Here is a 57210-nt window from a genome sequence, read left to right as displayed (position 1 = left end):
ACACCGGTGGCAGCAGGTCCGCGAGACTCCGTGCCGCGGTGGCCGCCCGGGCGGCGGAGACGCGCCTGAACACTCCCTCCAGGACCCGGCCGACGTCGTCGCACCAGGCGTCCCAGACCGATTCGGGCGCCGAGACGGCGGGCTGGGCCAGCGCGGGCTCCGCTGGCAGTCCTTGCTGTGCGAGGGCGGACGCCGCATACGCCGCGTCGACCCGGGCGGCCGCCCGGCGTTCAAGTCGCAGTTCCCAGGCGTGGACAGCTTGGTCCCGCTGCGACTCCTGGGCGGCGACGGCTTGCCGCCGTGCGGTGGTGTGTGCCCGGATCCGCGCGTTGCGGGCGGCTGCCTCGGCTGGGCTCACCTGGAGTAGCTCGCCGAGTGCCGCCGTGGCGCGGATCCCGACGACGGTCGCGGTGCCGATCACGGCCGCCACCGGGAACACCACCACGCTGCCAGCGCTCATTCCGCTTCGCCCCCGTCTCGCCGCTCAGTGGGTTCGCTGCCGAGCAAGTCACGGCTTCGCTGTCGCCGGAACTGACCGAAACGCCATATCCGGGCGGCGGTCCAGCCGAGATGCACCACCGGCCCGATGAGCGCGACCATGGCGACGGCCAGTAGCGCTGCCGACCAGAGGAACGGACTGCCGCAGCAGCAGGCCAACGTCAGGACACCGAGCAGCAGCGGCGGAGCGCCGCCCCGGACCCGGTTGGCGCCCCTGCGAAGCGCCGCCCAGCCGGTGGGCACGCGACGAACCAGCCACCGCATTCGGTCGAGCGCGGACCAACGCGGATGGTAGAAGGATCCAGCCCGCACCGCGAAGCCGACCTCGGCCAGGGTGGGCACCAGCCATTCCGCGACGGGGATCGACATGTCTGTGATCACGAGACGTGGGTCGGGAGAGAAGTGGGGCAGGAACACGGGAGCGGCGACGACCAGCGCCCAGATCATGGAGGGCGCCGCGGCGAGCAACAGGGCCTTCGGCCGTCCGGCCTTGAGCTGCTTCAGTTCCTCGTCGAGAACGCGCTGTCCCCGGGTACGGGCCTCGACGATGCTGGCGCACTCCTGCAGGGCGGCGGGGACGACCGTCAACACACACAGCGCGCTGGCCACGTCGGTCACCGGAGGCAGTGCCTCGAACCAGTCCAGGTGCTCGGTGACTTCTCCGCGATCCCGAACCGCGCTGTCCAGCAGCGGTCGCAACCGATCCGGATCGGCGGCGACGCTGAGCAGGACGGCCCGGTGCTCGGTTCGGCGCGCCGCCAGCATCGACGCAGCCTGTGGCGGCAGATCGGCCCGGGCGCCGAGCGCGTCGAGGTCCTGTGCCGAGCTCCGCCAGCGTGTGTCCACCTGCACGAGGGCCTGGCCGTCGTCGAAGTCGGCGAGCACCGGCAGGAGCGAGTACCGCCACAGGTCACGGACCGCCGTGGCCGCACGGCCGTCCGGCTCCCGCACCGCCACAGCCGCTACATCGGCCAGGTGCTCCGACCCCACTCGTAGCCCCAGGTAGGTCGCCGGTTGCCCCCGGTCCAGCCAGCGCAACAGATGCACCATCCGCACATCGGCAGTGTGATCCGGGTGGGTCAACGCCTGGTCGATCAGCCGGATCCGTTCGTCGACATCGTCGTCGAACTGCTCCAGCCAGGCGCGCAGCACGCGCCACCCCTCGCCGGGGTCTCTTCGCGTGCCGACGCGTCGCAGGAACGTGTCCACCGCGTCGCTCCAGTGGGCCGCCATCGCGCGTGCGACCTGCGAGCGGGTGCGGTAGGGCACCCCCTTCAGGATCAGCGGCGTGGCACGTCGCGTCGACGCCGGACGGTGCACCTCGGGCGATCCACCGGACAGCCACCGCCGGACCTGCGCCTCGCCCCACCGATGGTCTGGGTCGCTGACCAGGAGCCCTTCGCAGAGAAGCCGCAGCCGGTGGTCCGCGACGCTGTCGACGGAAGCGCCCCGGATTGTCACCTCGTGCTGGATGATTCGCTCGTCGAGACCCTCGAACGGGGCTTGGCCGGTGGCCAGTTGTCGGACCACCACACCGACGGCCCACCAGTCGCCCGCCGGGGAGTAGGCGCCGGCGAAACTCTCCGGCGCCGCATAGGCGAACGTCACGCCGCGGCTGGTGAATCGCACCGATGCTGGACCGAGGTACCTGCTCAGTCCGAAGTCGGCCAGCGCCAGCCGGAGGTCCGGGGGAAGGCTCCGAACCATGATGTTCGACGGTTTGAGGTCGCCGTGAACGATGGTCGCCGAGTGCAGTTCGCCGAGCGCCTCGGTCAGCTCGGCGACCACGTGCCGCAGCAGTTCCGGTGGCACCGGGCGGGGGTCCTGGTCGATGAAGTCCGCCAGCGTGCCAGCCGGTAGATACTCGCTCAGCTCCCAGCGCCGGCCCTCAGCGACACCGAAGTCGATGGGCGTCACCAACCTCTCGCTGCGCAGCCCGATCAGCCGGTCGACCGCGTCCTCGTCGATGACGATCCCCGGCCGGTAGATCTTCAACACCCGGTCGTCGCCCGCCGCGTCGCGCAGTAGGAAGACGTCGGCCTCCGCGCCCGCCGGCAAAGCCGCGATCACCGACCAGCCCGACACCCGGTCGGGCAGCCTCAGCAGACCGGCGGTCACCGGTACGGCCACACCGGACTCGGCCGGGTGTTCCCGGCGTGTGGCGGGAACCTGTGGCCGGGGGTCGACGGCCCGATCGGCCTCGCGGCGCGTCGGCGGCACGTCACCCTCGGCAGGCGGTCGCGGGTTCACCTGCCGCCTACCGTCCGCTCGATCGCGTCGTGGCGTGCTGACCCGTCGCGCTGGCCCCGGCTCTACTCATGGTTGATCCCTTGGGGACAGCGGGTGCGAACCCACGGCCACCGAATGATGGCCGGCGGCCAGCGTGGTCTCAAGCTCGCGCAGAAACGAGTCGATCTCCTCCGCGATCCGGTCGGTCCTCAGTCGTTTTATGCGCACGTACAACACCCACGCCAACGGCCCGAGGATGGGGACAACAAGAGCCACCGCGACACTGCCCAGGATCCAAACCGGGCCCGCACCCTGACGACTGAGTCCCCACGGAAGCAACAGGGCGGGGAGAGTGACGGTCGGAAGTTGAAGCGAGATGAGAAGGATGAAGAAGATCTCCATCGACTTGATCTGATCGACCCAGCCTCGCCGAGTCTCCTCGCGCAGACCGTTCATCGCCTCCTCGAGACGCCCGTGCACCCACGCGGTCTGATCGCGCTCCAGGCGGGACAACGGCAAGGATCGGGAGGCCGAACGTTGCCGGTACTGTGCCATCACCCGGAGGGCACGGCCGCCGGCGGCCTCACCGCGGGCCGGGACAGCCGGCGGCCACTGCCGTGCAGCCTGCTCAAGGATGAGGTAATAGCCACCAACAATCGGCATGGCCATGAACACCAGGACGAATGAGACCAGGAAGCTGAGGCTTTCCCCGGTCGCATCGGGGGCCACCACCACACCAAGAATCAATCCCAGGACGAAGGTCATCGCCATGCCCTGCCCCAGCAGCAGGGCTGCCGGGTTCGCTACCACGAGGGCGCGTTCGAACCTGTTCAAGGATTCCGCCAGATGCAACGCTGCAGCCAAGAAGACAACAGGCAGCAGGGCGACGAAGAAGACCACCAGTGCGTAGGTCTGCAAAATCTCGCCAAGTGGATCTGACTCTGATTCTCTCGCTTGTGAGTAGTAGTACGGAAGGGCGGCGAGGATCGCTGGTCCGACCGCACCGGCGAGAACCCTCGTCAGCCGTCCGGAGACTCCGGATGTCTTCGCGGGCTCCTCGGGCGGAATCCAGGTCGGGTGGACGTGCGCCTCCAGCGCCTCGATCAACCGGGTGACGTCGAGGCGGAACGTGCCGTGCCGGATACGCTGCGACTGGCGTGCCGGAAGGTCGCGCATGTCCGCCGGAAGGTCATCCGCCACCGGGACAGGGGTCTCGCCCAGCAGGACCGGGACGACAACCGTGCCCGGCAGCCGCAACGCCTCCGCGATCTCCCAGCGGACCCAGTCCTTCGCCGGCCGGGTCGCCCGATGTCGGGTCTCCGCCAGCCAGCCGGGACCGATGATGGCGATCAGCACCTCGGCGTCGCTCAGCCGGGCCCGGAGCTGGTTGGGGTACCGCTCGCCGACGGGGATGGACTCCACATCCAGGAACACCTCGGTGTCCCCGAAGTGCCGCCGGAGTCGATCGGCGAGCGCCTCGACCAGAGCGGGTTCGCTGTCGTCGCCGGCCTCGCGGAAGTGGCGACGATAGTTCATGAAGATGCCGCTCATGCTCACCCGTTCCGTCGGGTGGAATCGTCGGCCGGTCCAAGGCCGTACGCGTCGGCTCGTGCCGCCGGCGTCAGGACCTCGGTGAGCCGGGCGGTCAATGGTGCGGCCGTGGGGTCCTGGTACCAGCGGGCCAGCAGCCGACGCAGTCGGCGCAGGTCGGTGCGGATGGTCGCCGAGTCGATCAGTTCGATGCCGTCCAGCACGTCCGGAGCGAGTTCCAGGGCCGCGTCGAGGTGGCCGGCGCCGACGTGGGCGAGCAGTCGGCGCACGCCATAACGGGCTCGGGCCCGGCTCGCCGCCGGGCTGATCCTGAGCACCTCCCGGTCGAGGATGTGCGCCGCCTCCCGGTACGACCCGAGATCGACCAGCCCCCACCCCTGCACGATCGCTGCCGGGTCCGGCATGTTGCCCGACCCGAACACGGGCATCCCGCCGGCCAACTGTCGGTGCGCCCGACCCACCTCCACCAGCGCCGCGCGGAAGTCGTCCGACCTGCCGATGAGGGCGGAGCCCTGAGCGACCCGTTCCAACGCCAGCCGCCGGAGTTGCGGCGGAGCGTCCGCGTCCCGCACCACTGGTGCGACAGCGGTCAACGTGCGCGCCGGATCGTCGTCGTAGAGGGCGATGTCAGCCTGACGGATTGCGAACAACCGGCCAAAATCCCTGTCGCCGGCAGCCTCGGCAAGAGCGACCGCGGTGCGGGTCCATTGCAGACAGGCGGCGTCATCGCCGGCCTCCTGTGCCATCCAACCGGTGAACTCGGCGTACCGGGCGGCCAGGTGAAGAATCTCCACGCGCTCGGCCAGCATGCTGACCTCGGCGAGTCCTCGCAGAGTCCGCACCTGCGCGGCGAGGGTCGGTAGCAACACCCGAGGGCTGGTCGTCTGCGCCGCCTGACGCATACGGCGCAGCAGTTCTTCGAACGGTGACGCACCATCAACCGAGCGGTCCGGCAGCGTCGATGGAAGCCACGCCGCGGGCAGCGGGGCCGGATTCGGGCCCGCTCCCCGGGACGGCGCCACGGCAGACCGGGCTCGCGGATGCCCCGGCGACTGGGGGCTGATCTCCAGGGCCGCGTCGTTGCGGAGGATCATCACCTGCAGCTGTCCCAGGTGCGGGTTGGGAGTCAGCCCCAGCTCGGCGAGGCGGTGGGCCAGCTGCTGGTATTCCCGGAGGGCGTCCGCCTGCCTGCCGCCGCGATACAGCGCGACCATCAGTTGCCCGACGAATCGTTCCCGCAGTGGATGTTCGGCGACCAACCCCGTCAGTTCGGAGGCCATCGCCTGGTGGTGACTCAGTCGCAGGTGGACCTCCACCCGCTCCTCCAGGCCGCAGATCCGGCGCTCGTCAAGCTTGGCCGCCCAAGCCTCGATCCAGGAGGTCCGCACCCCGTCGAGCGCCACCACTCCCCGCCACAGGCTGAGCGCCTCGTCGTACGCGTCGATCGCCTCCTGGTCCTGGTGGCGCCCGCTGAGCCGACGAGCCTCGTCGAGAAGCCTGTCGAACACCAGCGCGTCGAGGTCGGCCCGGTCGACGTTGATCTGGTAGCCCTCAGGGGCTCCACTGATCCGCTCACCTTCGACCTCATCGTGGAGTTGGCGCCGCAACTGCCAGACGCAGTTCTGCAGTTGTCGTCGCGCCGTCGCGGGAGGGTCGTCCCACACCACCCGGACCAGCCGATCGTGCGTCACCAGCCCGTTTGGCCTGGTCAGCAGCCCCGCCAGAATCCTCCGCTCCCGATGACCACGCAGGACGACAGGGCGGCCGTCCCGGAGAGCCCGCAGCGGACCGAGCACCGAAAACCTCACTGGAGCCTCCACCCATGGGAGGACTCGAATATACGGGGTCATCGCTCCGACCACCTCGGCAATTCGGGCCGCCCAGACCACCGTGCTCGTTGGCAGAAGGCGCATCTGCGGTAGCGGCATGGTGCCCTCACTCCCCACCGCACGTCGACTCTTCCACCTCGACTGAAGCAGAGTCGGGCGCGGTATGGGAGCGCCGCATACCAGAACGGTGAACACGTCGATGCCGGGGGAATTCGACTCTCGCTTCTGATGGGAGCATGCGGCGGAAGAGGGGCGAACGGATGAGCGACGACGTCGGGACCTGCGTGTTCTGCCAGATCGGTGACGGCACGGCAACGGCCCTGCGGATTTATGAAACCCCGCAGACGGTGGCTTTCGTCCCGCTACTGCCCGCGGCCGCCGGGCACACTCTGGTGATACCGCGAAGGCACGTGACCGACCTGTGGGCCTTGGCCTCGGAGGACGTCCAGCCGCTGATGGACACCGTTCTCGACGTGTCCCATGCCATCCGAGAGGCACTCGCGTCGGATGGTCTCAACCTGATCATTTCGGCCGGCCAGGCTGCCTCACAGACGATTCCCCACCTTCACATACACCTGGTTCCCCGCTGGCACGGGGATCCGATCCAGACCATCTGGCCGGCGCGGGCACCCACCATCGACACCACCAGGCTTGAGCGGACCGCTGAACGGATCCATGCCGCCATGCCGCCCTGTTCCCGGGCGCCCCGGCCCGCAGCAGGGGGACGACATGTCGGCCAGGTCTGACACCCGGACCATGACGGTCAACTGAGCCTCGCCACGCGGTTAGGCCACCGACCGCGTACGGACAATGCGGCGGTGGCAAGTCCATTCGATGCCTCCGCGGATCTGAACGTTTGCCCCAAGCGCTGGCCGCTCAACGACGAACGCCAGCGGAGAGATACAAGGACCGGACCAATGTGCGAATGCCTGGCCGTATGACCAGGCACCAAGGGAGGAACCCGTGAAGATCAACCGCAAAGTCCTGCACGGACTCGTCACTGCGGCCACCGCCTGCAGCGCCACGCTGATCGCCTTCCCCGAATCGGCGTCGGCCGGGGTCGAAACCAACTGCACCGTCCGCTCCGGCGGTCCGGTTGTCCTTTACTACGGGCAACAGCAGCAGGGGGCTTCCATCTGCCTCAACGGCTTGATCAACGACATGAAGAGCCCGGCTCTCTACTTCGGGCCGTCCGGCTCCGGCCACGGCACCCGGGTCTGGAACAACGCCGGCTCGGCAGCGAACTACGACACGACGTGGCGGCCGGTGATCTGGTCCGAGCCCGGCATGACTGGCCCGTCGTACGCGCTGGGCATCTGCTGCGATCAGGGCAGTGCGCCGTACGACCTCGCCGGTCTCACCAACGACAACCGGTCGCTCTCCTGGTCCGCCAACTAGCCAACATCCAGACACGTCAGACCCTCGTGGCACGTGACGCCGCCGGCCCTGCCGCCCGCGGTGTCATGTGCCACCGACAACAGCCGGGGGCAGCGAACATGGCATCGCACAGACGAAGAACCGCCCGGTGGGGCGCACTCATGCTGCTGCTCGCAACCGCGGCGGCTTGCTCCCCCGACCCGGACGACACAGGTGACCGTGGCGGCGTGGGCGAGATCACCATCACCAGTCCGCCCGCCGTCACCGAGATGCGCGGCGCCGACGGTGTCGCGGGACTGGTCCTGCCCATCGAGGCGTACCGGCTCGACGGCGAGCAGCGCCTCACCCTGGATCGGGCTCGATCCATCCTGATCGACGACTGCATGCGACGCTTCGGGATCGATCGCCGACAGCCCGCCGCAGCCACCGGCCGCGCGGGCCCTGAACCGATGTCGCGCCGGTACGGCGTCACCGACCCGGCCGTCGCCGCCAGGTGGGGATACCACCTCGCACCGGGTGAAGGCACCGTCGCTCGCACAGAGCCGGGTGCCGCCGTGCCGCCCGCCGAAATGCTCGTCTGGACCGGCAGCGAGGACGGCCGCCCGGCGCCAGCCGGGCAGCCCACCCGCACCTACCAGGGGCACGAGGTGCCCGCGGGCGGCTGCGCGGGCGAGGCGGGCCGCGAACTGCAGCTCACGAGCCCCGAGGACATCGCCGAGCACCTCGTCACCTCGATCGACTTCAACGCTTTCGACCAGGCGCGGACGGACAACCGGGTGCGCCAGGTGGTCGGCAGATGGTCTGCGTGCATGCACGAACAGGGCTACAACTACGTCGACCCGTTGACTGCTGCGGCAGCTGCGGATCTGCGCCCGGCCACGCCCTCAACCGCCGAGAAGCGGACCGCGACCGCGGACGTGGCGTGCAAGACCCGTAACAACGTCGTGGGTGTCTGGTTCTCGGTCGAGTCCGCGTACCAGACCGCGATGATCCAGGCGCACGCCCAGGATCTGCGCGCCGCCCAGCAGAGGATCGAGGTCGTGGCCCGGAACGCGCAAGCCGTGCTCGACCGCTTCGGCGGGTGATCGGGCGCGGAATACCAGAACTCGGTCAGATCTCGTCAGCACCCGGACGGCGACCGGCCCGTCCCCTGGCCCCGCTCGGGAGCCGTCAACGACGGCGTCAGTGACTCGAAGGTGCCGGTAGTACCGGGGTACCACGGGCAACCGCGAAGTGTCGACCGCGGTACCACGATCGTGGCGCTGCGCGCACCTAGCGTTGCGAACATGATTCAGATACGCGAGGTAACCAAGCGGTACGGTGCGAAGACAGTCGTCGACCGCCTGTCGTTCACCGCGAAGCCCGGACAGGTCACCGGCTTCCTCGGGCCCAACGGCGCCGGCAAGTCGACGACCATGCGGATGATCGTCGGCCTCGACGTGCCGACCTCCGGTGACGTGCTGGTCAACGGCAAGCCCTACACATCGTCGAAGGCACCGCTACACGAGATCGGCGTCCTGCTCGAGGCCAAGGCGGTACACCCCGGCCGCACGGCGGTCAGCCACCTTCTCGCCATGGCCCGCACCAACGGCATCCCGCGCTCCCGCGTCGACGAGGTGCTCGACCTGGCCGGCCTCTCGGCCGTCGCCCACAGGCGGGTCGGCGCGTTCTCCCTCGGCATGGGCCAGCGGCTCGGTATCGCCGCCGCCCTGCTCGGTGACCCGGCCGTGGTGATGCTCGACGAGCCGGTCAACGGCCTGGACCCCGAAGGTGTCCGCTGGGTGCGCAACCTGCTCACCGGCCTGGCCGCCGAAGGCCGCACCGTGATGCTGTCCTCGCACCTGATGAGCGAGGTCTCGCTGATCGCGGACCACCTGGTCATCATCGGCCGGGGCAGGCTGCTGGCCGACACCACCGTGGCCGATCTCGTGACCGCCGAAGGCGTCCGGGTCGTCACTCCCGCCCCGGACGCGTTGCGCACGACGATTGCCGGCCCGGGCATCACGGTGACCTCGACAGGTGCCGAGGAACTGCTCGTCGCCGGGGCCTCCGCCCGCGTAATCGGGCTGGCCGCGGCGTCCCGCGGCATCCCGCTGTTCGAACTCACCCCGCAGAACGCCTCACTGGAGGAGGCGTTCATGAACCTGACCCGCGACGCTGTCGAATACGAGGCCGCCCGATGAAGATCACCCCTGGCGGCGTCGTCGCCGCCGAATGGACCAAGTTCTCCTCCCTGCGCTCCACCTGGATCACGACCGGCATCTCCGTCTTCCTCCTGATCGCCTTCGGCATGATCGCCTCGGCCTCGTTCTCGGGCGACAACATGAGCTCCGTGGGCCTGGTCCTGTCCGGCAGCGTCCTGGCCGCCCTGGCCGTCGGCGTGCTCGGCGCGCTGCTGGGCGCGAGCGAATACACCACCGGCATGATCCGGGCGACCCTCGCCGCGGTGCCGCGCCGGTTGCCGGTGCTGTGGTCGAAGAGCCTCGTGGCCGGCTCGGCCGCCTTCGTCACGATGACCGCCGGCGCCTTCGCCGCTTTCGCGGCGGGAACGGCCGTACTCAACGACAATGTCGACGCCTTGGGCCTCGATGACGACGGTGTGCTGCGGGCCCTGGTCGGCGCCGGCCTCTATCTCGGCCTGGTCGCGGTGCTCGGCGTCGCCCTCGGCATGCTCGTCCGCTCCAGCGCCGGCGCCATCGCGATCCTGGCGGGCCTGCTGCTGATCGTGCCCGGTCTGGTGGCGCTGCTGCCGAACTCGATCTCCGAGGCCATCGCTCCCTACCTGCCGAGTAGCGCCGGCGACGCCATGATGGCGCTGAACCAGGCGGACGGCACCCTGGCCCCCTGGGCCGGTCTCGTGGTCTTCGCCGGGTACGTGGCCGTGACGCTCGCCGCGGCGGCGTACCGGTTGAAGACGACCGACGCGTGAGCGCGTAGAGGGGAGAATCCGGGGATGAGTACCCAGGGATGGCTGGTGGACCGGCAGGCCCGGCTACGAGCCTTCGACCGGCACCGCCCGTGGGTCACGGACACCCTGGTGGCCGTACCGATCGTGCTCTTCAGCATCCCCAACATCATCGAAGATCCACTGCCGGCGACGATCGCGACCCTGGTCCTGTTACCGCCGCTGTACTGGCGGCGGCGGTACCCGTTCCCGGCGTTCCTCGTCACCGCGGCCACCGAGTTGGTGCAGGGACTGCTGGACGTCCGTGTCGGCGCCGGCGTGATCCTGCTCGTGATGTTGTTCGCAGTGGCCTCGCGCGCTTCGTGGTGGGCGCTGACCTGGGCCACCGGGATCACCCTCGCTCTGCTGATCGCCGAGATCTACCTGATCGAACCGGTGACGGAGAACCGCACCACCACGCTGCTTCTGGTGATCGGCACATCCGGGGCCGCATTCGCGTTCGGCGTCGCCGTGCGCACCCGCCGGGCGTACCTCATCGCCCTCGAGGACCGCGCCGCCCGCCTGGAGGTCGAGCGGGACCAACGGGCCCGCCTCGCCGTCGCCGACGAGCGGGCCCGGGTGGCCCGCGAGATGCACGACATCGTCGGCCATCACGTCTCGGTGATCGTGGGCCTGGCCGACGGTGGCGCCGCGCTCGCGACCGCACGGGCCGAGCAGACCGCCGAACCACTGCGGTTGATCGGTGACACCGGCCGGCAGGCGCTGTCCGAGTTGCGCCGGGTACTGGGCGTGCTGCGCGAGGGAGACGCCGATCCACAGCTGAGCCCGCAGCCCGGCATCGACGATCTCGACCGGCTTCTGCCGAGCGTGCGGGCGGCCGGGCTGCCGGTCACCTACTCCACCTCGGGCGAGCTGCACACCCTCAACCGGGGTGTGCAGCTCGCGGTCTACCGCATAGTCCAGGAAGCTCTCACCAACACCCTCAAACACGCGGGGCCCGGCGCGTCCGCGACCGTCACGCTCGCTGCCAGCGATCAAGAGATCCGGGTACGCGTTCGCGACAACGGCCGGGGCACTCCGGCCCTCCCAAGCCACGGCCTGCTCGGCCTACGCGAACGCGCCGCCATGTATGGCGGAGTGGTGACCGCCGGCCCCACGGAGAACGGCTGGCTCGTCGATGTCGTCCTCAAGGAGCCCTCGTGACCACCGTCCTGATCGCCGACGACCAACAGTTGCAGCGGATGGGCTTCAAGATGCTCCTCGACGGCACACCCGGCATCACCGTGGTGGGCGAGGCCGCCACCGGTGCCGAGGCAGTGCGAAAGGTCGATCAGACCCGGCCCGACGTGGTGCTGATGGACGTACGCATGCCCGGCATGGACGGCATCGAAGCCACCCGCCGCCTCACCGCGGCCGGCACCCGCACCCGGGTGCTGATCCTGACCACGTTCGACCTGGACGAATACGTCTACGCGGGCCTGCGAGCCGGAGCGAGCGGGTTCCTGCTCAAGGACGCCCGCCCCGAGGAACTGATCGCCGGCATCCACGCCGTCGCCAGCGGAGACTCGGTGGTAGCCCCCAGCCTGACCCGGAAACTGATGGACGCCTACCTCCAGGATCCAGCGCCGACCGCAGCCCCGGACCCCCGCCTGGCCACCCTGAGCGAACGCGAACGGGAGGTCCTCGAAGCGATCGGCCAGGGCGCCACCAACACCGAGATCGCCGAACGCTTCACCCTCACCGAATCCACCGTCAAGAAGCACGTCGGACGCGTCTTGGCCAAGATCGAAGCGCGAGATCGAATCCAGGCGGTCATCTTCGCGTACGACAACGGCCTGGTTCAACCACGCGCCTGAACACCTGTCGTCACGTCCCCGGGTCGGATCCGTCGCGTGCGTCCGCCGCCGATGGGATGCCCTCTCGGATGTGGACCACCGCACCGGTCGCGCTGGGCTCGCCCGACCGACGGCCCGACCGACGTCGGTCACCCTCCCTTCAGGGCACTGAGCACGGCCGCAACCTCGGGGCGTGACGCCGCCGGTCGCCGGGCCCCGGCGGTGATGCGCCGGGTCAGCGGCGGGTTCAGGGGCCGGGTCACCACCCGGTACCGCGGGTCCACCGCCAGTTTCGGCAGCAGGGTGATCGAGCGGCCGTTCTCCACCTGCTGGAGCGCCAGCATGTAGTTGTTGAAGCGACAGACCACCACGGGCTCGAAGCCGGCCTCCCGGCACAGCCGGGTGGACAGCTCGGACATGTACGAGCCGGTGACGTCGAACGTCCAGCGCTGCTGCGCACACTCCTCCAGGGTGACCGACTCGCCGCTGGCCAGCGGATGCTCCGGGGGCAGCACGAGCACGATCGGATCGGTGGCGAGCGGAACCAGGTGGATCTCCGGGGAGAGCTCGGCACCGGCGAAGTCGGCCGTCGTGATGATCAGGTCGACGTCGCCGCGACGCAGCGCCGGCATGCTCTCGTGTGGCTCCAACTCCAGCAACACCACGCTCACGTCCGGGTGTCGGGCCGCGAGACGGGCGAGCGCCGGTTCGGCGAGGGCTTGTACGGCACTCTGGAACGCGGCCACGGTGACGGTGCCGGCGGGTTCGTCGGCGAGGCGGCGCAGTTCCGCCTCGGCCGCGTCCATGGCCGCGAGGATTTCCCGAGCCCGGCCGGCGAGCAACATTCCGGCGGCGGTGAGCCGCACCCGGCGCCCGGTGCGTTCCAGCAGCGCGGTCCGGGTCTCCCGTTCCAGCGTGATCAGCTGCTGCGACACCGCCGACGGGCTCAGGTTGCCGCGCTGGGCGACGGCCCGGACGGTGCCGTAGGTCGCCAGGTCGGCGAGCAGGCGCAGCCGCCACGGATTCAGCGTCATGACCCCGGACTGTACGGCTCTGCTTAACAGCGACAGCGGAAATGTGCGATGGACGTGCCTGACCGGGCTGCCTAGCGTCGGTCCATGGTTGATTCGTTCTGGTCCGACGCCGATCGTCACCTGGTCCGCTACATCGGTGCGGGCAGCTTCGTACGTGAGATCATCGAGCGGGCCGAGGGCAGTTTCGTCTTCACCGCCGACGGCCGCCGCCTGCTCGACTTCACGTCGGGACAGATGAGCGCGATCCTCGGCCACTCCCACCCGGCCGTCGTGGCCACGATCCACCGGCAGGCGGCCACTCTCGACCACCTGTTCAGTGGCATGCTGAGCCGGCCCGTGGTCGAGCTGGCACGCCGCCTCGCCGGCTCGCTGCCCGCGCCGCTGGACAAGGTCCTGCTGCTCACCACCGGCGCGGAATCCAACGAGGCCGCGATCCGGATGGCGAAGCTGGTCACCGGCCGGCACGAGATCATCTCGTTCGCCCGGTCGTGGCACGGGATGACGCAGGCGGCGGCGAGCGCCACCTACAGCTCGGGACGCAAGGGCTACGGGCCCGCGGCGCCCGGCAACTTCGCGATCCCCACGCCGAACGCGTACCGGCCCGACTTCACCCTTCCCGGCGGCGAGCTGGACTGGCGGCGTCAACTGGAGTTCGCGTTCGAGCTGTTCGACGCCCAGTCGGTGGGCAGCCTGGCGGCGTGCGTCGTCGAGCCGATCCTCAGTTCCGGCGGGGTGATCGACCTGCCGCCGGGATACCTCGTGGCGCTGCGCGACAAGGTGCACGAGCGGGGAGGGCTGTTGATCCTCGACGAGGCGCAGACCGGTCTGTGCCGCACCGGTGAGTGGTACGCGTTCCAGCGTGACGGTGTCGTACCGGACATCCTGACCCTGTCCAAGACGCTCGGCGCCGGCCTGCCGCTGGCCGCTGTGGTGACCAGCCCGGAGATCGAGCGGACGGCGCACGAGCGCGGCTTCCTCTTCTTCACCACGCACGTCTCGGACCCACTGGTGGCCGCGGTCGGCAACACCGTCCTGGACGTACTGGAGGCCGACCGGCTCGACGAACAGGCGGCGCAACTGGGCTCGTACCTGCGAAAGGGTCTTCAGGAAATCAGGCAACGGCACCCGGTGGTCGGCGACGTGCGTGGGCGCGGGCTGCTGGTCGGGCTCGAGCTGGTCAGCGACCGGGAGTCGAAACGACCGGCCGACGCGCTGGGCGCCGCGGTGACAGGGCGTTGCTTGGAGCTGGGCCTGCACATGAACGTGGTCCAGTTGCCCGGCATGGGCGGCGTCTTCCGCATCGCGCCAGCGCTCACCTCCACCCACGCCGAGCTGGACCTGGGCCTGGAAATCCTCGACCGTGCGCTCGCCGACGTGGCACCGCGCTTCATGCCCTGATACGCCAGGGGTGGCTGTTTCTCAACGCTTGTTGCAGGTGACGTCCGGCCGAATCGATTCAGCGGGTGCTGGGGCACTTTTTCGTCCCGTGCCGCCGGGCAGCGGGGGCGGTCAACGCCCCCGCGAGACCTGGGCGGACGATTCAGGCCAGGGGTAGCCATTCGAGCGATGTCGTCATCTCGGCGAGGATCTCCGGCACCGGAGCCACGCCGATTCCGAAGCCGTTGGGAACGGTGAGGTGTCCGTCGTCCAGGACGAACGGCTCGGTCAGATCCGTTCGGTAGTAACGGCCGGAGGCGGAGGTGTCCCCGGGCAAGGTGAAGTTCGGCAACGCCGCGAGCGCCACGTTGGCCGCTCGACCGATGCCGGTCTCGAGCATGCCGCCGCACCACACCGGTACACCATGGGCCGCGCAGACGTCGTGGATGCGCCTGGCCTCGAGATAGCCACCGACCCGACCCGGCTTGACGTTGACGATCTGGCACGCGCCGAGGCGGATCGCATCCGCAGCCGCACGCGCCGAGATGATCGACTCATCGAGGCAGATGGGAGTGCGCACCTGCCGCGCCAGCGCCGCATGACCCAGGACGTCCTCCTCGTCGAGCGGCTGCTCGATCAGCAGCAGCCCGAACGGGTCAAGCGCGGCCAGCAGCGCGACATCCCCGAGCGTGTACGCGGTGTTCGCGTCGACCTGCAGGAGTACGTCGTCGCCGAAGCGTTCCCGCACCGCGCGGACGGGCTCGACGTCCCAGCCGGGCTGAATCTTCAGCTTGATCCGAAGATAACCCTCATCGAGGTAACCCTCTACATCGGATACGAGTCTCTCGACCGAGTCCATGATCCCGACCGAGACGCCGGCCGGCACCCTGTCCCGCACCGCACCGAGCTCACGCGCCAGGCTCCGGCGACCGGCCCGCAATTCCGCGTCGAGCACCGCTGTCTCCAACGCCGCCTTCGCCATCCGGTGTCCCTTGAACCGATGCAGCGTCGGGCCGACAGCGGTCGCGTCGGCAGGTGGCCGGGCAGCGAGGGCGGGGATCAGATACCGACGCAGGACGTCCGCGGCGGCCTCGACGTACTCACTGGAGTAGAGCGGGTCGGCCATCGCCACGCACTCCCCCCAGCCTTCCGCCTCGTCCGTGACCGCGCGAACCAGCAGGATGTCCCGGTCGTGTTCGACCCCGAACGAGGTCCGGAACGGCGCCACCAAAGGCATGCGGACACGGCGTAACTCGATGCCGGTGAGTTTCATCCATCTCTCCTCGTCGCACTGTCACGCCTCAGCAGGTACCACCCTGCCCGGTCGAATCCGAGGACCGTCGCGCCTTCGGCCAGCAATGAGCCCAGCACCTCCCGCAGTGCCCGGCGCCACTGGCGGGCGGCTGCCGGGTCAACGACGCGCAGCTTCTCGATGTCCGCAGGGGTGGCCACGAGCAGGTCGTCACCAGCGTTGCTGCCGATAACCGGCGCGCCGTCGGCATCTCGGTCGAGCGCCACCGCCGCACCCGCTCGCCGCCGTGCGGTGGCGTCCCATCGGCGTACGCTGCCAGCCGACGCCCGCCGTACCTCAGGGTCCGCGAGATTCCAATGCAGGAGCAGGCGATCGGTGTCGTCGTCGCCGTTGATCCGGTCGTGCATGCTGCCGTAGAAGTTCGTCAGGTAACGCGTCGGCGTCGCCGCCAGCTTCACCAGATTGAAGTACGCGTTCCGGCCGACGAGCGGATCGAACGTCCACGCGATCGTGGTCGCGTCCTGCCGCAGCGCCCAGGCCCGCTGGTGCAGCTTCAGGGCGTGTCCCACCCCGCGGCCCATCACGGTGGCCGAGACTCCGGCGATGTGACTGTGCAGTTCGCGGCGCTCAGGGGCGGCGAAGAAGCCCACGCACGCCCCGACGAGCGCCCTGCCGTCGAACGCCCCGGCCACATAGTTGCCCGCCAGGCTGAACGCGCGCAGAAGCTCGGGCGTCATCGGTGGATTGTCCGGAGCCCGTTGCCAGATGCTGATCAGCAGCCGGTGCACGGCCCGCAGGTCGTCGAGCTCGGTCAGTGCCGCGACGCGGACCCGGGCCGCCGCCGCGGAGGCCGAAGCGTCATCCTCGGGGGTGCTGGTCACCACAAAGGCCTCACTCACGGCTGCTCCAGTAGGGCCCCGATGAGCGCGGCCACCAATGCCGCCCGGTCCGCGATCTCCGCGACCACGACATGCTCGGAGTCGGCGTGCGCCCCGCCGCCGACCGCCCCGAGCCCGTCCAGGGTGGGTGTGCCCACGCCAGCGGTGAGGTTCCCGTCCGACGCGCCTCCGACGGCAGCCCGCCCGGGGACCGGCAGACCGATGTCTCGCGCCGCTGCTGCGGCCCGTTCGTACAGCGCCTCGGACGCCGAAGGCGGCAGCGGCGGCCGGTTCGGCCCGCCCTCGACGCTCAGCCGGGTGCCCGGAACGGCCGGCCGCAGCTCCCGCAGGGCGAGATCGACCCGTCGCTGCTCGTCGATGTCACGCACGCGCACGTCCACGACGAAGGTGCCGTTCGCCGGAACGGTGTTGCCCGTGCTGCCGGCGGACATCGCGGTCGGCACCACGCTCGTACCTCGGCTCGGATCGGCCAGGGCGAGAACGGCGAGGACCTGGTGGGCGACCTCGACCCCGGCGTTGATCCCACGCTCGGGTTCCAGGCCGGCGTGCGCGGCGAGTCCCTCGACGTGCACGACGTAGCGGGACATGCCCTTGCGGGCGGTCTTGAGAGCGCCCCGGGCGGCGGAAGCCTCCAACACCAGAGCTGCCGCGGCGCCCGCCGCCTCCTGTTCGATCAGTGATCGGGAGCTGGGCGATCCCAGCTCCTCGTCGCCGGTCACGAGGAGCGTCACGCCGTTGCGGTCGTCCAGCTCGGCAACCGCGTGCAGTGCCTGGACGACGCCGACCTTCATGTCGAAGCACCCCGGTCCGCGCAGGATCCCGTCCGTCACCTCGTACGGCCGGTCGCGAAGGGAACCGATCGGCCAGACCGTGTCGTGGTGACCCAGCAGCAGCACCGTCGGCCGCCCGGAACCGAAGCGCCACCGCAGGTGGGTGTGCCCGTCGAGAACGATCTTCTCTGGTGGCACGCCGAGCCGCCGCTGCCCGACGGCCGCCAGGACGTCGGCGCTCCGGGCCACGGCGGCGAGGTCGGCCGATGGCGACTCGCACCCGACCAGCTCGGCGATGTCCTCCAACATGTCCGGCAGACGACGGGTGAGGCGTTCCCGCAGGCTCATCTCACGTCACCTTCGGCGTGGCGCGAACGCCGAGGTGCAGGTACCGCTCCCCCGTGGGCAGCCGGTAGAACGTCACCGGCATCCATGAGTCCCGGTCCGGCAGACGGATCGCGAACAGATCCGTGCCGACCGCGATCAGAGCCAGTTCCTTGACGGGATCGGGCGTCAGCTCGGCGAGCGGGCCGGTCACGGTCATCCGCAGCACCGGGCCGTCCGCGCCGTCGAGAATCTCCAACCGGGTGCTCGCTCGCTCGTACGTGCCCAGGTGCGGTGTCACGTCCACCGACACCGGCTCGGCGGGGGGCGTGAACGGCGGTGGCATCGTCACGCCGGCGAGGTCGGCGAAGATCTCCCGGTACAGATCGCGGTAGAGGTCCCCGGCGCTGCCACCGTTGGTCAGCAGCGCCACCGCCATGTTCTGCTCCGGCAGCAACCGCAGAAAGGCCGCCTGCCCGATGGTGTTGCCGTCGTGGCCGATGAGCCGCCGCCCGTCCCAGCCGAAGCGGATCCAGCCCAGACCCCACGAGTCGCCGAGGGTGTGCCGGTCGGGCAGGTCGACCTCGTGTGCCGCCATCGCCGCGGTGCTGCGCTCGCTGAGCACGCGGGTGCCGTCCTCCGCCACACCCCCGGTGAGGTGCATCCGGGCGAAGCGCAGCAGGTCCGCGACACTGGCGTTGATGAGGCCGGCCGGCCCGAGCGCACGCGGGAGCATCCACTGCGGGACCCGTTCCGGGCCCTCGGCGCTGTCGGTGTGCCCGCACGCGGTCCGTTCCAACAGGGCCTCCTCGGGCAGCGTGCTGGTACGCGCCAACCCGAGCGGCCCGGCCAGCCGGGTCCGGACAGCGGCGTCCCAGGTCATCCCGGTCAGCTTCTCGATGACGAGCCCGGCCAGCACGAACCCCGAGTTGCAGTACGACCAGGTGGCGCCGAGCGGATGGTTCTGCGCCTCTTCGCGCAGCGTTGCCACGTACTTCTCCAGACAGTCGTCCCCGCGGCCGGTGTCGGTGAAGACGTCGCCGTCGATGCCACTGGTGTGGGCGAGCAGGTGCCGCATCGTCACCCGCGCGGCCACCGTCGGGTCCGACAGGGCGAGTTCCGGCAGCACCCGGACCACCGGATCGTCGAGATCGAGTAGCCCTTCATCCACCAACTGCATCGCGAGGGTCGCGGTCCACACCTTGCTGACGGAGCCGATCTGGAACACCGAATCGGTGGTCGTCTCGACCCCGGTGTTCACATTGAGAACGCCGTACGCGGCCTCGACGAGTTCGTCCGGTCCGTCCGGGCGCAGTCGCAGGATGCCGAGCGTGGCGCCGGGAACACGGTGCTGTTCGGCAAGCGCGGCCAGGCGACGCTGCCAGATTTCAACGTTGATGTCCGTCGACCTTCCTTTCCGGGTGGCTCCTGGCGTTGGGGAACTCTGGTACGAAGCTTGCCGGTCACCGCGATCGCTGTCTTGGTGCAGCGGCACGAGACGGGCCCGCCGCTCTCGTCCGGACGACCAAGATCGGCTGTCAGAGTCCGAACACGCGCAGCTGGAGCATCACGCCGAAGCGCGCGTGCGGATCGGTCAGATCCAGGCCGCCCAGCTCGGCGAGGCGTCGCAACCGGTACCGGAACGTGTTGGGATGCACGTGCAACGCCGCGGCCGCCGCGACCACGTCACCGAACGCGTCCAGCCAGGCCGACAGCGTTTCGACGAGGCTTGACTGGTGCTCCGCGTCGTACGCGATCAGCCGCGCCACCACGCCGCTGGGTGCGTCCCCACGAGCCGCGATGGCATCGGCCATGTCGAGCAGCAACGCCTCGGTGTACACGTCGGCGAGGTGAGCGACCCGGCGCGAACCGCCCCGCCCGACGCACAGCACGCGAAGCGCCCGGTCGGCGCTGGTGCGGGCGGCGGGCAGGTCGGTGGGTGTGTTCGCCACCGGGCTCACACCGGCCATCGCCGGCAGTCGGGTGCCGATCCGATCGAGGAACCCGGCGGTCACCCGGGCCGCCTGCTTCTCCGGCGCGTCGCGGCCGACCGGCAACAGCCCGTACGTCACGTCGCCGAGCAGGGCGACCGCGCTGGCCGGATGCACCGTGCCCAGATGCATCGCCAGCGCGTCTCCGAGGCGCTGGCGTTGCGCGGCGACCCCGGATCGGTCGTCGACGCCCGGGGTGATCCGCTCGGTCGGCGCGAGCGCGAGCACCACCAGCGGCTGTTCGGTGAGCCCCAGCCGGGCCAGAGCCTCCCGAGCGCCCGAGCCTCCCTCCAGCGCTGTGCTGACCAGGTCGGTCCGCAACCGTCGTGCGACGTCCGCGCCGGCCCGTAACCGCAGCAGGTGCAGGGCGACCAGTTTCGCCGCGTCGCTGAAGGCACGGGACCGGTCCGGGCTCAGCGGCTTGCGTACGGCTGCCCAGATGGAGCCGAGGAACTCGTCGCCGGCGCGGACCGCCACGGCGACGCGCGGCACCAGGAAGGTGGCCATGCTGGGCAGCGGTGCCACGAACACCGGCTGCTCGCTGTGGTGCACGTCGTGGATGACGCCGGATTCGGCCAACAGTCGGGCGTACCGTTCCGGCACCTGCCGACCGAGGATCGTCTCCACCCGGGACTCGTCGGCCTCCTCCTGACGCCCGGAGAACGCCAGCACCCTTGAGTCCGGGTCCTCGATGGTGACCGGCGCGTCGACCAGGGCCGCGACCGCGTTGGCCACCGCGAACAGATCCCCACTGGGCATCCCGCCGAGAGTCTCCGGTCCGGCGTCGCCGACGTCGCCCTGACCGAGCATGGACCGCAGCAGGGCGGCGAGCTGCGCCCAGGATGCGCCGCGGGTCAGGGCGAGCAGCGCCACCCCGGACTCCTGGGAGGCAGATCGCAGCGTGTCGGAGTCGGCGAGGGGACCCCGGACCACGAGACCGGCGGCGCCGTGCGTGCCGAGCGCACGCAGCAGATCGGCGATCTCGTGGACTTCCCGCAGGCCGACGCCGAGCACCAGGGCGTGCGGCGGCAGAACGAGCTCGTCCAACGGATCGTGGATCGAGACGCCGCCGATCGGCGCGCCGGTGTGCGAGTCGCCGTGGACCAGATCGAGCAACGTGGCGCCGAGGTCGTCGAGGATCCGGCCCAGGCTCGCACGAGGCTGCATCGAATGACTGCCGTCCTGTCTCGGCCGGGGCCTACGCCCCGGCGTGCGGAATCGCGGCGAGCAGGTCGCGGGTGTAGGGGTCCCGCGGATCCATCAGCACGTCGTCCACCGGGCCGTACTCCACGATGCGGCCCTGGTGCATGACCGCCACGAGGTCGCTGACGTAGCGCACCACCGCGAGGTTGTGCGAGATGAACAGCATTGTCAACCGCATCCGCCGCTGCAGATCCCGGACCATGTTGAGCACGGCACCCTGAATGGAGACATCCAGCGCGGAGGTGATCTCGTCGGCAACCAGGACCTCGGGTTGCCCGGCGAGCGCCCGCGCGAGCGCGACCCGCTGCCGTTGACCGCCGGACAGTTGATCCGGGCTGGCGGTGGACAGTTCGGGCGGCAGATCGACGAGGCCGAGCAGCCGCGCGACCTCGGCGCGGCGCTGCGCCGTGGTGCTGCCGCGGGGCACGGCCTCGGCGATCGACGCGCCGATCCCCATCCGGGGATCGAGTGCGGAGTACGGGTCCTGGAAGACCATCTGCAACGGACGTCGTCCGCCCGCCCGAACCGCGTCCAGCGGTTGCCCGCCGAGCAGGATCCGGCCGCCGGTGACGGGCGTCAGCCCGGCTGCGGCGCGGGCCAGTGTCGACTTGCCCGACCCGGACTCGCCAACCAGGCCGACGACCGCTCCGGCCGGCACCGTCAGGTTCACCCTGTCGACCGCCACGGTCCCGCGCCGGCGGGCGCCGAACCGCACGGTGACGTCCTCGAAGACAAGCTCGGGCATGTCGGCCTCACCCGATCCGGGGTGTGGCGCGGGCGCCGAAGTGAACGTAGCGCTCCCCGCTCTCGATCTGGTAGAACGTGGCGGCCATCCAGTTGCCGGTCGTCGGGTCCTGGCAAACGAACAGGTCCGGAGCGACCCCGACCATGCGGTAGTCGACGTTCTGGTCCTTGAGCACCTCCGCGAGCGGCCCGGTCACGGACACCCGCAGGATCGGGCCGTCCTCGCCGGTGAGCACCTCCTGCCGGATACTGGCCCGCTCGTAGAGCCCCGCGTACGGGGCCACGTCGATCGCCACCGGTTCGTCCGGTGGTCCGAGTGGGTGCGGCACGGCCACATCGGCGATCTCGGCGAAGATCTCCCGGTACAACTCCTCGTACAGTCTTGCGGCGTTACCGCCGTTGGTGAGCAGTGCCACGGCGATGTTCCGCTCGGGCAGCAGGCGCAGGAACGCGGCCTGGCCGATGGTGTTGCCGTCATGACCGATGAGCCGGTGGCCGTCCCAGCCCATCCGCTCCCAGCCGAGCCCCCAGGAATCACCGACGGTGTGCTTGTCGGGCAGTTCCACCTGGTGGGCGGCCATCGCGGTGATCGCGGCGGCGCTGAGCACCGCGGTGCCGTCGGCGGATCTGCCACCGTCCAGGTGCATGCGGGCGAAGCGGAGCACGTCGGCGACGGTGGCGGTGACGCCGCCGGCCGGGCCGGCGGATCGGGGGATGCCCCACTGCGGCGCCGGTTCCGGCTCGCCGTCGGCGCCGGGCAGATGGCCGACCGCCGTACGGAACAGCAGCGCCTCCTCCGGCAACGTGACGGTGTGGGTCAGCCCGAGCGGTTGGAACAGCAACTCCCGCAGTGCCGCGTCCCAGGTGTCGCCGGTCAGCTTCTCGATCACCCTGCCGGCCAGCGAGTACCCCGAGTTCGAGTACGACCAGGTAGCGCCGAGCGGGTGGGTCAGGGCGGCGTCGCCCAGCAGTCCGACGTACTTCTTGAGGCAGTCGTCGCCGCGGCCGGTGTCGGTGAAGATGTCACCGTCGATGCCGCTGGTGTGCGTCAGCAGATGGCGCATGGTCAGCTTCCTGGTCACGTCGGCGTCGCGGAGGAGCAGCTCCGGGAGCACGTCGACCAGCGGCGCGTCGAGATCCAGCAGCCCGTCGTCGACCAGCCGCATGACCACGGTCGCGGTCCACACCTTGGTGATCGACCCGATCTGGAACAGCGAGTCGGTGGTGGCCGCCACGCCGGTCGCCCGGTTCAGGACTCCGTAGGCGGCTTCGGTGACGGTGTCACCGTGCAGGACGCCCACGGCGGCGCCGGGGACGCCGTGACGTTCTGCGATCGTGGCGAGCCGGTGCTCGAGGTTCATCTCAGGTCTCCTTCCGAAACGGTGACGGGTGCCACCGCCAGCGGTGCGAGATCGGCGTGCCAGCACGCGACGCGGTGCGCGCCGCCGTACGTGGCAAGTGGCGGGTTCTGCTCGTGGCACTGTTCGGTGGCCAGCGGGCAGCGGGGGGCGAACGGGCAGCCGGCGGGTGGTCGGCGCGGATCAGCCGGGCGGCCGGGAATCACGGCGAGTGGTTGGTCCCGGTCGGTTTCCATCGTGGGCACGGCGGCGGCCAGCGCCCGGGTGTACGGGTGCCGCGCGTCGTGTAGCAGCGCCTGGCTGGGCAGATCCTCGACGATGTGACCGGCGTACATGACCAGCACCCGCACGCACACCTCGGCGACGACGGTGATGTCGTGGCTGATGAACAGGAGGGCGGCCTGGTTGCCGCCGCGCACCTCGGCCAGGAGTTCCAGCACCTGCCGTTGCACTGTCACGTCGAGCGCCGTGGTCGGCTCGTCGGCGATGATCAACGAAGGCTGGGCCATGATGCCCATACCGATCATCGCCCGTTGGCGCATGCCGCCGGACAACTCGTGCGGCAGTTGCCGGGCGCGCCGGGCGGCAGCGGGGATGCGTACGGCATCGAGCCGTTCCACCGCCCGGTCCCAGGCCCTGCGTCGGTTCATCCGCTGATGCCGTTCGGCCACCTCGGCGAGCTGACGGCCGATCCGCTGGATCGGGTTCAACGACGTCATCGGGTCCTGGAAAACCATCGCGAGCGAGGTGCCGAGCAGGCCGCGCACCGCGCGGGAGTCTGCGGACCGCAGGTCGGTGCCGAGGAAGTCGAGCCGGTCGGCCCGCACCAGGCCCGGACTCTCCACGAGCCGGGCGATCGCCAGCGCGGTCAGGCTCTTGCCGGAACCGGACTCGCCGACGATGCCGACCGACTCACCCCGTCGCAGCGTCATGCTGACCCCGCGCACGGGAGTGACGGACCCCGTGTCGGCCGGGAAGGAGACGCTGAGGTTCTCGACGGCCAGCACCGTCGGTTCTCCCACTGGTACGACGGGAGCCAGTTCCGATGCGGGTGGGCGCCGGAGACCGTGCCGGGCGTCCTGCGAGCTGAGGGCCCGAGCCGCGACCTCCCCGGCGAGGTTGAACGCCAACGCCGCGACCACGACAGCGAGCCCTGCCGCGAGCGCCCCCGCGGGATGGATGTAGATCTGTGTCAGGCCCTCGCCGAGCAGCCGCCCCCAGTCGTAGGACGGCGCCTGCACACCCAGCCCGAGGAACGACAGGCCGGCGAACGCCAGCAGCGCGCTGCCGGCGGCCGAGGTGGCGGTGACCACGAGGGGCTCGGCGATGTTGGGCAGCACGTGCCGAAAGAGGATCCGGACGCGGCCCACTCCGGCGATGCGGGCGGCGGCGATGAAGTCGCGGCCGGAGACGGCCGCGGCGAGCGTCTGGGTGAGCCGGGCGAAGCCTGGTGCGGTCGCGAACCCGATGGCCAGTACCGCGCCCTTGGCCCCGACCCCGAAGATCACCGCGAAGAACAGCGCCAGCAACAGATTCGGGAACGCCACCGCGATGTTGACGAGCGTGCCGATCCAGCGCCCGACCCGCTTCCCGGCCAGCGCTGTGGCCGCGCCGAGCAGCAGGCCGGTGGCCACGCCGATGCCGGTGGCGGCGAGCGCCAGGCCGACCGACAGCCGGGTCGCCACCAGCACCCGGGCCAGGATGTCCCGGCCGAGCAGGTCGGTGCCGGCCGGGTGCCGGGCGGACGGACCCTGCAGGATCTCCGCCGGCACCACCGTGTGCGCGCGGTCATGCCACAGCGGGTACGCCAGCACGGTGAGGCCGAGCACCACCGCCAACAGCACCACGGCGAGGATGCCCAGCGGACTGCGCAGCACCGCGACCCACCGTCGCGCCGTAGCTCCGGCCATGGTTCAGCCCTCCCGGATCGCGGAGCGCGGGTCGAGCACGGCGAGGACCACGTCGACGGCGAGGTTGACCAGCAGCACGCCGGCCCCGTAGACGAGGACCACGCCCTGCACGGTCGGATAGTCCTTGGCGAGGATGGACTGGACGATCGTGCCACCCAGTCCCGGCCACGCGAAGATGTTCTCCACCAGCACGGTCCCGGCCACCAGTGAACCCAACAGGAGGCCGCCGATGGTCAGGGCGGCGGTCAGCGCATTCGGCAGCGCGTGTCGCAGGTAGAGCAGCCACGGTGGCAACCGCTTCGCCCGGGCCGTGCGGATGTAGTCGGCGTGCAGCACTGTCAGCAGTTCCACGCGGACGATGCGGGCCAGCATGAACGCCGGCCCGACGGCCAGTGCCACCACGGGCAGCACGTAGGAGCCGGCACCGGATCGTCCAGCCACCGGCGCCCAGCCGAGCTGCACGCCGAACACGAACACCAGGCCGACCGCCAGGAGGAACTCCGGGATGGTGGCGGCAACGATGCTGGCCGACGTGAAGACCCCGTCGGCTACGTGACGCCCACTTCGGGCCAGCACCGCCATCACCAGTCCCAGCGGTATCGCGACGAGCAGAGCCACCGAGAACGCCAGCGCCGCCATCGTGACGGTGGAGCCGATCCGGTCCCCGATGACGTCGGCTACCGGCAGGCCCGAGGTCATCGACGTACCCAGGTCCCCGGTGAGCAGACGGCCGAGAAAGTGCGCGTACTGCAGGGCGAGCGGGTCGTCCAGGCCCATCTGCGCACGCCGCTGCTCGACCAGTGCGCTCGAAGCGGTGGGGCCCAACGCGGCCCGGACCGGGTCGCCGGGCAGCGCATGGATCATGAGGAACGCGGCGCTCACCAGGACCCACAGTGACAGCAGCAGTCTTCCCGAGCGGCGCAGCGCGAACCGGATCCACTGGTTCTCGGCCAGGGCGGTCACGGTCGTCGCGGTCACGCTGGTGATCCTCAGCCGAGCATCCGGATGGACGCCGGGTCGACGTCGCCCGTGGAGAGGTCCAACTGCGATCCCCGGGCGTACACCGGCACGTTGGAGTTGGCGAACGGCACCAGGTCGAGGTGCTGCAACAGGGCCTTCTCCGCCGCGGCCCACTGATCGCATCCACCGTCACCGGGGGTCCTGGCGGCGGCGGTCACCGCAGCCACGTAGGCGTCGTTGCGGACGCTGGCGAAGTTGCTGCCGTTCGGGGGCGTGGGTCCGGAGAAGAACGGCACCAGCTGACTGGGCAGCGACACGCCGATCGGGAACATCGCCACGTCCCAGGCGAACTGGCCGGACGCGATCTGACCGATCTGCGTCTCGGTCACCGACTTCAGTTCCACCTGTACGCCGGCGGCGGCCCACTGTTGCTGCACGAGCTCGGCGGCGGCCTGCGCACCCGGACCGGACGACGTGTCGAACGCGACGGTCAGCTTGACGGGCTTGCCGTTCGAGGCCGCGGCCACGGCCGTCTTCGCCCCGGCGGCGTCGAATGTCGGCAGGTTACCGGTGACGGTGTCCTGCCTGCAGGGGCTGGTGGCGGGGACGACCAGCCCGGTCGGTGGGCCGCCGCGGCCGCTCGCGAACACCTGCCGAAGCTGGGCGAGGTCGAGGGCCTGCACCAGCGCTCGGCGCAGATCCAGCGCTGCGGTGGGCAGGCCGGGCTTCTGGTTGAACCACATCTCGCCGGTCGGCGCCATGATGTCGCGCTTGAGGTACGCGGCGCCCTGCAACCGCTGGCCGTCCGGCCCGGTGAAGCGGGCCGCGTTCACCTCGCCGGAGAGCATCAGGTTGGCGGTGGTGGCCTCGTTCGCGACGACCCGCAGGACCACCTTGTCGGGCAGTCCGGCCTGGCCCGCCTTGAAGTCGCCGGGCCCCCACGCGTACTCCTTGCGCCGGGTCAGCGTGTAGTGGTCGTCGGGAACCGCCTCGGTGAGCGTGAACATGCCGGAGCCCAGGGCGTTCTGCTTGAGCTTGGCGCGGTCCTTGAGCCCGCTGTCGCAGACGATCGGCAGGCCGCCCAGATTGCGGTCCAGGAACGCGTCCGGGGCGGGCACCGTCACGGCGACGGTTCCGGCGCTGTCGTCCGCCGTGGCCTTGGCGCCGGCCGGGACGTAGGTGCCGATCCGCGTCGAGGCGTTCTTGACATCGCCGACGAAGTTGATGTTCGCGGCCACGGTGCTCGCGGTCAGCGCGCTGCCGTCGGAGCAGGTGACGTTCTTGCGCAGCGTGAACGTCGCCGTGGTGCCCGCCGACTCCCACGACGCGGCGAGACCGGGAAGCAACCGCCCGTCCGGAGCGAACCCGAGCAGCGAGTCGTACAGGAATCGGCCGACCTGGCCGGTGACCGACAGGGAGGTGAAATGTGGATCCAGGTTGCCGGGGTCGCCCGGCAGAGCCATGACGAAGGTCTTACCGTTGACCAGGTTGGTTCCGCCGCTGTCGCCGGAACCGCCACCACACGCACTCATCGTCAGAACGGCCGCGCCGAGCACCGCCGTCAACCCAAGAGCCTTCATCGCGCCGCCTCCACCCACCTACGTGTCCGGCAAGACTGCCGAGCGCCGCGCCCGGTTGTCTTCGGTGCCCCCGACAACACGACGCCTGCCGATTCGTCGTCGGCGACGACAGCGACCGCTACCCGAGAGGTCGTGGAAGGGTGGACAGGAATCCGGGCCCGGTCTCGTCGCACCGCACGAAGACACCTGTTGCTTCCGGCAGCACGATGGTTGCTGGCACGCGAGCCACCGGGGTCAGCCGTGACCCGGTCGACGTCGCCGAACAGCCAACGGTGAGGAGCTGATCAGATGTCCGTGGTCGACGCCGCTCTGCGTGCCATGCCGGTGATCGACGGGCACAACGACCTGCCCCTGGCTCTGCGGGCCCGGACCGGCTATCGCGTGACCGGCCTGCACGAGCGGCCCGAGTTGCAGACCGACCTGAGCCGGCTGCGCGCCGGTGGGGTGGGTGGGCAGTTCTGGTCCGTGTACGTGCCGTCGGACCTCAGCGAACCGGACGCGGTCGTGGCGACGATGGAGCAGGTCGACGCCGTGCACCGCCTGACCGCCGAGTATCCGCAAGAGCTGGCGATCGCGTATTCGGCCCGGGACGTGGAGCAGGCTCTGAGTGCCGGCAGGATCGCCTCCCTGATCGGCATCGAGGGCGGACACAGCCTGGCCTCCTCGCTCGGGGTGCTGCGCTCCTTCGCCCGGCTGGGTGTGCGCTACGTGACCCTGACCCACAACCACAACACCTCCTGGGCCGACTCGGCGACCGACCAGCCCGGCGTCGGTGGCCTGAACGACGAGGGCCGCGCGATCGTCGCCGAGATGCAGCGCATCGGGGTGCTCGTCGACCTGTCGCACGTGGCGGAAACGACGATGCGCGCGGCCCTGGCCGTCGCCACCGCTCCGGTGATCTTCAGCCACTCGTCGGCCAAGCAGCTCACCGAGCACAGCCGCAACGTGCCCGACGACGTCCTTGTCCGACTCCGGGACAACGGCGGCGTGTGCATGGTCGCGTTCGCGCCGCCGTTCGTCTCCGGCCAGGTCGCCGAGTGGCTCGCGGCGGCGACCGAGCAGTGGCAACGGCTGGGCCTGCCGCCGGCCAAGGACGAATGGACGCGCGCGCCGCGCCCCGGCGAACACCTGCCGTCGTCCCTTCCCGCCGTACCCGCGTCGTCTGCCTTCGGACTGCCCGGCGTTCCGGCCGACGCCCCCGAACCCTTCCGGGCCTGGCTGACGGCGCATCCCCGGCCGGAGGCCACCATCGCCCAGGTCGCCGACCACGTCGAGCACGTTCGCGCGGTCACCGGGATCGACCACGTCGGGCTCGGGGGCGACTACGACGGTTGCGATCGCCAGCCGATCGGCCTCGAGGACGTGTCCGGCTACCCGCGGCTGCTGGATGAGCTCGGGCAGCGCGGCTGGTCACAGGCCGACCTGGAGAAACTGACCGGCCGGAACATCCTCCGGGTCCTTCAGGCGGCCGAGGACGCCGCTGACGAGATTCTCTGGCCCCGCTCCCCCGCCCGCTGAGGCCGCCGAAGGCCGGAACGGGGAAACAATCAGGGCGTGTAGACGATCGCCATGCGGGTGATGACGCCGAGCTCGGTGGCGACCGCGACCATGCCCCGCTTGTTGAGCGCGAACCACGCGGCGAACTGTTTGCCCGTCATCGGACACGTGCCCCCCTTCTCCGGGGCGTCCATACACACGTCCCCCTGGGCGTCCTCCCACGTGAAGTAGGCGACGTCGTCGGCGAGCGGTACGGTGACCTTCGTATGGCTCTCCTCCGTGACGTACGCCAGGTGCGTACACCGGCCGTCCGATCGATCGATCTTGAATGCCCGGCAGTACGCGTCGCTGGTCATGAAGAGGATCGGTTCCACGACGGCGGATGCGTTCGCCGGGTCGTAGGAGTGCAGCGTCACCACCGATGTGGTGCTGCCCTGGGTGAGGTCGGCGAATCGGGGCTGCGGCGCGGTCGTCTCGATCGACGGCGTACCCGTGGGGGTTCCCGGCGGGTCGCTCGCGGGCCCGCCGGGGCGCGCGACGGCCGACGGTGACGCGGTGGTGGCGGAGGAGGCGTCCGGCGAGCCGGTGCCGCATCCGCCGACGACCACGACCACCAGCAACGCGGCGAGCAGCCTGCGTCTCACAGCTTCGTGACCTCCACCCGGGCGAACCCGGCGCGGGCGTCGCCGCTGATCACGTCATCGATGACACCAAATGTCACCCGACCGGCCGTCAGGGACGGCGGTCCGAGCGCGGTGGTGATCAGTGGCGCATCGTCGACCTCGACGGTCGCCTTGTCGCCCTGCACGACGACTCCCACCCGACGTGCATGCCCCAGGACGGCTCCGGCGACTGCGGCCCGCGCCTCCTGGGTGACGCCGTCGTCGGTGTCCACGCCCAGTCGAACCTCGGTCTCGCAGAGCGACACCAGGTAGGCGTTCGCACCGGCCGCCCGGAACCAGATCGCCGCACACGCTCCCGGGGTGAGGACCGTCGCGTCGACGGTGACGGTCTGATCCTTGAAGGAGTCCTGCGGACCGTGGCAGCGGTACACCGGCGACATCCCGGTCCGGGCCTCGAGCCGCCCGTCGCCGAAGACGCACCGGCCCTCGGCATCGCTGCGGCTGTCCGTCCACTGGCCGGGCCGGTCCAGCCGGTCGATGATCGCCGGGCGTCCCACAACCCGGCTCGACGACGAGGTCGGCCCCGATGTGTCCGCGCCAACCGTCGAGTGGGGAGCGCCGCTCTGCCCATCCCATAGCCGGGGCAGCAGGTTGGCGGTGATGACCCCGGTCACGCCCAGCGCCAGTACTGCCACACCGGCCAGGACCGTTCGCCGTACCCGATCCGGCCGCCGGCCGCCGAAGCCGAACCTGCTGGTCCGCCGGGCCGCCGTCGCTGCTTGGAGCAACTCCGGGCGGATCAGCTTGGTCTTCACGTCGGTATCGAGGTCCAGCAGCAGGTCGAGCAGTTCGTGCGCGGTGGGCCGCTCCGTCGGATCCTTGGCCAGCGTGCGGGCCACCACCTCGCGCAGCCGGTCCGGCAACCCGGACAGCTCCGGCGGTTGGGTCAGGATCCGGGCCGCGGTCGCCGCGGGCGAATCGGCCCGGAACGGGGTACGCCCGGTGCCAGCGTAGGTGACGACCGCGCCCCAGGCGAACACGTCCGCAGCCGGTCCGACCACGGCACGGCGCTCGGTGTCGAAGCGCTCCGGCGCCATGTAGGAGACCGTTCCGACCATCTGATCGGTACGGGTGTGCTGACTGGTCACCTCGAAGGCCCGGGCGATGCCGAAATCGATGACCTTGGGGGTGCCCAGCGCGAACAGCACGTTGGCCGGCTTGAGGTCCCGGTGGATCACCCCGGCGCCGTGGATGGCGGCCAGCGCTGTCGCCACCCCGACCGCGACGCTGTGCAGGCTGCCCCCGCCGAGCGGGCCGTTGCGGGTGATCACCTCGGCCAGGCTGGGGCCGTCGACGTACTCGACCACCAGGTAGGGCGTGGGATGGTCGGGGTCAGCGTCGAGCACCTCGGCCGTGCAGAACGGCGGAACCTGCCGGGCCCGGTTCACCTCACTGCGGAACCGGCCGCGGAACTCGGTGTCGTCGGCGTACTCGGGTCGGATCATCTTGACCGCGACCAGCCGGCCGTTGGCGTCCTGCCCGAGATAGACCGCGCCCATACCGCCCTGGCCGAGCCGCCCGAGTAAGCGGTAGCCCCCCAGATCCACTGGATCACTCGGCAGGAGTGGATCAGTCACGCGCAGGACCTTACATCGAAGCGCGCACGCCCTCCTCGCGGCTGCCGCCAGTGGCAGACGGGACACTCAGGACTCGACGGCCGTCCTGTCGGGTCTGAGTCGTCCGCTTGCAGGAGGAGCACCCGGCAATCGGGGTTTCGGAGAGTCGCGCGGGCAACCACGCGACCCGCTGCTCCCGCCGCCTCATCGGTGCGGGAAATCGCACGGTAGGTGGCTGCTGCGTTGACCTGCCGACGGCAACCGGCGCCAGCGCGCCGAGGTCGGCCCGCGCCGTCGTGGCTACGAGCGGATGCTGCGGTTCCTGGGACGGGGCCGCTGGCCTGGTATTCGTGTCAAGATCTTTCGCTGCGTGGCTCGCTGCGGTGCCCGACAGGCCAGGCAGGACAACAACGGGATCCGGTAAGGCTGCGAGCGTCTAGCGGCTGGCGAGGAAGTCGAGCACCCTCTTGCTGAGCAGGGCCGCGGCTTGGGGATCATAGGAGGGCAGGCTGGAATCGGCGAAGTAGTGCTGGTTGCCCGGATACAGGAACAGTTCGGCCTGCGGGGCAGACGCGACGATGTCGCGGGCGGCGTCCACGTCGCCCTCGTCCATGAAGATCGGGTCGGCGTCCATGCCGTGGATCTGCACTGGGACGTCGGCCGGCCATGACGAACCGAACTCCGACATCGGCACACAGGAGTAGAACAGCAGGGCTCCGAGTGCTCCAGGACGGGTCTGCGCCAGCCGCTGCGCCGGAAGCACGCCCAGAGAGAAGCCGGCGTAGATCAAATCGCTGGGCAGATCCTCGGCCACCCGCGTGCCGCGTTCGATGAGGTTGCCGAAGCCGAGTTCCTCGGCGTGGGCGATGCCCTCGTCCAAGGTGTGGAACGTGCGGCCGTCGTACAGGTCCGGGGTGTGCACGGTGTGCCCGGCACGCCGCAGGCCGTCGGCGAACTCGAGGAATCCCGGAGTCTGGCCCAGCGCGTGGTGGAACAGCAACACCTCACCCATGTGATCCCCCTGATCGTGGGCTACCGCCGTGTACAGGCACTCTACGACCGCAGTAGGGCCGACCGCTCTCCGCCCGCGGACAAGGCCGAGGCCTACCAGCGACCATTTCAGTCACGACCCGGCCGTACCCGGCTCCACAAGCTCACACGCGCATTTCATACCGGTGGTAGCCAGGTCTTGACGATCTTCCAGGGTTTGAGTTGATCGCGCATTTGACGGTGGCGCTGACGACGCCAGGGGCAGGGCTCCGAAATTGGCGGGACGGGATGGGAGCAGCGGGCATCCTCAACGGCGTTGACCTGTATCCACGGGCGCACAACCGGATTTGTCCGATGACAGGATGGCTCTCAGGGTACGGCCGAACTGCAGGAGGATGGGCCCTCTCCGTATCGTTCGCCCCTCAGCTGGCTGATGGCCGACTTCGCAATGCTGGGAAGACTGTCAATTATCAGGAGGTTTCGGCGGTGCCTGTCGCCGACCCCGTCGATGATAGTGATCTCAATGTCGAGCTCCACGATGTGGGCCAGCGCCGCAGTCGACAAACTTGCTATTCGCCTGCCTTCTGCTGGATTCTTGGCAGCGGCCAGCGGAGCGCCTTGCCCGATCCATCTGATGAAGTAGTCATCGCCATCCACCAAGCCTCGGCTTGCTAGGGTGTGGTTGATCTCAGAGAGAGTCGCTGGCGTGGAAGTTGAATCATTGACGAACCGGACTTTGTAGCGCAAGCCTTCCACCTGAGCAATGCCCGGTCCTGCGTTGTACAACCACACGTGCCACATGTCACTGCTCGGATCGAACTTGAAGCCTTCATCAGCGATAGCGAATCCGAGTGCCGGTCGATTAGCGTGGGCCCACTGCATGCGCCCAATGAGCAGTGTGGCAGTAGCGCCAACAAGGACGGCAGTCGTAGAGGGATTCAGCAAGGTGAACCTTAGAGGCCAAGAGGTGAGCGCCTGCTGACTAACATTGGCACGGACGACCTCCCAGACGAAGTTCGCCGCCAGGAAAATTAAGATGAAGAGGGGGAAGTAGACGTAGAATATGGAGCGCGAGATAAGTTTCTGCAGGCCATTGCGCTCGTCCCCGCGGTGACGGCGCGAGTAAACCATCATTTGCCCACCCCCGATCCACTAAAGACGTCGGGCTTGAGCGAACGCAGCCGACGCACCCGCTTCATCGCTGCGACCCTCCGCCAGCTAGCCAACTTCCCTGCAAGCCGGGGGCACACTGCATACGCTGGCTCGTGCCGCCCGTTGGCCATGCAGCAATCTTCACCGTGCGCAGAGCGCAGTCAAGTGGTAGCTCGAAGTGATCCGCACTTCCGCGTGCCCGGGAGGGTTTCGCGCCTGCGCTCGTGCGACGCGGGGACCACTGTCACGGAGGCATGCCCGGCTCTCGGCGCATCCACTTCCACCTCTCCGCGTACCACTGACCGGGCACGGCCGACTGTCGGCTTGAGAACTGTCGATCTCCGACAACCCACGGGCTTGCCGGACTGATCTCGGCGGTCTCACCCCTGGGCTCGGTCGGTCCCCTGTTGTCCTCGCGCAATGGCACGCTGGGTTGCTCCGCTCGGCCGCTGCCAGCATCAGAGTCAATGGCAGTTGCGTTGACCACCTCGCACAAGATCGAATGTTGTTGTGAGCAGGAAAGCCAGTGGGCAGGTACGTTCGGCCGCGGCTGGGCCGCCGAGTTCACCCATCGACGACACTGGGCCAAGCTGCTGGAGTACCTGGAGGGCGTGCCCTGGCCACGTCCCGAGACGGTACAGGTGTTGATCCACGACGAAGAGGACGACTGCTTCGGCCTCTGGATGCTGTACGACGGCAAGCTGCTCGAGGTACCGCTTCCCCGTACCGAGCGATACATCGAGCCAAGCTCGGGGACCGGGGATGCTTCCACGGACAACAGCTATCTGCTCCGGACAGACAGCGGCCTGACGATGCTCAAACTGCCTACGGTGAACCGTCCGACGCCGTAGCCCAGAACCCGCGCCGTAAACCTGACTCCGGGTACGATCCACTCTCACTCTGGCCACACTCGATCGACACCGGAACCACAGGGCATGAATTTCCGTCACTTCACGGAATCAGCGTCCCGCCTGCTCGGCGCGTACCCGAAGGTCCAACTCCCGCAGGTAGGCCAGGTTGTCCCGGGTCCGCTGAGCCAGCGGCGCGGCGGTGGAGAAGTCCTCGACCGTCACCCACCCGTCGTAGCCGACCCGGCGCAGCGCGCCGAGATAGGCCGCCAGGTCGGCCTGCCCCTCCCGCAACGGCGCCCACTCGGCCGACCAGCGCGGTCCCCCGTCGTCCCGGGTGCCGCTCACCCGCCACACGACGTTCTTCACGTGCACGTGCGCCAGGTACGGGCCGAGCAGTTGGAAACCGGCCAGCGGATCCTCGAATCCCTCGATGGTCAGATTGCCGATGTCGTGGATGACCCCGGCATGCTCCGGCGGTAGGCCGTCGAGCAGCCGCATCGCCGCCGAGGCTGAGGCGACGATGGTGCCGTGGTGCAGCTCGACCAGCGCGGTCACCCCGTGCTCCGCCGCCCGCCCGGCGATCCACGCCAAATCCCGTCGGGTGCCGGCCATCAGCTCGCGATAGTCGCCACTGCCCAGTTGCGGCATGGTCACCCGGACCCGATCCGCGCCCAGCGCGGCGGCCGCAGCCAACACCCGCTCGACGTTGCCGTGGTCGGCCGCCGGCACATACGCCCCGAGCCCGGACACCGCCAGCCCGGCTTCGCGGGTGATCGTGGCGATCCGGGGCAGCTCACCCTCCAGCCCCGTCAACGGGACGGTCGCCCGGTTGCCGGCCCAGAACCCGGGCGGTCGGGCCGGTTCCTGATCGGTGACCCGCCACTCGACACCGTCCCAGCCCTGCGCGGCCAACTGCCCGACCGCCTCCTCCGGCGTCCAGTCCGGCGTGGACGCCGTGAACACCGACCACCTCATCACGCCACCCCCACCCGCAGGACGGACGACACCGTGGCCGCGGAGCCCTCGACGGCGGCAAGCTCGTCGTCGAAGTCGCCGGCCAGCACCGCCGGCACCGACACCGGCCGACGCAGGTGCGCCGAGAGGTAGACCGCCTTGACCACGGCGACGTCGAGCAGCGCCTCGACCGCCGTGACCCCCGGTCGCCGGCCGCCGAGGATCGCCTCGACCGTGTCGTGGTACTGCCGCAGGTGCCCGGTCACGAAGGCGTCGTCGGGCTTGGTCGACCCCCGCAGCTGCGACGGTGGCACGGCGTCGCCGGACCGGTCGGGCCCGTCGGCGTACGCGGAAGGGTCCGGGCCTTCGGCGGTGTGCAGGTATTCCAGCTGGTCGTCGTGGATCACCGCGGACCCCTGCGAGCCGTGCACCTGCAACCGCACGCCGAGGCCCGGGTACGCCGCGGTGGTGGCGTGCAGCACGGCGAGCGCCCCGTCGGCGAACCGGATCGCCGCCACGGCGACATCCTCCACCTCGACCCGCTCGTGGGCGAGGACGCCGGTGTAGGCGAACACCTCCTCGGGCCGGCCGAACAGCCACAGCAGCAGGTCCACGGTGTGCACGCCCTGGTTGATGGTGGCGCCGCCGCCGTCCTGATCCCAGGTGCCGCGCCAGCCCGCCGAGTCGTAGTACCGCTGGCCCCGCCACCACGGCACGCTGGCCACCGCCGAGGTGAGCCGCCCCAGGTCGCCGGCGCGCACCCGGGCAGCGACCGCGACGCTCGCCGGGTCGAACCGGTGCTGGCAGACCACCGCGCAGACCTGACCGGCCGCCTCGGCGTCCGTGGCGGCCCGGGCGATGCGGCGGGCCGCCGGCAGGGAGGCATCGAGGGGCTTCTCGACGAGCACGTGCACGCCGGCCGCGAGGGCCTCCTCGGCGAGATCGGCGTGCGTACCGCTGGGCGTGCAGACCACCACCAGGTCCGCCGCCTCGGCCGCGAGGGCCTCGCCCAGCGAGGCGTACCGGGCCGGCGGCGGGCCACCCTGCTCGCCGATCCACCCGGCGAGCCGGTCGTTGGCCTGCGGGTCCGGGTCGGCGAGCGCGGTGAGACGCAGTCCGGGGTGCCGAAGGATCGCCCCGGCGTGGGTGCGGGCGATGACCCCGCTGCCCGTGATCACGACATTGAGGACAGTCATCGAAGATGCACTCCTATCGAGGCGGTGAGGTTCACGAACGCGCGCGCCGCCCGGCCGAACTCGGCCGGGCCGGAGAATCCGCCGAGGTCGTGCTGGCTGGCGAGGTGCGGTTCGAGGGAGGCGAAGCCGGCATAACCGTCGTCGCGCAGCGCGGTGAGCGTCCGCAGCAGCTGGCCGTCGCCATGGCCGGCGGGCACGACCTCGGCGGTGGCCGCGATCGCGTCCTTGATCTGCAGGTACTCCAGGTGCGGGCGCAGCAGCGCGTACCCGTCGTCGTAGGGCCGCACCCCGACCTGCACGAAGTTCGCGTTGTCCCAGGCGACGCGCAGCGCGGGCGAGTCCACCGACTCGACAAGGTCGGCGACCCGCCGCGGCACATCGCCGTAGATGTCCTTCTCGTTCTCGTGCAGCAGCACGACGCCGGAGTCCTCGGCGAGGGCCGCGAAGGCCCGCATCCGCGCGAGCACCGCCGCGCGGATCTCGGCCGGGGCGACCCCGGCCGGGCGGTAGAACGAGAAGATCCGGACGTACCGGCTGCCCAGCCGGTGCGCGGCCGCCACGGCTGCGCGCAGCCGTTGGAGCTCACCGCCGTCCTCGGTGGTCACGTCGACCTTCCCGACGGGCGACGCGACCGCCGAAACCGCCATGCCGCGCGCCTCGACCGCCTCCGCCAGGGCGTCCAGTTGGGCGTCGCCGAGCTCCACCACGTTGGTGCCCCACGCGCTGCGCACCTCGATGTGCCGGGCGCCGAGGGCATTGAGCACCGCGAGCTGCACCGCCGGGTCTGGATCGATCTCGTCGCCGAACCCGGACAGAGTCCACGCCGTCACTTCACACCTCCCGCGGTCAGCCCATTGACGATGTACCGCTGGAAGGCAAGGTAGAGGGTGACCACCGGGGCCGCGCAGACGAGGGCGGCGGCCATCATCTGCCCGTACGGCGGGATCGCCCCGCCCTCCTGCGACGCGCCGAAGACCTGCAGCACGACCGCCGCGGTGCGGGTGTCCACGTCGGTCATGACCGAGGCGAACAGCACGTCGTTCCAGCCGAGCAGGAACGCGAAGATCGCCGCGACGACCAGGCCCGGCCAGCTCAGCGGGATGACGATACGCAGCAGGATCTGCCAGCTCCCGGCACCGTCCACGCGGGCGGCCTCGATCAGCTCGCCGGGCAGCTCACGCAGGTAGGTCACCATGATCCAGGTGGAGAACGGCAGCCCGAACGTGAGGTAGGTGACGACCAGCGACCACCGGGTGCCGATCGTCGGCACACCGAGGCTGCTGCCGATCGTCGCGAAGAGCACGAAGACCGGCAGGAGCAGCAGCGTGCCGGGGATCGACTGCATGCCCAGCAGCGCGCGCAGCACGGTGCGCCGGCCCCGGAACCGGTGGCGGACCAGGACGTACGCCGAAAAGACCGCGATCGCCGCGCAGGTCACCGCCACCGTGCCGGCGACGAGCAGGCTGTTCGTGAGCCCCCGGCCGAGCGGAACGGTCGACCAGATCCGGACGAAGTTGTCGACGCTGATCCGCTCCGGCCAGAAGTCACCGGCGGCCACGGCCAGGTCGGTGTTGACCGAGGCGAGAAAGACGTAGCCGACCGGCGCGCCGACGATGGTCAGCAGGATCACCGTCAGGCCGATCTGCAGTGGTCGGGGCAGCAGGCGATGCACCGAGTTCATGCGGCAGCCTCCGGCGCGTCGAGTTTGACGGTGCGTAGATAGACCAGCAGCGGGACCAGGATCAGCACCAGCGAGATCACGGCCATCGCTGCGCTCAGCCCGAACCTCAGGTTCTGGAAGCTCTCCACGTACGTCAGCACCGGCAGCACCTCCACGTCGTGCGGACTCGGAACGCCGAACAGCACGAACGGCAGGGTGAAGCTGTTCACCATGTGCAGCAGCGAGATGATCGCGGCGAGCGCGACCGGCGGGCGCAGCAGCGGGAGGATGATGTGGCGCAGCTTCGCCCACCACTGCGCGCCGTCGAGTGCGGCGGCCTCGTGCAGGCTGTCGTCGATGCCCTGCAGGCCAGCCAGGGCGAGCAGGTAGACCAGCGGCCAGCCCGACCAGGCCTGCACGACGATCAGGGCGAGGTAGCTCTTCGGCCCGTTCAGCCACAGGCCGCCGGCGATGCCCAGGCTCGCCAGGCCCTGGTTGGCGACCCCGTCGGGTTGCAGGATGATCCGCCAGATGGTGCCGACGACGAAGGCGGGCAGCACGTACGGAATGAGGTAGAGGGACCGGATCAGCGACCGCCCACGGAACGGCAGGTGGGTGGTCAGCGCGGCGGCGACCCCCAGCGGCAACGCGAGCAACGTCGCGATCACCGCCGCGGACCCGCTGACCCAGATGGCATGCGGCAGGCTGGTGCGGCTCACCGCCTCCACGTAGTTGCCGGCGCCGACGAAGGGTGCCGACAGCCACTGCCGGAAGGTGTACTGGTCGAGGTCGAGCAGCGACATCACCAGCGCGACGACGAACGGCACGACGATGACGGTCAGGGTGAGCAGGCCGCCGGGCGCGAGCAGCCACAACGCGGCACCGCCGGCGGTCACGCCGCGACGGCGGCGCGGCCGAGACGGACGGGTCACCTCGACCCGGCGCGCATCGCCGGTGTCCGGAGCGTCCGCCGTCGCTGGGTCGGTGACGGTCATCTACTTCGCCTTGTCCAGCGCGGCCTGCGCCTCGGACTGGGCCCGGGTGAGCAGGGCGTTGAGGGCCGTGTCGTCGACCTTGCCGGCGGCGAGGTTCGGCACCGACTGGACAACCACGTTGACCAGCGCGAGCTGCACCTTGCTCCACCCGCCGTGGAAAGGGGTGCTGTGCGATTTCGACGCGGATTCCACGATGGCCGCGAGCGCCGGGTCGGCGACCAGCCGGTTCGCCAGCTCCGCGTTCGTCGGCAACTCGCCGAAGGTCCGGTAGTAGGTTTCCTGCGACTCGGCGGTGGTCAGCATGTTGACCAGGCGCAGCGCCAGGTCCTGGTTCTTGCTGTACTTGGCGATCACCAGGTTGTCACCGGAGAGGATGCTGGTGGCGCCGACGCCGCCCGACGCCAGGCTGGTGGCGCCCGGCGGGACGGTCGGCATGATCGCGTAGCCGTACTTGCCGGCGACCGCGGACTTGTCCAGCGTGACCTTCGAGGTCGCCGAGACCATCGGCAGGAAGGCGGCCTTGCCGGCGCCGAACGCGGCGATGGCCTGGGCGTTCTTCCAGCCGGTCGCCGCCGGGTCGACGACCTTGTCGGTGGCGAGCCAGCCGAGGTACGTCTGGTAGGCCTTGACCGTGACCGGATCGGTCAGCCGCGCCTTGCCGTCGGAGACCAGCGGGTTGCCGGCCTGGATGCTCATCGCCCAGATGAACTTCCACGGGTCGAAGCCGTCGCCGTAAGCCACGGCCATGCCGTACCTGCCGGCCCCGGTCAGCTGTCTGGCCTGCTGCCGCAGGCCGTCCCAGGTGCTGGCCGGCTTGTCGATGCCCGCCGCGGCCAGCAGTTCCTTGTTGTACGCCATGACGAAAGGGCGACTGGTGAAGGGGATGCCGACCTCGTGCGCGGCGTCCGGGCCGGAGATGCCGAGGGTGGCCGGCAGGAAGCGGTCCCGGCCGCCGATCTTCGTCCACTGGTCGGCCGTGAGGTCGACGAAGGCGCCGGTGGAGTATGCCGTCGGGGTGAAGGTGGTGCCGAGGGCATAGATGTCCGGCCCCTGCCCGGAGAGCATCGATGTCTGGATCTTGGTGAGTTCGTCGGTGGGGCTGGCGAAGGTCTCGAACGTGACCTTCGCACCGGCCTGCTGCTGGAACTTCGCCGACACGTCGGCGAACCACTGCTTCTGCTCCTCGGGGTAGATCGAGTTCGCCCCGATGAGCACGTTGAGCGTCCCGCCGTCCTCGGCGGAGCTACCGGGATCGCAGGCGGTGACGGGTACGGCGACCGTGACGGCCAGGGCCGCCGCGAGAAGTGCGCGGATGGCGTTCATCTCTACTCCTTGGGTGGTGGCTGTCCGGAGAGGAATGGTGTGGAAAACACATAGCCAGACGCCCGGGAATCTTCCCGGTTCGATGAACCGTGCGAGCGAACGTAACAACCACGGAAACCGGACGGCAATCGATTGCCATTAATTGCCATCGATGCTCTGCTGATGTGCATGAACCCCGAAGGCGCGCCCTCTCCCCGTGCGGCGGTACGCCGGGAGGGCCGCGTGACCATCAACGACATCGCTGCCCTCACCGGCGTTGCCGCCTCCACCGTGTCCCGGGCGCTGAGCCGGCCCGACCGGGTCAACCGGGTCACCCGGGAACGCATCCAGGCCGCCGCCCGCGAGCTGAACTACGTACCCAACACGCACGCGCGGGCGCTGTCGTCGGGGCGTACCGAAACGGTCGCCCTGCTCGTCTCGGACGCGACGAACCCGTTCTTCTTCGGACTGATCCGCGGCGCGCAACAACAACTGCGCGCCGCCGGCCACGCCCTGCTGCTGATCGACACCGAGGACTCGGCCGAGCTGGAGAACCATCTGCTGCACAAAGTGCGCCGGTCGGTCGACGGGGTGATCCTCGCCGCCTCCCGGCTGCCCGAGCGGACCCTGTCCGTCATCGCCGCCGAACTGCCGGTCGTCACTGTCAACCGCAACGTCCCCCGGGTGCGCAGCGTCGTCATCGACAGCCCGGACGGGGTGATGCAGGCCGTCGAGCACCTGGTCTCGCTGGGCCACCGGGCGATCGCGTACGTCGCCGGACCGCCGTCCTCCTGGGCCGACGCGGCCCGGTGGCGGGCGATGCGGACCGCGATGGCCCGACACGGCCTCACCGCGGCCCGCGTCGGACCGTTCGGCGTGTCCCGCAACTCCGGGTCGGTCGCCGCGGACGCGCTGCTGAACACCGGCGCCACCGCCGGCGTCACCTTCAACGACCTGCTGGCGATCGGCATCCTGCGGCGGCTGGCCGAACGCGGCGTCGACGTCCCCGGCGAGATCAGCGTGGTGGGCTGCGACGACATCTTCGGTGCCGACTTCTGCAGCCCTCCGCTGACCACCCTCACCGCGCCGATCGAACAGGCCGGCCGGGTGGCGGTGTCCATGCTGCTGGACCACCTTGAGCACCTGGGAGAAACGGCCTCCCGTCAGACCGTGCTGCTGCCCACGCACCTGACCATCCGGCAGTCCAGCGGGCCGGCCCCGCGCCGGTGACCACTCGCCGGGCGCGGTCGTCCGATGCGGCCTGCGCTCGCGTTGCTCTCACGGCCCCTTGAAGAGTTGAGCTTCCCCGTTACCAAAGGACCAGTTCTCGGCGCTGGTCTCGACCACCGAGATCAGCACATCCTCGGGACGCACCCCCGGGTCGCGGCCGAGCCGTTCGACGATCGCGCGATACATCGCCAACTTGGCGTCGGAGGACTTGCCCGACGTCCAAAAGACCTGGATCTGCACCAGGTCAGCCGACCGTTGGATACCGAGGAAATCACCGTAGGCGAATGCGCTCTCGCCGTGCTCCGTGATGGCCATGAAGCGATCACCGTCCTTGATCTTGACGGTCTCGCGCATGGCCTCGTAGATCTGGTCGAGCAGTGCCTGCCTGTACGCCTCGGACTTGCCCTCGCGGATCGCGATACGAGTGAGAGGCATTGATCATCCTCTCCTTTTCGCCAAGATCGTCAGCGCGGTCCTGCCGAGGATGTGGCTCGCCGTCGACAGCATCCCAACGCGGTTGACGCCTATGGTCCGCTACCTCAGGAAGTCCAGGAGCTGCCGTGTGGTCTCCTCGGACGCCTCCTCAGGAATGAAGTGGCCGACCGGCACCGGCTCGCCGCGTACGTCGTCGGCCCATTCGCGCCAGATCGCGAGCGGGTCGTCGTAGAGCTTCGCGACCTGACCCTGTTGACTCCAGAGGAACAGCACCGGGCAGGCGATCTTTCGGTTGCCGCGGTCCGCCTCGTCCTGCTGGTAGTCCAGCGACGCGGCCGCGCGAAACTCCTCGCAGATCGCGTGGACGGTGGCGGGGTCGCCGAACTGCTTGACGTACGCGGCGCGTACCTCGGCCGGGAACGCGTCCTTCACCGCCGGCCACGTGTCGAGCATGAAGTCGACGAGCACCGCGGGCGCCGCCGCGATGAACTGCTCGGGCACCGGTGCCGGAGCTGCCAGGAACGACCACACCCAGTAGGAGAGGCTGAACGTCCTGTCGGCCCGGTCGTAGACGTCGCCGATGGGCACGACGTCCATGACGGTCAGCCGGGTGACGACGTCGGGTTCGTCGAGCGCGAGGCGGTAGGCGCAGCGAGCACCCCGGTCGTGCCCGACGAGGCGGAACTGCTCGTAGCCCAGGCTCCGCATCACCTCGATCTGGTCGCGGGCGATCGCTCGCATGCTGTACGGCTCGTGCGTCGCACTGCTTTCTGGTTTACCGCTGTCACCCCAGCCGCGCAGGTCCGTGGCGATCACCGTGTAGCTCTCGGCGAGCCGCGGCGCTACCCGGTGCCACATGAGGTGCGTCTCGGGAATTCCGTGCAAGAGCAGCACCGGAGGCCCGCTGCCGCCGCGGCGACCGTGGATCGTCGATCCCGACGTGGGTATATCGAATTCGTCAAAGCCGTCGAACATGCCGGAACCTCCTGCGGATGATTCGGGCTGCCGGTGCCGGTGGCCTGAACCGTTGATCGAAGGTCCTCCGCACTTCCCGGATTTGATCCGGGCAAACAGGGCAAGTCAGAGTATTCGGATTGGGATCATCTGATGTCGGGCCACGGGTCAGGACGAGCCGGTGGCATGTCCGAACTCTTCGGCGACGAGGGCGGACGAGCGTGTGCGGTTGGCGGTGTCGTCGATCAACGAGGTGAGCAGAAGGTGCTCGTGAGGGCGTAGAGGACCGCGCGGACGACGTCGTCCGGGTGGCCCACCCGACCGGCCGGGTTGCGGGCCGCCCGACTCGCGAAGAGGTCGGCCTCCTGCTGCTCGCCGAGCGCGTCGTAGGCACCGCTGTCGATGGTGCCCGGCGAGACTGAGTTCACCCGCAGCGGCGCGAGTTCCACGGCCAGGGCCCGGACGGCCGCGTCGACGCCGCCGTTGGTGGCCGCCACCGCCAGCATGCCCGGCGCCGGCTTGTGGGCGGTCGCGCCGGAGAAGAAGACGAAGCTGCCGCCCTACGGCATGCGAGGTGCGAGGTGTTTGGCCAGCAGGATCGGGCCGACCACCTTGGTCGACAGGGACTGCAGTACGGCGGCCGCCTGCAGGTCGCTCAGACGTCCGCGAGCGCGGGCCGACGCTGTCGACACGACATGGTCGACGCGACCCAACCGTTCAGCGAGCGCCGCCACGCTCGCCTCATCCGTGACGTCGACGGGCGTCCCACATCCTCATGACGCCCGGATGGTCCAGCCCGGCCAAGTCCACGAACCTCGACCAGCGTCCGCTCGTGCAACAAGGCCCATTCCGCGTTGCTCGCGCACACCGGCACCGCGGTCCGCTTCAGCGCGACCTCCCGGCCGAGCACCTCGTCGCGAGCCAGCCACACGAGCCCCGACGTGGCGGTGTCATCAACAGGGAGGAGCAAGCGGTGCCGACCGGCGAGCAGCGCGTCGCCCATGTGAGTGATGCGGAGCCGTCCGCCCGGCGCATGGCTGAATGGGTGGAACGCACAACGGCCGTCGCTGCGGACGAGCGGGTTGGCCGACACGGGTAGGCAGGAGAGTGCCGGCGAGCAGGACCGCGCCCGGGCGCAGGCGTGCTCGTGCAGGTATTTCGGCGAAGTCGGGGGTCATCGGTTACCACCGTCCGGTGGCACCTTTCTCACTCAGGCGACGAGTCCGTTGACGGTGTCCAGGTCGACCAGGCGCAGGGCCAGGGCGCCGCCGCCACGGCAGGCGGTTTCGGTGTGCGGGCGCAGGAGCAGTGCGTCGGGGATGACGTCGTTGCCGCACCACATGCGCCGCGTCCTTCACACGCCTGTCGGCCGGGTACCGCGGATCGCCCAGGCACGTGCGGTCAGTCGGATCGACCCGTCGGGACCGGTTGGCAGGCGGGCGGCGAGCAGGTCCCGCAGCGCGACCCGCTGGGGCTCGGCTAACGAGGACAGGTAAGCGGGGGCAGAGCCCTGCCCCCCGAGGAACGGTGTCCAGTAGTCGGCGAAGCCGGTGAAGACGGTCGGTACGACAACCGCCTCCACCGACACATCGGTCAGCCCAGCCTCACGCCACAGCGTCTGAAGCGCCTCCGGCCGGCAAAGCGCGAAGCGGCGGCCGTCGTCCCGCCCTGCCGCGGCGGAGTCGAGCTCGTTGGCAGCGTCCCAGAACTGTCGCATCATCTCCATCCCCTCGGCGTAGTCCCAGACATAGGCGGCCACCAGCCCACCGGGGACAGCCACTCGCGCGAATTCCGCCACCGCCCGGGCCGGTTCAGGTACGAAGTTCAACACCAGACCACTCACGACCACGTCGACGGCGCTGTCCGGTAGGGGCAGCACCCGGGCATCACCGACCGTGAAGACGGTCCGCGGGTCAGTGGCCTGAGCACGGGCCTGCCTAACGAAACCCTCGGAGGAATCCACGCCGGTGACCTGCCGTGGTTGCGCGGTCGCCAGCACCGTCGAGGTCAGTACGCCAGTGCCACTACCCACATCGAGCCAGCGCAGCCCTCCCGGCAGGCCGAGCCAGCGTACGAACGCCGCCGCGACGAGACGGCTCCACCGACCCACATATGCCTCGTACGCCGTTCCGTCGACCCACACCGTGGATGCCATGGCCGCACCCTACGACGGCCACACGTTCCGGCAGGTCGATACACGCGGCACGACGGCCCTCCCGAGCGCAGCGCCCGCCGATCGGGCTTGCGCCGGCCTCGAGAACGCTGATGAAGGCACACCCTGCTGCCCGGTCCATCCGCCCCGGGCCGATGCGGGCCCGATCGGCCATCCGCCGTACGGGACGCTCGTACGTGTCGCTCATCGAACGGGCGCGGACGCCCACGTCGAGTTCGCTGCGGCCGTGCGACACCAAGCTGGAGCGCTACACGCCGACCTGGCTCCAGCGCCGACTCGGCGGCGGTCACCGGATGGATCGCGCAAACCCGGCGGTAGGCCCAGTTCGTCGGCCACTGCACGCGCCTCATCAAGGACGACTCCGCATGCGCAGTGACGAGGCACACCGCAGGTAGTAGTCGATCAAAGCCGTTCCCGAGCCCTCGGACGTCGGTACCATGGAGTGCGGTGTGCCGGGAAGCCTGGTCGGCGAATGGTCTTGACCTGTCTTCCGAAAGTGGGCCCCTTGTGACGTCGAACCCTCAGTCGCCCCCTCGTGTCCTTGGCCGTGGTTCCTGGGCCGAGGCACGTCGCATCGCCGACGTGCTGCGCAAGGAGACGATCGGTGGGGCACTGCTGCTGATCGGTGCCGTCGTGGCGCTGATCTGGGCGAACTCTCCGTGGGCGCATCGCTACCAGGCGATGACGGCGCTCACCGTCGGCCCCCACGCCCTGCACCTCGACCTGTCGCTGGCGATGTGGGCGGCCGACGGGCTGCTGGCGATCTTCTTTTTCGTCGCTGGTCTCGAACTCAAACGCGAGTTCGTCGCCGGTGATCTGCGCGATCCCCGCCGGGCCGCGGTCCCGGTCGCCGCCGCGGTCGGCGGCGTACTCGTGCCGGCCCTGCTGTACGCGGTGGTGAACTGGGGTGGCGCGGTGAAGGGTTGGGCGATTCCGACCGCCACCGACATCGCGTTCGCCCTCGCCGTACTGGCGGTGATCGGCCGGCATCTGCCGAGCGCGCTGCGTACCTTTCTGCTGACCCTGGCAGTCGTGGACGACCTGCTGGCGATCGTCATCATCGCGGTCTTCTACACCGCCCACCTGTCGGTGCTGCCACTGCTGGCCGCGGCGGTGCCGCTGGGGTTGTTCGCGCTGCTGGTACAGCGTCGGGTGCGCTCATGGTGGCTGCTCCTGCCGCTGGCGTTCGCCACCTGGGCGCTCGTGCACGCCTCGGGCGTGCACGCCACCGTCGCCGGGGTGCTGCTCGCCTTCGCCGTTCCGGTGCTGCGCTCCAGCGGCGCCGGCCCCGGGCCCGGCTTGGCTGAGCACTTCGAACACCGCTTCCGGCCGATCTCCGCCGGCGTCGCGGTGCCGGTGTTCGCTCTGATGTCCGCCGGGGTGGCCGTCGGCGGGCTCGACGGTTTGGCGCAGGCGGTCACCGACCCCATCGCGGTGGGCATCATCCTCGGCCTGGTCGTCGGCAAGCCGATCGGCATCCTGCTCGCGACCTGGCTCGTCGCCCGGTTCACCCGGGCCCGGTTGGACGCGGGGCTGGCCTGGATCGACGTGGCCGGGCTGGCCGTGCTGGCCGGTATCGGGTTCACCGTCTCGCTGCTGATCGGCGAACTCGCCTTCGGTATCGGCAGCGACGCCGACGGCCGGGTCAAGATCGCCGTCCTGGCGGGCTCCGTGATCGCCGCCGCGCTCGCCATGGTCATCTTGCGGGTGCGCAACCGCGTGTACCAGCAGATCTACGAGGCCGAGCAGGTCGACCGTGACCACGACGACGTCCCCGACGTCTACCAGCGGTAGGTCGGGCGGACGGCGGGCGTCGGGCGGTATCGGTGCGATCGAGGCGACGCCCCGGGCGTATGGTCGGGGCATGCGCGCGAGCGATGTGGCGACCTCGATCGACACCGTTACCGAGGACATGCCGGCCCGGGAGGCAGCGCGGATCCTGGCGGCGCAGGACCTACCCGGCCTGATCGTGGTCGACAGCAAGGGCCGCCCCTCGACGGTGCTGGCCGGTACGCAGGTGCTGCGGATGGCGCTGCCGTCCTACTGCCAGGACGATCCGGCGCTGGCCCGGGTGATCGACGAGGCCGCCGCCGACGTGATCCTGGAGGGTATCGGTAACCGCACCGTCGCGGATCTGCTACCCCGTAACCGTCCGGATCTGCCGGCGGTCAGCGCCGACGCCACTCTGCTCGAGGTGGCCTCGGTGATGGCCCGCTCGAACGTGCCGCTGGTCGCGGTCGTCGACCGCGACCGGGTGATGACCGGCGCGATCACCCTGGACGGGCTGCTCGACCGGATGCTCGGCACCTGAGCGTCAGAAGAATCGCAGCCACAGATACGGCACCGCGATCGCCACCGAGATCACGGTGACGATGAGACCGTACTTGGTGAAGCCCCAAAACGTGATCTTGTGCCCGGCGCGGTCGGCGATGCCGAGCACCACCACGTTCGCGGACGCGCCGACGGCAGTGGCGTTTCCGCCGAAGTCAGCCCCGATGGCGAGCGCCCACCAGAGCACTTGAGCCTTACCGATCCCGCCTTCGGCGTTCACCAGCTCGCTCACGATGGGGCTCATCGTCGCCACGTACGGGATGTTGTCCACGATCGCCGACAACCCGGCCGACGCCCACAGGAGCAACATGGTGGCCGGCCACAGCTTGCCCTCGACGGCCTCGGTCGCCGACCGCGCGATGGTGTCGATCACGCCGGTGGCGACCAGGGCGCCGACCATGATGAACAAGCCGGCGAAGAACACCAGCGTCGGCCACTCGACGTCCTTGGCCACGTCTTCCGCATCCAGCCGGGACAACGCCAGCAGCAGCAGGCCGCCGAGGATGGCCACCACCGACGGCTCCAGGTGCAGCACCGTGTGCAGGCTGAACGCGAGCAGCACCGCGCCGAGGACCACCAGGCTGATCACGACGAGGCGGCGGTCACGAATGGCGTCCGCCTCCCGCAGCGCCATCACCCGGGCGGCGCGCTCGGCGTCGTAGCGGAACGCCTTGCGGAACATGATCCGACACAGGCCGATGAACACGACGATCACGATCAGTACCAGCGGGGCCATGACGTTCAGGAAGTCGGTGAAACTCAACCCCGACCGGCTGGCGATGATGATGTTCGGCGGATCGCCGACCAGGGTGGCCGCACCACCGATGTTGGACGCCATGACCTCGGCGATCAGAAAAGGGATCGGCGGCACGTCGAGCCGCTCACAGACCAGCAGCGTCACCGGCGCCACCAGGAGAACCGTGGTGACGTTGTCCAGCGCCGCCGACACCACGGCGGTCACCACGACCAGGATCACCATGATCGGGAACGGGCGGCCCCGAGCCTTCTTGGCGCTCCAGATCGCCAGGTACTCGAACAGACGGGTGCGTTTCAACACGCCGACGATCAGCATCATCCCCAGCAGCAGGAAGATGACGTTCCAGTCGATGCCCGCCTCTTCGGAGAAGAACGCGTGCTCGGCGTCGGTCGCCCCGATCGCCAACATGATCGACGCGCCACCCAGCGCCACCGTCACCCGGTTGATCTTCTCGGTGGCGATCAGCACGTAGGCGGCGGCGAACACGACCACCGCGATCCAGGCCAGGGTGCTCATGGGGCGCGTCTCCTGTTCTGGCCAGCCGTCGTCGCAACGCCGACCAGACTTCCCGGCACACCGGAGATCAACCTATCAGCCGATCCGGTCGACAGCCGATTCTGTGGGACCGGGTAACGGGGCGGACCGAGCGGTCAGACGATCTCACCGGTCCGCTGGCGTGACGGACGGCGCGGCGGCATCCGCTGGCGGGATGTCGTCGACCACCTTGCGGTTGAGGCTCACCTGCGCCATGCCGGTGCCGCCCACGCGGATGTCGTCGTACGCCGGTGACCGACGGCTCGGCCGACCTCGTTGTCGGCCGCCGCCGGTGTCTCGCCATGGCACGCCCGAGCCGGCACCGCCCTGGTAGCAGCATTGCTGCGACACCGCGGCATACCGTTGCGCGACCTCAGCCCGATCCGGGTCGCCTGCCGCAAGGCGTTGCTCGGCCTCGGTATCGCCGACCGGGCCTTCGGATACCCCCGCTGGAGCTGCTCATCCGGGCCGCTGCGTCCGGCTGGCGCATCCAGGAAATCGACGTGCGGTACTCGCACCGCGCCGCCGGCACCCGGTCGAAGGTCTCCGGTTCGGCACGTGGCACCCTGCGCGCGACCCGAGACTTCGCCGAAGTCCTTCGCACTGTTGACGTCCTCGATGACCGTCTGGCTGGTGGCGGCGAAGGCACCCGCGCCCGGAGCGGTGAAGACCCGCCTCTGCCCACCCGCCAGCCCTCGCCAGGCTCCCCAACTAGCCGCGGCAGCGCTACTGGACACCCTGGACGCCGTCCGCGCCACACCCGGTGTCACCCTCCACGGTCAGCCGGCCGACGCCGAGGACGCCGGCGAGTTGGCCCTCGCGCTCGCTGGCTGGCTGGCACATCCTGCCCCAGCACGGCACCGACCTCGGCGACCGCCTCGCCCATGACGCAGTGGCGGTGGCCTCCCCGACTGCCGACGATCCGGCGGCCTGGTTGGGGAATGCGACTCCCACGCGTTGCCCGACCACCGAAGGGCCGTACCAGCACTCCCGGTACCGGGTGACCGTCGCAACGGAGGGCCACTCGGACCAGCACGGACCAGCCGGCCGTTTCGCACGCAAGGTCGCGGCCCTTCAGCATGACCTCGCATCAGGGCTCCCGCGATGACCCGCAGCGTCCGGGCCAGACCGTCGGAGGCGTTCGGCAGCGCGCTTCGCCAACACGTCGACCCCCACTGGTTGGTGCACGACGACAACGGCTCGCGCCGCCGCCTGCCAATACGCCGCTGGCACGGGCCAGCCGAGCCGACGATGGACGAGATCCTCGGTAGGTGCGCTGGCCCGACCCTCGACCTGGGCTGCGGCCCGGGGCGACTCACGTCGGCACTCTCCCGCGCCGGGGTGACGGCGGTCGGGGTCGACATCTCGGCGCAGGCAGTCCGGTTGACCCGCGCCCGCGGCGCGGTCGCCCTCCGGGCGGACCGGTTCGCCCCCTGCCCGCCGAGGGGCGTTGGGCACATGTGCTCCTGATCGACGGGAACATCGGCATCGGCGGCGACCCGGGCGTCCTACTCGCTCGATGTCGTGACCTGCTGCGACCCGGCGGCACCGTGCCCGTGAACTCGAACCACCCGGTCCCGGGCTATGGATGGGTCAGGCCCGACTGGCCGTTGAGGGCGCCGAGGGTGGGTGGCACGTCGGGCCACCGTTCCGGTGGGCCCGGCTCGACACGGTGGCGGTCACCAGGGCGGCTCAGCTGCCGGGCTGGTCGTGCGGGATCTATTCCGCCGTGATCGGCGTTGGTTCGCAGAACTGACCGCGACAGCGCCGACGCACGCCTACAGAATGTGACCCGGTCACGCTCGGCAGAGGCTGGTTCGCCTCTCGCACGCGCACCGCGTCAGCGCCAGCTCCTTGAGCCCGACATCGCGGTGGGCGCCGGAAACAACGCTGATCACCGTGGGACGTACGCGAATACCGCCCAGGTGTGCTTCGCGGTCGTGGTGGTGTACCAGCCGATGCGGGTGGAAAGGGTTCGACTGATCATGAGTCCACGGCCACGGAAGTCAATGACGGTGGGTTCGGTGAGGCGGGGGGCGTTGAACAGGTCGCTGTCTGCCACGTCGAGGATTACGCAGTCGTCGCCGCCGAGGAGCCGGACGATGGCGGGAGGTGCGCCGTGTTGCAGAGCGTTGGTCGCCAGTTCGGTGGCGACCAGATTGACACGTTCGCCGAACTCCTGCCGGAGATCCTCGGGAAGAGGGCTCAGGCGGGTGAGGCAGCGACTCAGCGACATCCGCAGCGTCGCCAGATCGCCGGAGCCGGTGATCATCCATCGGCGCAGCACGGCGGCTCCGGGCGGCGGACGGGACAGATTCAGAATGCTCATCCTTGCTCTCTGCCCCCAGACGACTGGATGATGCCAAACCGGAACCGGCACTCGCCAGTCTCTTGACCGGCCACGCCGCGGGACCTGCCGTTCGTGGTGACAAACGCCCGGGATCACGTCCGGCGTGTCCTGGAGGTCACTGATTTGTACGCCATCCTCACCGTTGCAGGAGGGGGTGGAGGCGGCGCGGTTGACGACCGTGAGGCGACCTCAGGTTAAATGCGGTCGTGAGGGAACCGTTCGAGGCCGCTGGCTCGCTGCGTGAGACGTACCAGCAGGTCGACTGGGCCGACACCCCCCTGGGGCCGGTCGCATCCTGGAGCCCTGCCCTGCGCGCGGCGGTGAATTTGATGGTCCGTTCCCGCGCCGCTGCGACACTGCTGTGGGGTCCGCAGTTCGTGCTCCTCTACAACGAGGCGTACGTGCCGATCCTGGCCGAGAAACACCCGAACGCGCTCGGTCGACCCGTGCGGGCGGTGTTTCCCCGAGGTCTGGGCCGACATCGAGCCGCTGCTGAAGTCGGTAGCCGCCGGTGAAGGCACGGTGTGGATCGAGAACCTGCAATTGTTCATCAAGCGCCACGGCATGCTGGAAGAGTCGTACTTCACCTTCTCCTACTCGGCCGTCGCGGGCGAGGACGGCGCGATCGAGGGCGTGCTCGACATCGTCTCCGAAACCACCGGTCAGATCATCGCGCAACGCAGGCTCGCCATGCTCAGCCGCCTGGTCAGCCAACTCGCAGACCTGGACACCGTGCAGGCCCTGCTCGACCGGGCGTTGCCCGTGCTGCGAGGAGACAGCAACGATCTGACCTTCGTCGAGTTGTCGCTACCCGACACGGCCGTCGCTACGCGCGAGAGTCCGCCGCTTCGGCATGACATCGACCTCAACGCGCTCGGCGACGAGCGGGCGGTGTCCATCCTGTTACGCATCGGTGACCCGGCGCGTCACGGCGTTCTGACCGTGCACCTGAGCCCGCACCTGTCGATAGACAGCGCATTCCAAGAGTTCCTTGAACTGATTGCGGCGACCCTTGAACAAAGCCTGGTCCGTATCCACCTCCGGCAGGACGAACGCCACACCGCCGACCTGGAACGCGCCATGTCCGAGACCCTGCAACGCAGCCTGCTCACCACCCCGATACAACCCGATCACCTGCAGGTCGCGGTGCGCTACCAACCGGCCGCCGAGCAGGCCCAGGTCGGCGGCGACTGGTACGACACCTTCCTCCTACCCAGCGGGTGCCTCACCGTGGTCGTCGGCGACATCACCGGCCACGACCGGCACGCCGCCGCGGCAATGGCGCAAGTCCGCAACCTGACCCGCGGCGTCGCGTACACGCTGCCGCAACCGCCCGGCGAGGTCCTCAGCGCCCTCGAAGCAGCGATGTCCGGCCTGGGCGTCAACGTCTACGCCACCGCCGTTCTCGGACAGATCGAGCAGCACGGTGGCGACGCCGAGCAGGGCCTGCGGACGCTGCGGTGGTCCAACGCCGGCCATCCGCCACCGATCCTGTTGCGCCCCGACGGCAGCGTCGACGTGTTGAACACGAAACCGGAGCCGCTGCTCGGCACCCGTTTGAAGGTGAACCGTCACGACCACACCGTCACCCTGGAACCCGGCTCCAGCGTGGTCTTCTACACCGACGGCCTGGTCGAGCGACGCGGAGCCGGCATCGACGAGGGAATCGCCGAACTTGTCGCCCTGCTGACCCATCGACGAGAGCTCAATGCCGAGCAGGTCTGCGACCTTCTGCTCAACCACTTCGGCTACACCACCGAAGACGACATCGTCCTGACGGTCATCCACGCCTACGCCCAAGACCGCCCACGGCCGGCGGAAGCCGGACCCACGGTATTGCCGCACGATATCGCCCCTCACCACAGCCCATAACGATCGCCAGGCCAACAACACGGCACTGGTCGATCCTCGAAAAGGCCGGCCATTGCGTCAGCGGGCTGCGGCCCCCTCCACTCGATCGCGATGACGGACCACCCACCTCGCCGTCCGGAAGGCGTGGCCCGCCATCGCCGGGTCAGTCGAGGCGGAAGCTCGAGAAGGCCAGTCGCTGGAAGGGCTCGGTGGCGCTCCACTGGCTGTCATTAGTGATCCAGGACAGGCTGTAGGCGCGGGTCTTGCCCTCGTTGACCAGCAGCCGGCGGGCGTGCAGTCGCTCGCCGCCCGGCTGGTCGCAGGTGTACTCCCATTCCGCGGCACCACCCGGGCGGATGACCGGCCCGATGCTGATCTTCTGGTAGCCCGGTAGCGCCCCGGTCTTCCGCACGTCGCGCTCCGCTGCCTCCCACCGGGTCGAGGGTATGGAGGAGGCTGTGGCGGCGGGGTCGACGGCGATGGCACGTACCTCGGCGGGGTCGCGGAGGCAGACCGTCCCGCCCTCGGTGTGCCGGGTCCATCCCTCGGGCACCGCCATCAGGAAGCCGGCGGGGTCCTGGTGCCACGCCCACCCGTCCGGCAGGGCGTACGGCAGCGGTGCGGTGGGCTCCTGTAGGGGCTCGGCCTCGCTGGAGGCGGCATCGTCCAGGCAGAGGTGGACGGGCGGGGGCACCTCGGTTGGCTCCATCGCGCCGGCCGCCGCGCCACCCTGGGCGGAATCCGGTGCGCCGTCCTGGCCACCCAGTCCGCCGATCACGGCGCCGGCTGCCGTAACGACGACGGCCACGACTGCCAACAGGCCCCCCACGGCGCCAGCGAACGCCCAGCCGGTCGTCCGGTCCCGAGTGGCCGATGCCGTCACCGGAATGACTGTGGTGTCGATCCCGTCCTGCGCGATCGGGAGTACCGGTGCGACGGTCGATCGTGGCCGGCGACGTACGGCGGAGGGCACGCGCCGCCAACGGGCCGGCCGGGGCGTCGGCACCGGATCGATGGGAACTGTCGCCGCAGCCACCTGCTCGAGGTGGTCGCGGGCCTCCTGCGCGGACAGACGCTGGCGGGGGTTGCGCAGCAGGAGCCCGGTGATCGCGGGTTCGAGCGGCAGGACGCTCATCCGGTCGGGCGCCTCGGTGGCGAGGGCGGCGAGGGTGGCCAGCGTCGAGGGCCGGTGCCACGGCGGGCGGCCCTCCGCTGCCAGATAGAGCGTCGCGCCGAGGGCCCACAGGTCGCTGGCGGGGGTGGATCTGCCGTCGCGGGCGCGTTCCGGCGCGACGTACTGGATCGTCGACAGGGTCGGCGCGGTGACGGTCGCCGGGCTGCGGCTGTCGAAGATCGAGAGGCCGAACCCGCCGAGCATGACCCGACCGTCGTCGGCGAGCAGCACGTTCTGCGGGCTCAGTTCCCCGTGCACGACTCCGGTCGCATGGGCGGCGCTCAGTGCGGCGAGAACGTGCAGGCCGATCCGCGCCACCTCGGCGGGTGCGAGCGGGCCACCGGCGGCGACCACCTCGGACAGGGACCGGGAGGGTACGTGCTCCATGACGAGCCACAGGTGGCCGTCGGCGCTCAGCGCGTCCCACATCCCCACGACGCCGGGATGATCCAGGCCGGCCAGTCCACGAACCTCGTCGAGCGTGCGGTCCCGCAACCGGGACCGTTCGGCGTCGCTCGCCCACCCCGGCACGGCGATCTGCTTGAGCGCGACGTGCCGGTCGAGCACCTCGTCGCGCGCCAGCCAGACGGGTCCCGAGGTCGCAATGTCCCCGATCGGCAGGAGCCGGCGGTACCGGCCGGCGAGCAGCTCGTCATCCATGTGAGTGATTCGGAGCGGTTCACCGCTTGGATGGGTCGGTGACGAGAAGCACACGACTGTCCCGACGGACGGTGTCGGGCAGCGGACGGGATGGGCCGGCCGCCGCTGTGACGGCGGCCGGCCCATCCCGGCTCAGCTCAGTGCGACAGTGCCCACGATCCGCGTGGGGGTGGCCGAGCCGCCGACGGGCTCGTTGGACACCCCGAACGTGCCCGCCTCGCCGACCGGACCGATGACAGTTGTCGACGCCCTATCCCCCTCGGCGAGCTGTCCCACCTTGCGGGGCTCGCTGCCACGGATGAGCCAGAGCTCGTAGATCCGCCCGGGACCGGGCGCGGGCAGGTCACGTAGCAGCACCACACCACGGTCGCGGTCCCGGGAGACCACCACGGTGGCGGCGCCACCGGGCTGTAGCGACCGTTCGAACACCCGGGCGTCCGGGGCGTCCAGGACGGCGGCGATCTGCCGAGCCTGCTCGCTGCTGGCCTGCTCGTCACTGATCCGATCGTTGCTGACGGTCCAGGTGACCGCACTCGCACCACCGGCCACGAGAACCGCTGCCGCGGCGGCCACGGTGAGCTGTCGCCACCTGCCCGCCTGCCGTCTGCCGCTGGCGCCCGCCACGTTGACGCGCAGCTGCGGGGTTCGGGCCGCCTGGGCGAGGGTCCGCTCTCGCAATCCCGGCGGGGGCGACTCGATGACGGTGTCGTCGGCGAGGCGCACGACGGTCTCCCGCAACTCGGCCACCTCGACGCGGCACGGCTCGCACTCGGCCAGGTGCCGCTCGAACGCGGCCCTCTCGACGTCGTCGACCGCATCCAGGACGTACGCGCCAGCGAGGGTGTGCACATCGGCGCTCATGCCCGACCCTCCATCTCGATGCCCAGGCAGTCGCGCATCCGGATCAGTCCGTCGCGCATCCGCGTCTTCACCGTCGGCAACGGTGTCCGCAACTTCTCGGCCACCTCCCGGTAGGTGTGACCGCCGTAGTAGGCCAGGGTCACCGACTCCCGCTGCACCGGCGTCAACCGGCCCAGGCACCGGCGGACCTGTTCGCGCTCCAACCGGGCGGTGACGTCCTCGACGACCTCGTCGTAGGGGACGTGGGTCTCGGTCGCGGCGACCTGCTGGGTGCGGTTGGTGTGGGCCTGTTCGGAACGCACCCGGTCCACCGCCCGGCGATGCGCCATCGTGAGGATCCACGCCGAGGCCGAGCCACGGCCGGCGTCGAAGCGGTCGGCGGTGCGCCACACCTCCACCATCACTTCCTGCGTCACCTCCTCCGCCTGCGCCGGATCGCGTACCACCCGCCGGGCCAGCCCGAGGACCCGACCCGCCATGCCGTCGTACAGCTTCGCGAACGCGCCTTCGTCACCTCGTGCCACCCGTGAGAGCAACTCGTCGGCCGTGGGCTGGCTCGCCGTGTCCTGCGGCACGGATCGCAAGCGCCGTGCCTGTTCCGGTTCACCGCTCATGGCAGATCCTTCGCTGTGCGGGCGACGCGTCGCCGCGCCACCGGGGGCGGACGGCACGCATCAGGCGGGATGAGCGTGAGCGAGGCGCGCGTACACGATGACGTTGTCGCGGTAGTGCTGCGTACTGTCATCGAACTCCCCGCCGCAGGTGATCAGACGCAGCGCGGCGTTATTTGTCGCTCCGTAGACCTCGTCGGTGGGAAAGCGGTCCTTCGGATACTGCTCGACCTTCGTGACGGTGAACATCGCGGTACTGCCGTCCTGCCGGTCGACGGTGACCTCGGCCCCGACCTTCACCCTACCGAGGTCGAAGAACGTTCCCCGGTGACCCTTCCAGTTGACGTGGCCGGCCAGCACCGCCGGGCCGAGCGCCCCGGGCGTCGGTGCCTTGGTGAACCAGCCGACCTCGGCGGCGTTGTCCGGCACCTGCATAGCGCCGTCCGGTTGCAGGCCCAGGGCGACGGTCGCCGCGGCGGCCTTCAGCGACGGGATCGACACCCGCACCGGCGGTGAGCTGGCCATCAGCGGGCCCGAGGTCAACTCGCCCGGCCTGGTGGGCGGTACGGCCGACGCGTTGGCGGCTGGTGCCGCGGCGGACGGGTCAGGTCGTGGTGGGTCGTCACCCCGGTTGGCGACCGCGACCCCGACTGTCAGGGCCGCCGTCGCGGTGAGGATGCCGGCCGCCGCCAGGAGCGCGTGGCGCCCCCGGCGGCGGCCGGCCGACACTGGTACGTCGCCGGTGTCTGTCACGATCGCCTCCGGCTCAGCGCTCGACGGCGAGCCGGCGGCGCGCGACGACCGCACCGGCGGCGCCGAGCAGCGCG

Annotated in this window: 52 protein-coding genes and 4 pseudogenes (2 of these 56 running past the window's edge); 18 read left to right on the top strand and 38 right to left on the bottom strand. The window is 70.0% G+C overall.

The genetic code is table 11. The annotated features are described in order from the left end of the window. From ABZ272_RS00525 to ABZ272_RS00510, 4 genes are all read right to left on the bottom strand, one after another. On the bottom strand, positions 1-460 hold the start of the coding sequence (locus ABZ272_RS00525; RefSeq protein ID WP_355047726.1) for a hypothetical protein. 851 nt of this gene lie to the left of the window's left edge; 460 of the gene's 1311 nt are visible here — the first part of the coding sequence; the start codon lies at positions 458-460; its stop codon lies off the left edge, out of view. Then, a complete protein-coding gene (locus tag ABZ272_RS00520; RefSeq protein ID WP_355047725.1) occupies positions 457-2748 on the bottom strand; it encodes a protein kinase in 2292 nt (763 codons plus the stop codon). The genes ABZ272_RS00525 and ABZ272_RS00520 overlap by 4 nt, the downstream gene beginning before the upstream one ends. Positions 2749-2814: 66 nt before the next feature. Then, complete coding sequence (locus tag ABZ272_RS00515) at positions 2815-4278, bottom strand: toll/interleukin-1 receptor domain-containing protein (RefSeq protein ID WP_355047724.1); 1464 nt, start codon at positions 4276-4278, stop codon at positions 2815-2817. A 2-nt stretch (positions 4279-4280) separates the two neighbouring features. Next, the gene (locus tag ABZ272_RS00510; RefSeq protein WP_355047723.1) at positions 4281-6206 is read right to left on the bottom strand and encodes an AfsR/SARP family transcriptional regulator; all 1926 of its coding nucleotides are present in this window, start codon (positions 6204-6206) and stop codon (positions 4281-4283) included. 161 nt (positions 6207-6367) lie between these two features. Here ABZ272_RS00510 and ABZ272_RS00505 point away from each other — a divergent pair, with 161 nt between their 5' ends. From ABZ272_RS00505 to ABZ272_RS00475, 7 genes are all read left to right on the top strand, one after another. Then, positions 6368-6853, top strand: coding sequence for an HIT family protein (locus ABZ272_RS00505; protein WP_355047722.1), 486 nt, complete (start codon positions 6368-6370; stop codon positions 6851-6853). A gap of 217 nt (positions 6854-7070) precedes the next feature. Further along, complete coding sequence (locus ABZ272_RS00500) at positions 7071-7505, top strand: hypothetical protein (protein ID WP_355047721.1); 435 nt, start codon at positions 7071-7073, stop codon at positions 7503-7505. A gap of 140 nt (positions 7506-7645) precedes the next feature. Then, positions 7646-8569: a hypothetical protein gene (locus ABZ272_RS00495; RefSeq protein ID WP_355047720.1), complete on the top strand. Its 924-nt coding sequence runs from the start codon at positions 7646-7648 to the stop codon at positions 8567-8569. Positions 8570-8770: 201 nt separating this feature from the next. Then, complete coding sequence (locus ABZ272_RS00490; RefSeq protein ID WP_355047719.1) at positions 8771-9667, top strand: ABC transporter ATP-binding protein; 897 nt, start codon at positions 8771-8773, stop codon at positions 9665-9667. Then, the gene (locus ABZ272_RS00485) at positions 9664-10413 is read left to right on the top strand and encodes an ABC transporter permease (protein ID WP_355047718.1); all 750 of its coding nucleotides are present in this window, start codon (positions 9664-9666) and stop codon (positions 10411-10413) included. Before ABZ272_RS00490 ends, ABZ272_RS00485 begins: the two co-directional genes overlap by 4 nt. Before the next feature lie 24 nt (positions 10414-10437). Further along, a complete protein-coding gene (locus ABZ272_RS00480; protein WP_355047717.1) occupies positions 10438-11592 on the top strand; it encodes a histidine kinase in 1155 nt (384 codons plus the stop codon). Then, a complete protein-coding gene (locus ABZ272_RS00475) occupies positions 11589-12245 on the top strand; it encodes a response regulator transcription factor (protein WP_355047716.1) in 657 nt (218 codons plus the stop codon). The genes ABZ272_RS00480 and ABZ272_RS00475 overlap by 4 nt, the downstream gene beginning before the upstream one ends. 128 nt (positions 12246-12373) lie before the next feature. On the opposite strand, the gene ABZ272_RS00470 is transcribed toward ABZ272_RS00475, so the two are convergent. After that, a complete protein-coding gene (locus ABZ272_RS00470; protein ID WP_355047715.1) occupies positions 12374-13258 on the bottom strand; it encodes a LysR substrate-binding domain-containing protein in 885 nt (294 codons plus the stop codon). Between the two features lie 84 nt (positions 13259-13342). Between ABZ272_RS00470 and ABZ272_RS00465 the strand changes: the two genes are divergently transcribed. Then, positions 13343-14656, top strand: coding sequence for an aspartate aminotransferase family protein (locus tag ABZ272_RS00465; protein WP_355047714.1), 1314 nt, complete (start codon positions 13343-13345; stop codon positions 14654-14656). Between the two features lie 142 nt (positions 14657-14798). Here the strand turns inward: ABZ272_RS00465 and menC are convergent, their stop codons facing one another. The 10 genes from menC to ABZ272_RS00415 form a co-directional block, all read right to left on the bottom strand. Continuing rightward, a complete protein-coding gene (gene menC, locus ABZ272_RS00460; RefSeq protein ID WP_355047713.1) occupies positions 14799-15908 on the bottom strand; it encodes an o-succinylbenzoate synthase in 1110 nt (369 codons plus the stop codon). Beyond that, positions 15905-16768 (bottom strand): GNAT family N-acetyltransferase, encoded by an 864-nt coding sequence (locus tag ABZ272_RS00455; RefSeq protein ID WP_355047712.1) that lies wholly within the window; start codon positions 16766-16768, stop codon positions 15905-15907. The genes menC and ABZ272_RS00455 overlap by 4 nt, the downstream gene beginning before the upstream one ends. Before the next feature lie 14 nt (positions 16769-16782). Then, positions 16783-17904 carry a M20/M25/M40 family metallo-hydrolase gene (locus tag ABZ272_RS00450; protein WP_355047711.1) on the bottom strand — a complete coding sequence of 374 codons (1122 nt, stop codon included), beginning with the start codon at positions 17902-17904 and terminating at the stop codon, positions 16783-16785. Position 17905: 1 nt separating this feature from the next. After that, a complete protein-coding gene (locus ABZ272_RS00445) occupies positions 17906-19252 on the bottom strand; it encodes a serine hydrolase domain-containing protein (RefSeq protein WP_355048238.1) in 1347 nt (448 codons plus the stop codon). A gap of 166 nt (positions 19253-19418) precedes the next feature. Next, complete coding sequence (locus ABZ272_RS00440) at positions 19419-21038, bottom strand: helix-turn-helix domain-containing protein (protein WP_355047710.1); 1620 nt, start codon at positions 21036-21038, stop codon at positions 19419-19421. 31 nt (positions 21039-21069) lie between these two features. Next, entirely contained in the window at positions 21070-21819 is a 750-nt protein-coding gene (locus ABZ272_RS00435) for an ATP-binding cassette domain-containing protein (protein ID WP_355047709.1), read from the bottom strand. A 7-nt stretch (positions 21820-21826) separates the two neighbouring features. Next, positions 21827-23179, bottom strand: coding sequence for a serine hydrolase domain-containing protein (locus tag ABZ272_RS00430; protein WP_355047708.1), 1353 nt, complete (start codon positions 23177-23179; stop codon positions 21827-21829). Beyond that, positions 23176-25086: a dipeptide/oligopeptide/nickel ABC transporter permease/ATP-binding protein gene (locus ABZ272_RS00425; protein ID WP_355047707.1), complete on the bottom strand. Its 1911-nt coding sequence runs from the start codon at positions 25084-25086 to the stop codon at positions 23176-23178. The genes ABZ272_RS00430 and ABZ272_RS00425 overlap by 4 nt, the downstream gene beginning before the upstream one ends. Positions 25087-25089: 3 nt before the next feature. Continuing rightward, complete coding sequence (locus tag ABZ272_RS00420; RefSeq protein ID WP_355047706.1) at positions 25090-26064, bottom strand: ABC transporter permease; 975 nt, start codon at positions 26062-26064, stop codon at positions 25090-25092. Between the two features lie 11 nt (positions 26065-26075). Next, positions 26076-27626, bottom strand: a complete 1551-nt coding sequence (locus ABZ272_RS00415) for an ABC transporter substrate-binding protein (protein WP_355047705.1) — start codon at positions 27624-27626, stop codon at positions 26076-26078. 288 nt (positions 27627-27914) lie between these two features. On the opposite strand from ABZ272_RS00415, the gene ABZ272_RS00410 reads away from it, so the two are divergent. Next, on the top strand, positions 27915-29144 hold the full coding sequence (locus ABZ272_RS00410; RefSeq protein ID WP_355047704.1) for a dipeptidase: 1230 nt from the start codon (positions 27915-27917) through the stop codon (positions 29142-29144). A gap of 29 nt (positions 29145-29173) precedes the next feature. Here ABZ272_RS00410 and ABZ272_RS00405 read toward each other — a convergent pair whose 3' ends face one another. The 4 genes from ABZ272_RS00405 to ABZ272_RS00390 all read right to left on the bottom strand — a co-directional run bounded on the left by ABZ272_RS00405 (position 29174) and on the right by ABZ272_RS00390 (position 33486). Then, positions 29174-29767, bottom strand: coding sequence for a hypothetical protein (locus ABZ272_RS00405; protein WP_355047703.1), 594 nt, complete (start codon positions 29765-29767; stop codon positions 29174-29176). Beyond that, positions 29764-31383: a serine/threonine-protein kinase gene (locus tag ABZ272_RS00400; RefSeq protein WP_355047702.1), complete on the bottom strand. Its 1620-nt coding sequence runs from the start codon at positions 31381-31383 to the stop codon at positions 29764-29766. The genes ABZ272_RS00405 and ABZ272_RS00400 overlap by 4 nt, the downstream gene beginning before the upstream one ends. 415 nt (positions 31384-31798) lie before the next feature. Beyond that, positions 31799-32374: a dienelactone hydrolase family protein gene (locus tag ABZ272_RS00395; RefSeq protein WP_355047701.1), complete on the bottom strand. Its 576-nt coding sequence runs from the start codon at positions 32372-32374 to the stop codon at positions 31799-31801. A 347-nt stretch (positions 32375-32721) separates the two neighbouring features. Further along, the gene (locus tag ABZ272_RS00390; protein ID WP_355047700.1) at positions 32722-33486 is read right to left on the bottom strand and encodes a hypothetical protein; all 765 of its coding nucleotides are present in this window, start codon (positions 33484-33486) and stop codon (positions 32722-32724) included. Between the two features lie 485 nt (positions 33487-33971). Between ABZ272_RS00390 and ABZ272_RS00385 the strand changes: the two genes are divergently transcribed. Next, positions 33972-34355: a hypothetical protein gene (locus ABZ272_RS00385; RefSeq protein WP_355047699.1), complete on the top strand. Its 384-nt coding sequence runs from the start codon at positions 33972-33974 to the stop codon at positions 34353-34355. Between the two features lie 108 nt (positions 34356-34463). On the opposite strand, the gene ABZ272_RS00380 is transcribed toward ABZ272_RS00385, so the two are convergent. Genes ABZ272_RS00380 through ABZ272_RS00355 form a run of 6 tightly spaced genes read right to left on the bottom strand, consistent with a single transcriptional unit; the run spans position 34464 to position 40483 of the window. Continuing rightward, complete coding sequence (locus ABZ272_RS00380) at positions 34464-35330, bottom strand: sugar phosphate isomerase/epimerase family protein (RefSeq protein ID WP_355047698.1); 867 nt, start codon at positions 35328-35330, stop codon at positions 34464-34466. After that, positions 35330-36505 carry a Gfo/Idh/MocA family oxidoreductase gene (locus ABZ272_RS00375; RefSeq protein WP_355047697.1) on the bottom strand — a complete coding sequence of 392 codons (1176 nt, stop codon included), beginning with the start codon at positions 36503-36505 and terminating at the stop codon, positions 35330-35332. The genes ABZ272_RS00380 and ABZ272_RS00375 overlap by 1 nt, the downstream gene beginning before the upstream one ends. Then, complete coding sequence (locus ABZ272_RS00370) at positions 36502-37335, bottom strand: TIM barrel protein (RefSeq protein WP_355047696.1); 834 nt, start codon at positions 37333-37335, stop codon at positions 36502-36504. The genes ABZ272_RS00375 and ABZ272_RS00370 overlap by 4 nt, the downstream gene beginning before the upstream one ends. Next, complete coding sequence (locus tag ABZ272_RS00365) at positions 37332-38186, bottom strand: carbohydrate ABC transporter permease (protein WP_355047695.1); 855 nt, start codon at positions 38184-38186, stop codon at positions 37332-37334. Before ABZ272_RS00365 ends, ABZ272_RS00370 begins: the two co-directional genes overlap by 4 nt. Next, positions 38183-39160 (bottom strand): sugar ABC transporter permease, encoded by a 978-nt coding sequence (locus ABZ272_RS00360; protein WP_355047694.1) that lies wholly within the window; start codon positions 39158-39160, stop codon positions 38183-38185. Before ABZ272_RS00360 ends, ABZ272_RS00365 begins: the two co-directional genes overlap by 4 nt. Then, entirely contained in the window at positions 39161-40483 is a 1323-nt protein-coding gene (locus ABZ272_RS00355; protein ID WP_355047693.1) for an extracellular solute-binding protein, read from the bottom strand. Positions 40484-40705: 222 nt separating this feature from the next. On the opposite strand from ABZ272_RS00355, the gene ABZ272_RS00350 reads away from it, so the two are divergent. Continuing rightward, positions 40706-41692, top strand: a complete 987-nt coding sequence (locus ABZ272_RS00350; RefSeq protein WP_355047692.1) for a LacI family DNA-binding transcriptional regulator — start codon at positions 40706-40708, stop codon at positions 41690-41692. A gap of 48 nt (positions 41693-41740) precedes the next feature. On the opposite strand, the gene ABZ272_RS00345 is transcribed toward ABZ272_RS00350, so the two are convergent. From ABZ272_RS00345 to ABZ272_RS00320, 6 genes and pseudogenes are all read right to left on the bottom strand, one after another. Next, on the bottom strand, positions 41741-42127 hold the full coding sequence (locus tag ABZ272_RS00345) for a tautomerase family protein (RefSeq protein ID WP_355047691.1): 387 nt from the start codon (positions 42125-42127) through the stop codon (positions 41741-41743). 99 nt (positions 42128-42226) lie between these two features. Then, positions 42227-43021: an alpha/beta hydrolase gene (locus ABZ272_RS00340; protein ID WP_355047690.1), complete on the bottom strand. Its 795-nt coding sequence runs from the start codon at positions 43019-43021 to the stop codon at positions 42227-42229. Between the two features lie 305 nt (positions 43022-43326). Continuing rightward, positions 43327-43815: pseudogene (locus tag ABZ272_RS00335) on the bottom strand (SDR family oxidoreductase). After that, on the bottom strand, positions 43737-44084 hold the full coding sequence (locus ABZ272_RS00330; protein WP_355048254.1) for a hypothetical protein: 348 nt from the start codon (positions 44082-44084) through the stop codon (positions 43737-43739). Before ABZ272_RS00330 ends, ABZ272_RS00335 begins: the two are co-directional and overlap by 79 nt. 207 nt (positions 44085-44291) lie before the next feature. Next, on the bottom strand, positions 44292-44423 hold the full coding sequence (locus tag ABZ272_RS00325) for a hypothetical protein (protein ID WP_355047689.1): 132 nt from the start codon (positions 44421-44423) through the stop codon (positions 44292-44294). Positions 44424-44435: 12 nt separating this feature from the next. Continuing rightward, positions 44436-45236 (bottom strand): methyltransferase domain-containing protein, encoded by an 801-nt coding sequence (locus ABZ272_RS00320; RefSeq protein ID WP_355047688.1) that lies wholly within the window; start codon positions 45234-45236, stop codon positions 44436-44438. Positions 45237-45761: 525 nt separating this feature from the next. Between ABZ272_RS00320 and nhaA the strand changes: the two genes are divergently transcribed. Next, positions 45762-47048 carry a Na+/H+ antiporter NhaA gene (nhaA, locus tag ABZ272_RS00315; RefSeq protein WP_355047687.1) on the top strand — a complete coding sequence of 429 codons (1287 nt, stop codon included), beginning with the start codon at positions 45762-45764 and terminating at the stop codon, positions 47046-47048. 70 nt (positions 47049-47118) lie between these two features. Beyond that, positions 47119-47565: a CBS domain-containing protein gene (locus ABZ272_RS00310; protein ID WP_355047686.1), complete on the top strand. Its 447-nt coding sequence runs from the start codon at positions 47119-47121 to the stop codon at positions 47563-47565. Between the two features lie 3 nt (positions 47566-47568). Here the strand turns inward: ABZ272_RS00310 and ABZ272_RS00305 are convergent, their stop codons facing one another. After that, positions 47569-48858: an ArsB/NhaD family transporter gene (locus tag ABZ272_RS00305; RefSeq protein WP_355047685.1), complete on the bottom strand. Its 1290-nt coding sequence runs from the start codon at positions 48856-48858 to the stop codon at positions 47569-47571. 266 nt (positions 48859-49124) lie between these two features. On the opposite strand from ABZ272_RS00305, the pseudogene ABZ272_RS00300 reads away from it, so the two are divergent. The 3 pseudogenes from ABZ272_RS00300 to ABZ272_RS00290 all read left to right on the top strand — a co-directional run. Beyond that, positions 49125-49484: pseudogene (locus ABZ272_RS00300) on the top strand (glycosyltransferase); the annotation flags it as partial. A 10-nt stretch (positions 49485-49494) separates the two neighbouring features. Further along, a pseudogene (locus ABZ272_RS00295) lies at positions 49495-49786 on the top strand (glycosyltransferase); the annotation flags it as partial. A 194-nt stretch (positions 49787-49980) separates the two neighbouring features. Beyond that, positions 49981-50667, top strand: a pseudogene (locus tag ABZ272_RS00290) (class I SAM-dependent methyltransferase). A 103-nt stretch (positions 50668-50770) separates the two neighbouring features. Here ABZ272_RS00290 and ABZ272_RS00285 read toward each other — a convergent pair. Beyond that, on the bottom strand, positions 50771-51205 hold the full coding sequence (locus ABZ272_RS00285) for an ATP-binding protein (protein WP_355047684.1): 435 nt from the start codon (positions 51203-51205) through the stop codon (positions 50771-50773). A gap of 227 nt (positions 51206-51432) precedes the next feature. Between ABZ272_RS00285 and ABZ272_RS00280 the strand changes: the two genes are divergently transcribed. Continuing rightward, positions 51433-51741: a hypothetical protein gene (locus ABZ272_RS00280; protein ID WP_355047683.1), complete on the top strand. Its 309-nt coding sequence runs from the start codon at positions 51433-51435 to the stop codon at positions 51739-51741. Between the two features lie 7 nt (positions 51742-51748). Beyond that, entirely contained in the window at positions 51749-53098 is a 1350-nt protein-coding gene (locus tag ABZ272_RS00275) for a PP2C family protein-serine/threonine phosphatase (RefSeq protein WP_355047682.1), read from the top strand. A gap of 142 nt (positions 53099-53240) precedes the next feature. On the opposite strand, the gene ABZ272_RS00270 is transcribed toward ABZ272_RS00275, so the two are convergent. From ABZ272_RS00270 to ABZ272_RS00250, 5 genes are all read right to left on the bottom strand, one after another. After that, a complete protein-coding gene (locus ABZ272_RS00270; RefSeq protein ID WP_355047681.1) occupies positions 53241-54911 on the bottom strand; it encodes a serine/threonine-protein kinase in 1671 nt (556 codons plus the stop codon). 132 nt (positions 54912-55043) lie between these two features. Then, positions 55044-55772, bottom strand: a complete 729-nt coding sequence (locus tag ABZ272_RS00265; RefSeq protein WP_355047680.1) for an anti-sigma factor — start codon at positions 55770-55772, stop codon at positions 55044-55046. Further along, positions 55769-56386, bottom strand: a complete 618-nt coding sequence (sigK, locus tag ABZ272_RS00260) for an ECF RNA polymerase sigma factor SigK (protein WP_355047679.1) — start codon at positions 56384-56386, stop codon at positions 55769-55771. Before sigK ends, ABZ272_RS00265 begins: the two co-directional genes overlap by 4 nt. A gap of 60 nt (positions 56387-56446) precedes the next feature. Beyond that, positions 56447-57136 (bottom strand): class F sortase, encoded by a 690-nt coding sequence (locus ABZ272_RS00255; RefSeq protein WP_355047678.1) that lies wholly within the window; start codon positions 57134-57136, stop codon positions 56447-56449. A 13-nt stretch (positions 57137-57149) separates the two neighbouring features. Beyond that, positions 57150-57210, bottom strand: partial view of a hypothetical protein gene (locus tag ABZ272_RS00250; RefSeq protein ID WP_355047677.1) — the end only. Its footprint extends 728 nt past the window's final position; the window shows 61 of its 789 coding nt (coding positions 729-789); its start codon lies off the right edge, out of view; it ends in the stop codon at positions 57150-57152.

The organism is Micromonospora sp. NPDC005979, assembly GCF_040614415.1.
GTDB lineage: Bacteria > Actinomycetota > Actinomycetes > Mycobacteriales > Micromonosporaceae > Micromonospora.
This window is presented reverse-complemented; position numbering and strand designations above follow the sequence as displayed.

Coding starts and splice junctions, on each gene's coding strand:
- ABZ272_RS00465 (WP_355047714.1), top strand. CDS start 13,343: ATGGTTGATTCGTTCTGGTCCGACGCCGATCGTCACCTGGTCCGCTAC.
- ABZ272_RS00355 (WP_355047693.1), bottom strand. CDS start 40,483: ATGAACGCCATCCGCGCACTTCTCGCGGCGGCCCTGGCCGTCACGGTC.
- ABZ272_RS00395 (WP_355047701.1), bottom strand. CDS start 32,374: ATGGGTGAGGTGTTGCTGTTCCACCACGCGCTGGGCCAGACTCCGGGA.
- ABZ272_RS00490 (WP_355047719.1), top strand. CDS start 8,771: ATGATTCAGATACGCGAGGTAACCAAGCGGTACGGTGCGAAGACAGTC.
- ABZ272_RS00515 (WP_355047724.1), bottom strand. CDS start 4,278: ATGAGCGGCATCTTCATGAACTATCGTCGCCACTTCCGCGAGGCCGGC.
- ABZ272_RS00435 (WP_355047709.1), bottom strand. CDS start 21,819: ATGCCCGAGCTTGTCTTCGAGGACGTCACCGTGCGGTTCGGCGCCCGC.
- ABZ272_RS00330 (WP_355048254.1), bottom strand. CDS start 44,084: ATGGGCGACGCGCTGCTCGCCGGTCGGCACCGCTTGCTCCTCCCTGTT.
- ABZ272_RS00345 (WP_355047691.1), bottom strand. CDS start 42,127: ATGCCTCTCACTCGTATCGCGATCCGCGAGGGCAAGTCCGAGGCGTAC.
- ABZ272_RS00375 (WP_355047697.1), bottom strand. CDS start 36,505: ATGACTGTCCTCAATGTCGTGATCACGGGCAGCGGGGTCATCGCCCGC.
- ABZ272_RS00320 (WP_355047688.1), bottom strand. CDS start 45,236: ATGGCATCCACGGTGTGGGTCGACGGAACGGCGTACGAGGCATATGTG.
- ABZ272_RS00450 (WP_355047711.1), bottom strand. CDS start 17,904: ATGAGCCTGCGGGAACGCCTCACCCGTCGTCTGCCGGACATGTTGGAG.
- sigK (WP_355047679.1), bottom strand. CDS start 56,386: ATGAGCGGTGAACCGGAACAGGCACGGCGCTTGCGATCCGTGCCGCAG.
- ABZ272_RS00285 (WP_355047684.1), bottom strand. CDS start 51,205: ATGAGCATTCTGAATCTGTCCCGTCCGCCGCCCGGAGCCGCCGTGCTG.
- ABZ272_RS00310 (WP_355047686.1), top strand. CDS start 47,119: ATGCGCGCGAGCGATGTGGCGACCTCGATCGACACCGTTACCGAGGAC.
- ABZ272_RS00325 (WP_355047689.1), bottom strand. CDS start 44,423: ATGTGGTGCGGCAACGACGTCATCCCCGACGCACTGCTCCTGCGCCCG.
- ABZ272_RS00505 (WP_355047722.1), top strand. CDS start 6,368: ATGAGCGACGACGTCGGGACCTGCGTGTTCTGCCAGATCGGTGACGGC.
- ABZ272_RS00390 (WP_355047700.1), bottom strand. CDS start 33,486: ATGATGGTTTACTCGCGCCGTCACCGCGGGGACGAGCGCAATGGCCTG.
- ABZ272_RS00430 (WP_355047708.1), bottom strand. CDS start 23,179: ATGAACCTCGAGCACCGGCTCGCCACGATCGCAGAACGTCACGGCGTC.
- ABZ272_RS00480 (WP_355047717.1), top strand. CDS start 10,438: ATGAGTACCCAGGGATGGCTGGTGGACCGGCAGGCCCGGCTACGAGCC.
- ABZ272_RS00495 (WP_355047720.1), top strand. CDS start 7,646: ATGCTGCTGCTCGCAACCGCGGCGGCTTGCTCCCCCGACCCGGACGAC.
- ABZ272_RS00425 (WP_355047707.1), bottom strand. CDS start 25,086: ATGGCCGGAGCTACGGCGCGACGGTGGGTCGCGGTGCTGCGCAGTCCG.
- ABZ272_RS00440 (WP_355047710.1), bottom strand. CDS start 21,038: ATGCAGCCTCGTGCGAGCCTGGGCCGGATCCTCGACGACCTCGGCGCC.
- ABZ272_RS00415 (WP_355047705.1), bottom strand. CDS start 27,626: ATGAAGGCTCTTGGGTTGACGGCGGTGCTCGGCGCGGCCGTTCTGACG.
- menC (WP_355047713.1), bottom strand. CDS start 15,908: ATGAAACTCACCGGCATCGAGTTACGCCGTGTCCGCATGCCTTTGGTG.
- ABZ272_RS00360 (WP_355047694.1), bottom strand. CDS start 39,160: ATGACCGTCACCGACCCAGCGACGGCGGACGCTCCGGACACCGGCGAT.
- ABZ272_RS00410 (WP_355047704.1), top strand. CDS start 27,915: ATGTCCGTGGTCGACGCCGCTCTGCGTGCCATGCCGGTGATCGACGGG.
- ABZ272_RS00365 (WP_355047695.1), bottom strand. CDS start 38,186: ATGAACTCGGTGCATCGCCTGCTGCCCCGACCACTGCAGATCGGCCTG.
- ABZ272_RS00265 (WP_355047680.1), bottom strand. CDS start 55,772: ATGAGCGCCGATGTGCACACCCTCGCTGGCGCGTACGTCCTGGATGCG.
- ABZ272_RS00510 (WP_355047723.1), bottom strand. CDS start 6,206: ATGCCGCTACCGCAGATGCGCCTTCTGCCAACGAGCACGGTGGTCTGG.
- ABZ272_RS00305 (WP_355047685.1), bottom strand. CDS start 48,858: ATGAGCACCCTGGCCTGGATCGCGGTGGTCGTGTTCGCCGCCGCCTAC.
- ABZ272_RS00485 (WP_355047718.1), top strand. CDS start 9,664: ATGAAGATCACCCCTGGCGGCGTCGTCGCCGCCGAATGGACCAAGTTC.
- ABZ272_RS00385 (WP_355047699.1), top strand. CDS start 33,972: ATGGCAGTTGCGTTGACCACCTCGCACAAGATCGAATGTTGTTGTGAG.
- ABZ272_RS00270 (WP_355047681.1), bottom strand. CDS start 54,911: ATGGATGACGAGCTGCTCGCCGGCCGGTACCGCCGGCTCCTGCCGATC.
- ABZ272_RS00470 (WP_355047715.1), bottom strand. CDS start 13,258: ATGACGCTGAATCCGTGGCGGCTGCGCCTGCTCGCCGACCTGGCGACC.
- ABZ272_RS00380 (WP_355047698.1), bottom strand. CDS start 35,330: ATGAGGTGGTCGGTGTTCACGGCGTCCACGCCGGACTGGACGCCGGAG.